The sequence below is a fragment of the Enterococcus sp. DIV0724b genome (assembly GCF_050531475.1).
Classification (GTDB): Bacteria; Bacillota; Bacilli; order Lactobacillales; family Enterococcaceae; genus Enterococcus_L; species Enterococcus_L haemoperoxidus.
In genome coordinates this window covers 2883567-2941237 of sequence record NZ_CP172890.1, presented here as the reverse complement: position 1 = coordinate 2941237, position 57671 = coordinate 2883567, and the positions used below count along the sequence as shown (strand labels likewise).

Sequence of the window (57671 nt, the reverse complement as noted above, 5' to 3'; positions counted from 1 at the left end):
CGGATTTTTTACTGAATATCCGTACTTCAGGCGTTCTTTTTATAAAAATTTAATTATGTGAAAGGACACATTGAAAATACTATTGAAATTATTTACATAAAAGGCTTGCTAAAATGTTAAAGGAGTATTATAGTTGTTATCAAAATCAGTTATTTTGATTTTTTAACTGATATTTTTTAATTAAATTATAAATAGTAACCGATATTTTTATTTGGGCTTCCAGATAAAGATCTTAGGGGAGTAGCAACATAGTTTATCTATGTTTTTAGATCAACAGCAAGTGTGCAAACACTGGTCTAAGGATGAAATTGCGAGACCTAAGTGTAAGGGCCAAGTGTCGTTTCACTTAGGTCTCTTGTTATCTAGCTACGCGGGCTAGCACTTCGGGAAAAAGATAAAATCTGTCAGTGACAAAAAACGCCACAATCAGATTTTCCTATTTTCAGTCAGAGCTGGAAGAGTCCGCTTTGCTTTTAGTATTATCTAGCTTCAAGAGCTAGCCTCTCGGGAAAAAGATAAATCATGAAAGAGGCAAAAAGCACCTCAGTCATGATTTCCTATTTTCCAGTCGAGGCTGAACGAGCTCTTTTAGCTTTTAGTATTATCTAGCTTCAAGAGCTAGCCTCTAGGGAAAAAGATAAATCATGAAAGAGGCAAAAAGCGCCTCAGTCATAATTTCCTATTTTCCAGTCGAGGCTGACCGAGCTCTTTTAGCTTTTAAATTGGAGGAGAATCTTGTGGTAGAGAAGTCAAAAATTTCGCATCATCAGAAATTGACCGCTGCTGGTCTTTTAGTAGCAATGGGTGTTGTTTATGGTGATATCGGAACAAGTCCGCTTTATGTAATGAAAGCGATCGTCGGAGATAATGGCGGTCTTCAGAATGTTTCAGAGAATTTCATTATTGGTGCGGTATCATTGATCTTTTGGACATTGACGATTTTAACAACAATCAAATATGTTGTAATTGCGTTGAATGCAGACAACCATGGTGAAGGTGGAATTTTTTCTTTATATACGCTTGTTCGTAAAAAAGGGAAGTATTTGATCATTCCCGCTATGATTGGGGGAGCTGCTTTACTGGCGGATGGTGTATTGACGCCAGCAGTAACGGTGACAACAGCGATTGAAGGGTTACGGGGAATCCCGGTTTTCTTTGATCGGTTTGGCAGTGATCAAAACATTATTGTGATGATTACCTTAGTCATTATTCTTATCTTATTTTCTGTTCAACGTTTTGGGACTGATGCAGTTGGTAAAGCGTTTGGACCGATCATGTTTGCTTGGTTTACATTTTTAGGTGTGATGGGGCTAATCAATTTTGGACAAGACTGGACAGTTCTTCGTGCATTGAATCCTTATTATGCGATTCATCTGTTACTTAGTCCTGAAAATAAATTAGGAATCTTTGTTTTAGGGAATGTCTTTTTAGCAACTACTGGTGCAGAAGCGCTATACTCTGATTTAGGTCACGTTGGTAAACATAATATTCGTGCTAGTTGGCCGTATATCAAAATTTGTTTGATCCTCAATTATTTAGGACAAGCGGCTTGGATTTTGAGTGCAAAAAATGACCCGTCTATTTTAGCAATTGAAAACCTAAACCCGTTTTTCCAAATGATGCCAAATAGTATTATGTTGATAGGTGTTGTTTTTGCAACAGTTGCAGCAGTTATTGCGTCTCAAGCATTGATTTCAGGATCATTCACACTAGTTTCAGAAGCAATTAAATTGAAATTATTACCAAGATTGAAGATTATTTACCCAGGTGCTAATATTGGGCAAATGTATATTCCAGCAGTCAATATGATGTTATGGATCGTGTGTTCATTAATCGTGATCACCTTTAGAACATCTACGCATATGGAAGCAGCTTATGGTCTTTCAATCACTGTGACAATGTTGATGACAACTATTTTATTGATGTTTTATTTATTGCAAAAAGGTGCACCAAAATGGGTTGCGTATCTGGTTACCTTGTTCTTCGGTAGTATCGAATCGATTTTCTTTGTCTCAAGTATTGCGAAATTCTTCCATGGTGGTTATGTTGCCGTCGGGATTGCTTTGTTGATTCTAGCAGTGATGACAATTTGGGAATGGGGCAATATTATCAAAGAGAAAACATCCGATACCGTTCCGCTTAAACAATATGTAGAACAATTACGGATGCTAAAAGATGACACGACTGTGCCAAAATCTCAAACTAATGTTGTTTTCATGACGCCAGATACGATTGGAGATGAAATCGGCCGTCAAATCATTTATTCGATTCTAGATAAGCAACCAAAAAGAGCAAATGTTTACTGGTTTGTAAACGTTGAAGTAACAGATGAGCCTTTTACGAAAGAGTATTCTGTAGATATGATGGGCACAGATTTTATTGTGCAAGTTCAACTTTATCTTGGTTTCCATGTAGCACAAGAGGTCAATGTTTATATTCGTCAAATCGTTTATGATTTAATGAAAGAAGGTCGTTTACCTAAACAGCCGCAAAAGTATTCATTGACACCAGGCCGTGAAGTCGGTGATTTCCAATTTATTATTATTCGTGAAGAGCTATCTAAAGTAACCGAATTGAAGAAATGGGATCGTCAAATCATGCAACTGAAATTGGCTATCAAAAAAAGAACCACCACGCCAGAAAACTGGTTTGGTTTGGAATATAGTGAAGTGAAATATGAATCAGTTCCGTTGATTATTGGTGATACAAGAAAGACACGATTAAGGGAACGAAAAGTTTTATCTTAAAAATGAAAATCACTAAAAACAGAGGGAAAACTCATCGAAGGATGAGTTTCTCCTCTGTTTTTTTGATTTATAGATTAAGAATTAAAAGGAAAATCGATCATAAAAAACTGGATTGGACAACTTATTTCAGCCATCTATTAACTGACACAAAACATTATCTGAGTTGAATCTTTACCAAGATATTCCAGGGGTTGGGGAAATATCTTTGACTATACTTATTGGTGAGCTTGGAGATATTCAACGGTTTGGAATCACAAAAAAGTGAATTCTTTAGTTGAGATAGGTACTATAAGGAATTATCTGAAAATTCTCTTGTTCAAGATCTTAGCGGCAATCTTAAAGCTCGGAAACTGCTTTATCTTGTCATGAAATTATGATCCACTAATAAGGTATCGCTCTTAATCATATTGTAGTTTACTATTACAAATTAAAAACGCAACCTGTATCCAAGAAGGAGGCGGTTACGACCGTAATTTGTAATAAACAGATTAATAAAATGCTTCTATTCTATGAGTGAGAGCGAAACAAAGTACGACTATGCATACAAGATATCTATAGAACAAATTCATGTTAAAAGGAAATAAAGTTCTTTACTGATAAAAGATATCAGGTTTTTCCAAGCCTCAGAATCTTCAGGATGCTCGAAATAAAAAAAAGGTTTATCACTATTTTTTTCAAAAGAATCCGAGATAATTATATCTGCTTCATTTATATCAAAAGTGATTCTGAGGGTCGTATCCTTGAAAAAAATAAGAAGTATATTTTTTATTAAATCATACCCATAAATCGATTTTGAATGTTGGATAAGTACATTCAAGGGGCGATGTTTATTTGAAGTGATCAAAACTAAATAGAGTAGCTTAGCCAAGTATGTAACTAATGATGGAATAGTGGATATAGAAGGAAAGAGTTCACTATTCCAATTTTTATGGATAAATTTTGTCAGCTCAGCTTCATGAATTTGAAATAGTCCATCTGATGTTTCAGCCATGATGGGAATATCATCGCTGATTTCTGAAAATGGGCTATCTATGTTAAAAAATTTTACATAAAATAAATGAATAATTATTAAATAGTAGCTAGTTGAATAGCTTTCTTGAGTCAGACTAACATTGTATTTCTTTAGAAAGTCGTTTAAAAACCTAGACGTAAAAGTAGCAATTGGAAGAGAAGATTCGATAAGCATAGTAGTAATAAGAATTTTGTTGGTTGGAGAATCGATATTCGAAATAAAAAAACGAGCTAAAAAGCCAAAAAATAGTTCTTCTTCATAGATGTGTTCATCAGATACATGGCGTTTACGTAAGGAGTCTTTAATAATGTCCGCAAACGATGTGGGAGATACTTGTTGGAAAATTTTCAAATAAGGTAAAAAGTCTTTCGATAAAGAGATAAGTTCCAATTTATACGATAGATGCCAATAGGTAATCGATTGAAAATAGTTTAATCGAGCTTTTTGGGATGGAGAAAGTAACTGTGAATTGATTGGCACAGGAAGTGACTGTAAAGAGGTAGGCAAAAAATTAAAAGGCCATTCGATTCCCTTATAAACACTCCAATAAACATAAAACATAACTAGGCGTCTATTTTGTTCGTTTCCTATTATATTTGATTGTTTCTTTTTAGATGAGAAATTTATAGATATATCGAAAGGTTCTAATAGTTTATTAAAAAGACCTAAAATCTTATATGTGTGAGAGAGGCTCAAATTTAAGTTTTGAGATAATTCTTCTGCACTATCATAGTAACGGTAGGATAAGGCATTTAGTATAGAAAACGTTTGAGAAATTTTTATATAGTAAAGCCTCATTGTATCGATGATATAGCTAGTATTTAGAGTAGATGTAATCAAATAATCTGTCTCCTTTTTTTCTAAAATGACAGAATTATCTTTAAAAGCGGAAGCTAAATCATCTTCTAATTGCGAGCGATAGATATAGAAAGAGTGGTTTGGAATGCTTAACTTTTGAGATACTTCGTTTGTCGGCAAGCCTTTTTTTGAATAAATAAGTAATTTTAATAATTCAAAGCGGAGCTGTTCATTTTTTTTCATAAATAACTCTTGCATGTAAATACCTCCTAGATAGATTATAACGACAAATCATTCAGGAATGACAGTTGGAAATGCTTTTTTTGAAAAAAAAAACAAAAAAAATATTTTATACTAGTTTTGTAGTGAATTGATGTAAATATTTCTTAATAGAAGTATACATTACAATTATCTAGAAATAAAAAAAATATACTCAACTTTTAGAACAGAAGAGAAAATGTTATACATAGTTATTTTACAATTTTGTGAAAATCATAGTATATAGGAATCTAAGTTAGATGAAAAAATAATAGATACGTAAGAATTACCTTTTCTATATATATGTAAAAAAGTTTGTTAAAGAAAAAAGTGTACAAATTAAAAAAGAATCAAAGATGAGAGGATAATATACGATATGTTGAACTTGGGGATAATAGATAACGAAAATAATCTGGATGCGACATTGGAGGGTTTGCTGAAGCCTGAAAATTATCATGTATCCATTGTGGATAAAAAAGAACAAATCCAACAATTAGATGGATTGGTAATTGTAATGAAAACAAAACAAGATTTTCCAAACATAATTGACTGGTTACTTGCTTGTCAAACAATACCAAATGTCTTTGTTTGGATTTTTTCAGAAGTTTTATTGGAAAGTGAAGAGACCATTATGATGAGTTTAGGAGCGAATGATGTAGTAACCTCGACAGCTAACTTGCCTCATCTATCAATCGTTATAAAAAATACATTCTTTCGACTGAAAAATTTAATAGTAGAAAAACAAGAAATTTCGTCCATGAAGCTATTAAACAAGGAGAATCAAACTGTGTATATTAACGGAGAAGAACTTTTGTTAACAAGAAAAGAATTTAATGTTTTACAGATTTTATATGATCATAAGAATACAACCGTTCGTTACGAAGAGTTCTTGGAAAACTTATGGGCAGATCAATCAAAAGAGAATATTTTTTTGGTGTCAAACGTAATATTTCATTTGCGTAATAAGGTAAACAAAAGGAAAGACATCGAGATAAAAACTGTACGCTCCAAAGGATATATGCTGAAAATCGAAAATGATAAACAGAAGAGAAATAGTCCTTTTTTTGTATAGATATGTATTAATTGTTCTCTTTAAGGTGTGACGGATATTACTTGCAACTAAAGGGGGTGAATTTATTTTTAGAAGAAAAATCATGTCATGGAAGAGAGGAGGAATAAAATGAAAAGTAAAAAAATTATATTTTTACTCATGGGTTTGATTGCGATAGCAAGTATCTACCCGTATAGTGATACCTCATTTATAAAAGCAGAAGAGTCTACTCAGCTGAGCACAGTTGAGTCTAAATCGGAATTGGCTGAAACGACCAATGAATTAGATACAGATGCATCTAAGGAAATTACAGATAAACAAGACCCAGAACATGTTACTTCAGAGGTAATTTCACCAAAAATGACGAATAACGAAGCATATGAACTTACAGCAGATGGAACAGGAATTGTTGTTAAGAATATTGCGAAAACAATGAGTGATATCCAAGGATACAATGGTGATACAGCAGCAATCAAACAAATGATTCTGAACGATTCAGGCGCAAAAGCATATGGGATATCGGCAGGATCAGTTGTTGATGTGACAGATAAAATTCAAATATCCGACTTAAATGGAATTGATACAGTTGATTCCAATGATCTACAAGAATTTCATTTAACGTTAACGGTGCCAGCGAGTGCGTCTGGAACAGGCAGTGAGTTGAGTAGTGAAGTCATTGTTTATATTGGAAATGTCGCAAAGGTAACTAATTGGAGTCAATTAGACACTGCGTTGATGAGCAATACGGTAACAATCATTGATGTTCAAAACTCTATGACAAATACAGCAACTAATAGAACAGATCGAAATCTCTCAGATAGCCGTCAAAACTATGTATTGCTAGGGAATGGATACTCACTAGATTTTATTGGATATTCATATAGATGGGGAACAAATACATCTATTGTGCACAAAGCAGTAGTTGATAACGTTGATATGTACGGTGGACACTATTACGGTCCTGTAACAATGTGGGATCGAAATGCTTATGGTTCGAGTATCACGTATCGAAATATGAATTATACAGGAGCACAAGTGACCGCCTCTTTCCAAGCCGTTCTGCGTTTTGAAGGAAAGAATGTGATTAAATCTAAAGCGACTCAATACACTTCTTATGACGGGACAGTACGTACTATGGCAGACAAAAATCAATCTGGATTAGAGTCACATACACTTGTTTTTGCCTCTAATACAGATACAACGATTGAAGTAGAAAATGGTGATGGAGTAATTCTAGGTAGTTGGTATTCTAACTATGATACTGTGGCAACGATTCAACCATCTTTGACATTAGAAGATAATGCTACTGCCACGATTCGTACGTTGGGGAATACAGGAGAAACTAACTCTTGGCAAACAGCTGGAGGAAATATACCGTCTGTTATTAGTGTTCAACGAAATGGAAAAATCGATGTTGGGAAAAATGCTAATCTAAATGTCGAAACAGCGGATGGAACTACACGTGTGCCTATACGTTTAGGATATCAGTCAACAACATCAAAATGGATCACAGGTATTCATCTTGCTGACAATAGTAAATTCACTGTAGATATCAATGGGCCAATCAGCACTACTGGTTCTCGTGCAGGCTTTATGCTTCAACAAAATTCTGCAATCGATGTGGGAAATAGTGCAGAGATGACCATTAATGCTAATCAAATGACCGCTGGTGCACCGGTTATTTCCATGGGACAAGACGCTCAATTTGATGTAGCTGAAAAAGGAAGACTTGTCTTGAATAAAAATGGAGGAACAGGTCGCCTTTTGGATCTTTCAACAGGTTCAAAATTTAAAGTAAGTGATCAAGGTGCTGCCAAGTTTGTTTCTAGTAACGAAGGAGCCTCTAAAAGTTCAATGATTTATGGAGGAAGCGGATCATCATTTATTATCGGTGATAAAGGTATATTCGAGTCAGTGATAACTGATGGTACTAGTGTAAGAAACATGCTGGACTTTGGAAGCAATACTATCTTCCAATTCTCAAATGCCCAAAAAATTGATTTAGATGCACGCAAAAATACGAGTGCTAATCTAATTAACATGACTAATCCAGGTACGTTTACAGCCGATATTCAAGAGGTTTCTGCTTGGAGTAAAGAAGATTTTAATCAAATAACGCCAACTTTCCACTGGATGCCAATGTATGGTATGTCAATCAAATACAATGGTATCACTACTACAAGCGTAGCGGGAAATAGTGTTACTAATGCTATTCAGAAAAGTTTTTTAGATAATTATCGAACTGAAAAATTTTCAAGAGTTGTTTACGACTACATCCCAGATGTTGTCGTAGGGTTTGATAAACCTAGCGATAATAGAACACTAGAAAGTGGGCAAAAACTCACTGGAGCAGTCAATAATGGTGCTTATATGCTCTTTTATCTTGTAACTGATGAAAATGATCCAAGTAAAGACGTATTATTGACAACGCCTACCATTACATCTCCCGTAGAAGGAGATACACGCAAATTCCATACGATTGCTGACAATAATGGAAAGTTTACGTTTGAAGTACCAAAAAGTGTAGTGCTAAAAGCTGGTCAGAAAATAAAAGCGTACGCTTGGCTAAATGGTAAAGACAGTTATATGATTCAAACCGTTGCAGATAAAACAGCCCCAGAAGGAGAAGCTGTTCATTATCATGTTGCATTGAATGATGCAACTCCAATGCCAGAAAATTTTGTGAAAAATCCGATTGATTCGAATCCAGCACCACAGAAGTTTACGTATGCATTCAATGCAGAAACACCACAATCAATGGTTGATGGTTTTATGAGTCAAATAGGCGAACATATAGTAAAAGTTGATCTATCAGATGAAGCCGGTAATACGACGACGATTACATCAACGCTGACTGTTAACGAAGCAAAAGAAGCAATTGAGGGTTCTGATTTCGATGCACCGTATATTGATATTCGCAATTTATCTGCCGACCAATTAAAAAGCTATATCCTTATGCAGAGTAAACCAACGGCGTATAAAATTGTCGATGGGCAAAAAAAAGATCTTAGTTCATTTGTGACCGTTACCGATTTTGGTGGATTGAATGATATCACAAATATTCAACCGAAATCTTATCCTGTGACCCTGACTGTGAAATCTGTAGATTCAGGCCTGCCAACAGATATTTCTACAATAATCAATGTAACGGTTGTCGATGTGGATGCGGTATTAAAGGTAGAATTTGTGAATGAATCGAACCAAGTACTTCCAGGTTATACAGTAACAATTAATACGCAAGTAGGGGATACGGTGAATTTAACCCAAAAAGATGAGGTTAAACTCCAAGTGGAAAATGTTACAGCGGCAGGGTATGAAATCGCTGAACGTCCAATAAATGAAACCGCAGTGAAAATTGATAATACTACTGTCACTGTACAGTACAAACTACAAGGCGTACTAAGTCTAACCTCTGTTCCAAGTGTACTGGATTTTGGAACATTAACTTACAATGCAACGACTAAGCGGGTGGATGATCCACATTTTGACAATCAATTGGTCGTGACGGATACACGGGCTGATGCAACCAATGGTTGGCGGATGACTGCTTCTTTGTCAACACCAATGCGTAACGGTAATGGACAAGAGTTGGTCAACGCCTTGCGCTATGTGAATCAAGGGAAAGAAACAATCCTAAATCAAAATGCGCAAGTCGTTCATACCAATGCTAAAGGAGTCTCAGGTAGCTATGTTATCAGCAATGAGTGGGGAACCACTGCCAATACAGACGGAATCAAACTTCAAATCAACTCCTCGGATACTGTATATACCGGAGATTATGTTGGTGTCATTACGTGGAAAGTAATGACAGGACAACCATAAAGGAGAGAGGAAAATGAAACAAATGCGAATCATCTTGTTCTGTTGCTCTCTGATTCTATGTCTGGGTGCTGTGTATACAGGATATGTTGTCCTAGCGAGTGAAGAAATCGGTGGTCAAGTCAGCACGAATGGCAAAATTTCATTTTATGAAGAATCGGCGGAGCCAGACATTTCTACTGACCAAGAACCAGTTTCAGCGACACCAAGCAAACCAAATGGGAAGCCTCTTCCCAATACTGGAGAACAGATACAAAAGTATGGTGTAATTGGAGTCGTTCTGATTTTCTTGATACTCCTTGTGCTCTTTTTACGGAAGCGTAGAAAGGGGGAACCGAAGTGAGAGTTACACGTATGTCTTTTTGGCTCAGTACCATCGGTTTATTGCTTTTCAGCAGTTCTATCAGTTTGACCGTACACGCAGCCCAAAATCTGTTAGATGAACCTGACGCCGTTTCTGTAAAAGGAAGCGTAGTGACCAATCCGATTGACCCGGAAAATCCAGGAAATGTGATTGATCCAGGAGAAGGTCCTTCTACTAAAGGAGCATTGCGGATAGATTATGTGTCGGCACTTGATTTTGGTGAAAGCAAGATCAGTCAAGAGAGCCGTGAATATAAAGCTTTAGCTCAACAGTTTTTCGGAGATACTGGACCAAGAGGTAGCTATATCCAGATCACGGATCAACAGGCTAATTCATCAGGTTGGACCTTGCAGATTAAGCAAGAGAAGCAGTTTGCTAACTCCATCATTCAAGAAGCGGGAGAACAAGAACTCAAAGGTGCCGTTCTTTCTTTAGATGAAGGCTGGGCGAGCTCAAACAGTACTAGTGAAGCACCAACAGTGACACGTGAAACAATCGCCTTGAATTCTATCGGTTCAGCTTATGAAGTCGCAATCGCCAAAACTGGGAGTGGGAAAGGGGTTTGGACTATCGCTTTCGGTGCTTCAGATACCAATAAGAACAATCAGTCCCCTACCTTGAACCCGGTGCTAGACACTTCAGGCGAGCCGGTCATAGACCACACTTACAATAAACCAGTCTATAGTAATTCAGCGATCACCTTGACCGTACCGAAAACAACGGTGATACATCCGGTCGAATATCAAACGGAGATAACTTGGATTTTAGCCAAGTTGCCTTAATAAATTACACACTATTAGGAGGAAAAACACTATGAAAGCAAGAAGTCTTTGTGCAACAACATTAGTAGCAATTTTAGGAGTAACGGTATTAGGAACTGCTTCACCAGCCTTTGCTGCACCAACAGAATTAGATTCAAAAGGGACTGTAAAAGTTGAAGAAGGAACAGCAGGTGGTGGAGACACGGGTACAGTGGATCCAGAAGATCCAAACAAACTATTGCCAGATCCTGATCCAGAGAGTCCAGGCGAAAATACAAATAAAGATACAGGTTCGCTAGTAATTGAAAAAACAACAGATTTAGATTTTGGAACAATCCAAACATCAGCCAATGCCGTAACAAGTTTTGCTAAACCAATGAGCTTTGAAAGTGGAGCAAAAACTCGTGGTGCTTATATGCAATGGGCAGATGTCCGTTCTGGAGGGACATACGGGTACAGCGTAACCGCTCAATTAACAAAACAGTTTGCAGATAGTACAGGAACAAATGTACTAAAAGGATCAACAATCGATTTTGCTAATGGAATTATGGCTGCACAAGGAGATAATGAAAATATTGTACCATCAATTGCGAATACTGCATTCCACTTGACAGAAGCACCTGATGATGCACAACCAGTTGTAAAGGCAGATAAAGATAAAAAAGAAGGGAAAGGCCGTTACATTATGGAATTTGGTCAAAGTAAAGATTCATCTGTGGGAGAAAAAAGTACAGATGCTAACTCTGTGAAATTGACAGTGCCAGCAGTAACAGCTTCAAATATGGCAGCGACAGATTATACAGCAACAGTAACTTGGAAAATCACTGCAGCAGAATAAGTCGTTCTATTAGCTTTTTTCATGCCAACAAGGAATTCTTGTTGGCATGTGTACATAGAAAAAATAATTTAGAATAAACGAGGTTAATTATGAAAACATATATTACTTTTACATGGAAACATATCTTGCTTTTTTGTAGTTTAGTCGCAGGATTCCAGTTTTTTTGTCAACCTGTTATCGTCCATGCTGAGGAAGAGAATCCAGCAGGTGCAACTGGGTTTACCTATAGCATTATTTTTCCGGATAATCAGGTAGACAAAGAAATTGGCTATTTTAAATTAAATATGACTGCTGGTCAGCACCAACAATTAAACATTTCATTAAGCAATCCAAGCACAAAAAAAGTTAAGATTGATGTGAAATTAAATGGTGCAAAAACGAACCAAAACGGTGTGATTGAATATGGTGAATCCATGATCAAAAATGATGCTTCATTGAAATTTAAGTTTACCGATCTTGTAAAAGGACCAGAATCGGTTGAATTGGCACCAGGAGAAACTAAAAATCTGGAACTGACAGTTGAAATGCCGGAAACCACCTACGATGGTTTAATCGCAGGTGGTATCCAATTGATGCGTGTTGGACAAGACGAAGCAACAACCAATAGTGGTGGATCAAAAATTATTAATCAATATGCATATGTTATTGGAGTAGTTTTACAAGAAACAGACAAGAAGGTAGCGCCAGATTTGGCATTAAACAGCGTGAAAGCTGGGCAAAGCAATTATCGCAATGCAATCTTTATTAATTTTTCCAATGTGATGGCAGCGTATTTAGACAATATGACTATTGAGGTACAAATTACTGGAAAGGGAAAAGAGACAGTGTTATATGAACGAAAACAAACGGCTATGCGGATGGCTCCAAATTCCTTTATTAATTTTCCTGTAAGCATGAATGGTGAACGAATGGTTTCGGGAGACTATGATGCAGATATTCTTGTCACTTCTGGGGATAAAAAATGGGCATGGAAACAAGCTTTTAAAATCACAGACGAAGACGCCAGTAAATTCAATGAGAGAGATGTGGGCTTAGTTCAAAAAAAAGGCTTAGACTGGAATTTGATCTTGTTGATTGCGGGTATCTTTCTTGTGTGTATTTTCATTCTCTTTTTTATTCTTCGTTTTTTTAGAAAGAAGAAGCAAAAGAAAGAAGCTGCAGTTAAGAAAGCTCGGCAACAAAAGAAAAATCAAGGAAAAGGGAATAAAAGTAATAAGCAAGAAAAACCAAAGAATTAGTAAGGTATAGGAGCTGAAGTGAGTGTCTATCGTAGATTGGATTTTCGTTGTAGGTGTTGCATTAACAATCGTTGCACTCCTGGGGTCAAGCTATTTTTTTGGACAGGTCTTACGAATAGGAAAACAGATCAGAAGAGTGTCAGGAAGACGAATCAAAAACAAGAAAAAACGACGAGCAATGGCACGCAAACGCCAGTTGCTTATAAAAAAGAGAAAAAAGACTATTCGACAGTGCTTAATCCTATTGCTTGTGACTGGCGTATTTGGTGGAGTAGCTGGCTATCTTTCTTATTATCAAGCGATGAACCTGACGACGAATGATTCAGATTCTGTAGTGAAAGGCTATTATCTTTTACGCGATTTTGAGCAACAGTTAATCATCGCCAAAGAGAAAGGTGAAGAGGAAGAAAAGTTGCAGAAAAACATCCGATATCTAGCTACAGCGATGGCTAGTTACGGCACTAAAACGGCTAGTATAACCAATTCTGAGGAAGGCCAGCTGACGTTGAATCGTTATTATAATGCGATCAAACAGGTAGGGATGAACGCAAGTACCCAAACCAAAAACTTCTATGGTAATGCCCAAGTGGTCGATAGTTTTTTAGCGGACATCAAGAAGGTACAAACATACGAAAAAGCCGCTTTCACCTATTATAAGGTCGATGAATCAGCCTTTTCAGAAGAAAAATAAGCGGAGTGAGAAGCTTTGAAGAAGATACAGTCATCTCGAATGTCGCAAAAGCCTGCGGCTAAATTTAGGCAGGGCAAAAAAAAATCAATTACTTCAAAGAAAAAGAGACGACGCAAACAGCGGAGTCGGTTCCTTAAGGAGTTGTTTTTGGCTTTGGCAGGAGGAAGTATTTTGGCAATTGGGCTTAGCTTAGCATTCGTAACATTATTAACGGTACACGGTTTCAGTATGGTACCAACGTTGCGAGAAGGTGATAAGGTATTAATTCGAAAAAATAGTGAGTTGCGTCGGTTTGATTTAGCAAGCTTTACCCTAGGGGGCGGAATCCCACAAGTTCGACGTGTAATTGGTTTGCCGGGGGAAACAATTCGTTATAAGGATGATACGTTATACGTTAACAATCAGCCCGTAGATGAGAAGTTTTTGGTGGCAGCTATAAATGAAAGTCAAAAAAATGGCCGTAACTACACTGAGGATTTCGTGAAAAAGGCAGTTATAATTCCAAAGGGCTATTACTTTGTATTAGGAGACAATCGACCCTATGCGACAGACAGTCGGCATTATGGTTTGGTAGCAAAAGGGAATGTTTTTGGAAGAGTGACTACACAGATTTTTCCTTTTAACGAAGTTAAGTCATTTTAAACTAGTTGATAAAAAAATAATTTTCTAAAATAAAATTGATGTGATAAAAATTCGAAATTAATCAGAATACGTTTTGCCTAAAAATACCTGAAATAGATAAGTGTACGACATTTTTAGAAGAAATAAGGTATGTAGAATAATTTTTAAACATATTTATAGATGTTTATAATTCAGCATAGCAAGAACGGGAGTACATCTTCCATTGGCAGAATTCTTCCTTGAGAAAAGGACTGAAGTACCGATTTTTCTTGCTAGAAAAAGATTTATTTTGATACTTAAGATCGACGACCTAATGATTAGTGTAGACTTTTTCGTATGACGGTTGATTTCAAGAGTAAATAAGTAGATTTGTCACAAGCATACTTTTTAATCTCAATAGTTCCTATTCGCGCTAATTTGAAAGGACAAGTATAATAAAGAGATAGAAGAAAAATGAGGTGTAAAATATGCTTGCAATAAATTTTTTCATATTATTTTTAATGATTGCGATTACGGCATTTTTTGTAGCAAGTGAATTTGCTTTAGTGAAAATTCGTATGTCAAGATTAGAGCAATTAAAAAAGGATAACGTTAAAAACGCAGAACTGGCAATCCATGTGACCCATCATTTAGATGCCTATTTATCTGCTAGTCAACTAGGGATTACATTGACAGGTCTAATCATTGGGTGGGTTGGTGAAGGTTCGGTCGCAACATTACTACATCCACTAATCGGGAATCTCCCCATCAGTGCCGCGCTTAGTAGGACGGTTTCAGTGATTTTAGGTTTTGCTATTGTGACATATGTAGATGTCGTGGTGGGCGAATTGCTGCCAAAAAGTTACAGTATTGCCCAAACTGAAAAAGTTGTTTTAGCTATCGTTAAACCTTTGCATTATTTTTATAAAGTAATGTATCCTTTCATCTGGTTACTAAATCATTCTGCTGCGAAACTAGGAAAATTATTAGGGATAAAATTAGTTTCAGAAGGCGAAGAAACGTTAACACAGGAAGAATTGCTGTATGTAGCAGTTGATTCTTATAAAAAAGGCGAACTAACAAAAGAAGAATACCATTATATGGAAAATGTATTTGAATTTGATGACACGTTAGCAAAAGAAATCCAAGTTGACCGAACATCTATGGAAGTTTTTGATGCAGATGAAACAGTAGCTCAAGCAATCCAACATTCTTTAAAAAGAGGACATACACGTTATCCAGTAATCGAAGAATCTAAAGATAATGTCTTGGGATATGTAACACTGCCAGCTTTGATCAAGGAATCATTTGTTAATGACCAAAAAAAGGTCAGTGAGTTAGTGGAAGAGCCTATCGTTGCTTTAACAACTATTCCTATCAAAAGTTTATTGACAATGATGCGAAAAGAAGGAAAACACATTGCAATTTTAAAGGATGAATACGGTGGAACGACAGGAATGGTCACAATTGAGGATATTTTAGAAGAGCTGGTCGGAGATATCAGGGATGAAACGGATTTGGAAAACGCCTTGATTGCAAAAGAATCAGATAATTCTTATATCGTTTCTGGAAAAATCACGCTTGATGATTTTGAACGTTACTTTAAAGTTAAAATTTCATTGTTTGAAAACTCAGAGATGTCTACATTAGCAGGCTTCATTGTAGAACAAAAAAATAATCAAATCGCTGTAGGAGATCAAATCAAAATAGATCGTTTTACTTTTGAAGTGATGGATTATGAACATGCTCATATTGATTATTTTAAAGTAACAAAATCAGCAGAATAAAAAACAGTAAAACATACTAAGATAGATAGAACTAACGGGAAATCCAGATACCCTTCATGATGTTTGAACTCTGGAAAGTGACGATTCAATAACTGTTTTCTGATGAAAAAATAGGTGAAATTTATCTTTAACAAAAATTGACGTAAAATAAGCTTTCAGTTTTCTGAAAGCTTATTTAGGTTTTACTCGGTTATTTGCCCGAAGGAAACAACGGATACACAATAAAATTGGGTTTGTGCCAATTTCTGCAAATAAAAAAGCCTACAAATAAGGAAGAACATCACAAATATTTATAATAAAGGAGAATAAAATTCTTTTACGATTATGAGTTAAAATTAGCAAAAAATAAAATTTATAATACAAAAGAACATATAAAATATCTTGAAAGAATAAAAAAACTAACGTTATCAATGACTTATTGAACAATATGGAGTATTCTATTTATAGAGGGCGCTCTCTAAAAATATTAATTAAAGGGTGAAAATTTGTGAAAAAGAGTACAATCAATAAAATGTTATGTTTAAGTATTACTGGAGCTATAGGAATTAGTATGGGTGGAGTAACAACAAATGCCATGTCTAATGGTCATGCTCAGAGCGAAAATGGGAATGTTTCAATCTTTAAATCTGAAGAAAAAAGTGATTTTGATTTAAAAAATCTTTTTTCTTTTAACGGAAATGCAACTCAGATAAATTCAAAGACTGCTCAGCTTACTGCTGCTGAGAAGTCTCAGAGAGGATCGATATCTGGAATTGTATCACTCGATATGAGATACGATTTTAACTTGGATGTTGATGTGAATTTAGGTAACGACATAAAAGGGGCTGACGGAATTTCTGTTGCTTTTCATCAAGATAGCATTGGTAAACTTGGAGAATATGGCGGAGGTCTTGGAATTAGGGGCTTGAAGAATGGAATCGGATTTGAACTAGATACTTTTTCAGAGGCTCCAGATGATAATGATCCAGCGTTTAATCATAAAGACATGAAAGGTGCCCATGCAGGGTTTGTTTCAACAGACAAAAGTAAAAATGTTTTAACTGCGTTAGCACCTATGCAACAAATTAAATTTGCACCAAACCAATTTAAAAAACTAGTGCTTAATTGGAATAGTGAGCGAAAAGTTATAAACGCAAAATACGACGGACAAACATGGGAATTGAAAAATCCAAGTATTGACAAATCGAAAAAGTATACCTTTACTATAGGTGCATCAACAGGCTTATATTTCAATAAACAAACAGTTAGAGTAAACAGCTTTGAGGCAGTTTTTACTAAGCCAGAATTAAAAGCAAATGATATTGAGCTTTACCAAGATGATAAATTTGATCCATTTGACAAACGAATTGGTTTAAGTGCATATGATAAAGTAGATGGAAACTTAACAAATAAAATAGCTGTGGTAGAGAATAATGTAAACACAGCAATTCCAGGAAAATACAAGGTTACTTATCAAGTTAAAAACAGTGTGAATGAAGTGGCTAGAAAAACAATTAATGTAACAGTTTTTAGTAAGCCAGAATTAAAAGCAAATGACATTGGGATTTACCAAGATGATAAATTTGATCCATTTGACAAACGAATTGGCTTAAGTGCATATGATAAAGTAGATGGGGATTTAACAGATAACATAGCTGTGGTAGAGAATAATGTAAACACAGCAATTCCAGGGAAATACAAGGTTACTTATGAAGTTAAAAACAAAGCGAATAAAGAGACTAGAAAAACAATTAATGTAACAGTTTATGCTAAGCCAGAATTAAAAGCAAATGACATTGAGATTTACCAAGATGATAAATTTGATCCATTTGACGAACGAATTGGTTTGAGTGCATATGATGAAGTGGATGGAGATTTAACCAATAAAATAACTGTAGTAGAGAATAATGTAGACACAGCAATTCCAGGAAAATATAAAGTTACTTATGAAGTTAAAAACAGTGCGAATAAAGTGGTTAGAAAAACAATTAATGTAACAGTAAAAATACATGACACATGGCCTGGCGGAACTACAGATGGTTGGAAAATGTTCTCAGGTGAAGATATTGAATTGATAAAAGATCCAGTGAATGCTTTAGTTGGTGAACACACATTTTACGCTGATAAACATGCTAGTATTTATAAGCTTTATACTGGAAAAGACGCATTAGAGGCAAATCAAGTTTATAGAGCTACTGTTTATTTTAAACCTATGGATAATAATTTGGTTGGTCACTACGTTAAGTTGTCACTAAAAAGTGATCCTAGCAGTAAGGAGAGTCGTGAGATTTTTAATACGACATTAGATAAAGGAATACCTGCAGAAAAGGGATATTATTGCGTAACAACAACTTTTGAAGTTGGAGAAGATGAAACTGACCCACTAATTGTAGTTGAAAATTATGAACCTGGATATATCGGATCTGTAAATATTTCTAAGGTCAATAATTAAGGTTTAAATTTATATGCTCTTTGTCAACGAATGTTGTTGATGAAGATATAAAGAAGTAAACCAACTATTTAATAAGAGTATGTGACAATAATCAGACGAAAACTGATTATTGTCACACTTTTTTATTTTATGTCGCTATGTTTACCTCCAACAAGTCTTACGATAGTTACTTTGAACAATTTGGGTAAGATCAAAAGCTAGTAAAATGTAATCAACGACTCGCTTACTAAAAAATTAATGACTATCTAGCAAATTCTGTATAAAAGATCAAAGAATCGCTGGATAAATGATTATTAAAAAAGTAAAATAAATAGGAATGTATAATTTATACGGAGGAGTCATAATGATAAACTTAACAGAAATAACAGAAAAAATGTCACCCAATCAAAAAATCAATTATGATCGTGTCCTGCAAAAAGTTATTGCAGAATGGGAAAAATCGGATGTTCGTCCCACCATTTTACTTCACAGCTGCTGTGCACCTTGTAGCACCTATTCACTTGAGTATTTGACACAATATGCGGATGTGACGATTTTTTTTGCTAATTCAAATATCCATCCAAGAGCAGAATACCAACGCCGCGAAATTGTGCAGCAGAAATTTGTAGAAGATTTCAATAAACAGACAAATAATCAAGTTAAATTCTTATCAGCACCATACGAACCTAATAAGTTTATCCAAATGGTGCAGGAAAAGGAACTGACAGAAGAACCAGAGGGCGGAAAACGTTGTTCGGCCTGTTTTCAAATGCGTTTAGATATCGTAGCTGAGAAGGCCCAAGAATTGGGTTATGATTATTTTGGCAGTGCATTGACCTTGTCTCCAAAGAAAAACAGTCAATTGATCAATGAAATCGGGATAGATATTCAAAAATTTTATGCAACCAACTATCTACCTAGTGATTTTAAGAAAAATAATGGCTATAAACGTTCGATTGAGTTGTGTAAAGAGTATGATGTATATCGCCAATGCTACTGTGGATGTATGTTTGCGGCAACTAAACAAGGTGTAGATTTAAAAGGCGTAAATAAAGAAGCAAAAGAATTTTTAGCAGTACAAAAAAAATAGTAGATGAAGATGATGATTTCCAGTGGATGGAAGCATTGTCTTTTTTTATCCAATAAATGATTATAGTTTTTAACTATATTTAACGATAGAAATTAAGTGTTATTCTATAATTCTTTCTCATGGTACAGTAGTTGAAATACCTTATTGAAGGAGGAAAAGTATGAAAACATCAATTATCGGGTTTCCAAGAGTAGGAGAGTCAAGAGAATTAAAATTTGCAACAGAGAAATATTTTAGAAAAGAAATCACAGCAGATGAATTAGAAGCAACCGGAAAAGAATTACGGAACAAGCATTGGCAGTTATTAGTTGATCAGGGAATCGACTTTATTCCAAGTGGTGATTTTTCTTTCTTTGATACAACGCTAGATACAGCAATTTTACTGAATATTGTACCCACAAAATATCAAGCACTAAAACTAACGCCATTAGAAACATATTTTGCATTGGCTAGAGGGTATCAAGGAGAAGAAGGTGATGTTACAGCCTTAGCAATGAAGAAATGGTTCAATACAAATTATCATTATATGGTGCCGGAAATCGAGGATGATACCGAACTTAAACTTGTTGGAGATCAAATTTTTAGATCATTCGATGAAGCAAAAGAAGCAGGAATCATCACTCGTCCCACTATTTTAGGACCATTTACTTTGTTAAAATTAGCCACTTATCAAGGAAGTAAACGAGCAGGAGATTTTTATGAAGCTGCAATACTAGCGTATGCACAAATATTTGAAAAATTATCTGAACGTGATTGTGAATGGCTGCAAATTGATGAGCCAGCCTTGGTTTTGGACTTGTCACCAATTGAAGTGAAGCAATTTAAAGCGTTATACCAGAAGCTTCTAGCTAAAAAAGGCAATTTAAATATAGTAGCACAAACGTATTTCGGAGACGTTCGAGATGCTTACCAAGAGTTAGTTGAATTGCCTTTTGATGGTATTGGTTTAGATTTTATTGAAGGTAGAAAAACACTAAGCTTACTTGAAACATATGGATTTCCTAAAGATAAATTATTATTTGCTGGAATCATCAATGGAAAGAATATATGGAAAAACAACTATCAGCAAACGTTAGCGTTACTAAAAAAAATAAAACCATTTGGGGAAGTTGTATTGAATACCTCCTGTTCACTACTCCATGTACCATTTACATTAGACAATGAATCAACACTAAGCAAAGATGTTAAAGATCATTTTGCGTTTGCTGTTGAAAAATTAGCTGAGCTAAATGATTTAAAGAAAATAATGGCAGATAACGATGGAAATCAAGTCTTTTTACGCGAAAATAGGGCACTATTCGATCAAGAACGTTTTTCTAAAAATGAGCAAGTGGCAAAGCGTATCGAAGCATTGACTGAGAAAGATTTTGTTCGTCTACCAGCCTTAATGAAACGGGCAGTGGTCCAAAAAGATAAATTGAAATTACCTATTTTACCAACAACAACGATTGGCTCCTTCCCGCAAACAAAAGAAGTCAAACAAAATCGAGCAAAATTCAAAAAAGGTGAAATTAGTGAATATGAGTATAAAGTATTTAATCAAGCAAAAATCGCAGAATGTATCGCTTTTCAAGAAGAAATTGGTTTAGATGTTTTAGTCCACGGGGAATTTGAACGCAATGATATGGTGGAGTATTTTGGTGAGAGTCTAGATGGTTATCTATTTACGGAAAAAGCTTGGGTTCAATCGTACGGGACGCGCTGTGTAAAACCACCAATCATTTGGGGAGACATTTCACGCTCAAAACCAATCACAGTAGCATACTCGAAATACGCTCAAACCTTGACTGAGAAACCAATGAAAGGAATGCTGACAGGACCTGTAACAATTTTGAATTGGTCATTTCCACGTGAAGATATCAGTTTAAGAGAATCGACACTGCAGTTAGCCTTAGCTATTCAAGAAGAAGTTTTGGATCTAGAAGCCAATGGCATTGGCATTATTCAAATTGATGAAGCGGCATTACGTGAGAAATTGCCTTTACGTAAAAGCGACTGGCATTCTGAATACTTAGATTGGGCAATACCAGCTTTTCGTCTTGTTCACAGTAAAGTACAGCCGGCGACACAAATCCATACACATATGTGTTATAGCGAATTTGCTGATATTATCCAAGATATCGATAATATGGATGCTGATGTTATTTCATTTGAAGCGTCTCGTTCAAATTTAGATATTCTAGATGCTTTAAAAGCGATTGATTTCCAAACTCAGGTCGGACCAGGTGTTTATGATATTCATTCACCGCGTGTTCCATCAGTAAAAGAAATTGAAGTGACGATTCATAATATTTTAAAGAAATTACCGATTGAAAAAGTTTGGGTGAATCCTGATTGTGGTTTAAAAACGCGGGGAGTACCAGAAACACAAGCCAGTCTCAAAAACTTAACACTTGCAGCAAAAAAGGTACGTGGAGGGGTGTAAATGAGAACAGATACCTTGTTTAAAGATAAAACCGTCTTTTCCTATGAAATTTTTCCACCGAGAAGAACTGCACCGATTGACACGATTTATCATACATTGGATCGTTTGAAAGGACAGCAACCTGATTTTATCAGTGTGACTTTAGGGGCGGGAGGAAAAGGAGCTAACTTAAGTACTGCTGATATTGCACAGAAAATTCAAGATGAGCAATTTTTGCCAAGTGTAGCGCATCTACCAGCCGTAAATTTTTCAAAAGGTGAAATCATAGCTATTTTGGAAGAATTAAAACAAAAAAAGGTAGAAAATATTTTAGCTTTGAGAGGGGATATTTTACCAGATAAAGAGCCGAAAAAAGATTTTTCATATGCGAATGATCTAGTCGCTTTTATTCAGGAACAAGGTGATTTTAATATTATCGGAGCTTGTTATCCTGAAACCCACAGTGATGCAGCAAGTTCAGTTGAAGATATTAGAAACTTAAAAAGAAAAGTTGATTCTGGGACGAATCAATTGATCTCACAATTATTTTTTGATAATCATTATTTTTACACATTCAAAGAGAAGTGTGATATCGCAGCAATTGAAGTGCCGATTCAAGCAGGTATTATGCCAGTTGTCAATAAAAAGCAAATCGAGCGCATGGTCAAGATGTCTAATGTAACACTGCCAACGAAATTTTTAAAGATGATGGAGCGTTATGAGCATAATCCAGAAGCGATTCGAGATGCAGGGATTGCTTATGCAATTAATCAAATTGTTGATTTGGTTACACAAGGAGCTGATGGGATTCATCTGTATACGATGAATAATCCATATGTTGCACAAAAAATCAGAGAGGCTACGCGTAGTTTATTTAATACTTAATTCACATAAAAGGAATGCAATTTCGGTATAAAACTAATTTTTAGTTTTATATCGTTTTTTTGTCCAATTTAAACGTTGTTATTTTGTTAAAAAATAACAACGTTTTTTTTTTTTTTTTGGTTATTTCGAAAAAATGTGTTTTATTTTTTTGAAAAGATATTTTTTTAGAAATATTATTTTTTTAGGTTAAAAACACTTTAACTAAGGTCTTTACTCGTTTTCCAACCAATTATGATTCGTTAGATTAAGAAGGAAATTCTATTTTTCTATTTTAGTAAAAAAAATATGAAAGAAAGTAACAAAAAAATATTGACTTGAAAAATAACAATGTATATAGTTTATTTATGGATAAAAAAGATATCTTTTAGAATAAAATGTATTTCTAATGTGATTTAAGTATAGATTATTTAGTTATGAGTTGTAAAAGTAAGTAACAACTCATAATTTTTTGATGAGATGAAAGGAGATTGTGTATGCCGAGAAAAGCGTCTGTCAAATTGAATAACTATTCTAAAGACGAATGTGCTAGGCGAAGTAATACAAAAGTTGGAAGAGGGGATTCAGAAAATAAAAGTTATGAAAGAGAGCGTTTAAAAAAAAGGCCGAGCCAAAGAAGGAGAAGCTCTCGTGACGATTTTTCTGATACATTTGAACGATATGGACATCGAAAAAGTATTCAAACAAGACGTATACGACCTCAGCGACCAAATCGAGAACGAAGCTTGAGAAATGATTATAAATTCCGTGAACAACATTCAAGTACTAAAAGTCCGGGCATCTTAATATTTTCTTTTTTTAGTAATTTGGTATTTTATGGCGTTACGATTGGGATTATTTTTATGGCAGTTATGTTTTCTTTCAGTTCAAAATCAACAGCATCGATTTTTGGTTATCGATTTTATACAGTTTTGACTAATTCTATGGTTCCACAAGAAAATGGTCCAAAAGGGGGATTTTATGCTGGAGATGTCGTCATCGTTAAACTTATGGATGGTGATAAGGTCAAACCTGACGATATTGTAACTTTTGCTGTCGGCGATGGTTCACGTTATTTGACTCATAGAATGGTTGAGCGTAAAGAGGAATTAAATGGAGAAAAAGGCAACTATCTAGTTACAAAAGGTGATGCGAATAAAAGCAATGATCCGCCAATAACCTCAGATCGTGTGTTAGGTAAGGTGGTCTTTGCAGTACCGAAGATAGGTAACGTTATTGAATTTGCTCGAGAAGAATTTTGGGCGTGTCTTGTTTGTATTCTTTCATTGTATGGTTTCTTTCTAGTTCTGAAATCCTATCTATTTACACCAGAAAAAGATCTAAATGAGAGAAAAAAGGGTAGACGACCCATGTACGAAAGGCAATATTAACACTTAGCTTTAGTTTAAAAAGCAAGTGAGAATATACATTAATTTTAATAGGAGGATTATTAAAAATGAAAAAGAACAAAAAGAAAAAGTTGGCGGCAGCTTCAGGATTGGCTTTACTAGCCTTTCTTGCAGGTACTTTTGCTTGGATTAACTCGCAAGATCAAAAAATTAACCGCGTGGATGCAGCTGCAATCAAAGATGACAGCGTCAGTGTAGAAGAGGTGTGGAACCCTAAAGATATTATTCCAGGAACAGAAGCAACCAAAGAAGTCACTGTTAAAAACACGGGGAATGTACCAGTATTTGTGCGTGTGTCTTATGAAGAAGTATTGAAATATCTGACAGAAAAAGGTGCTGTGACAAATCGTGATAAAGGGTGGACAGCTAGCGAAAAACCAAATCCGTTAGCAGATGATGTTCCTGTCGAATATGACGGAGAAAAGTATGTTAAACAAGAAAGTGGCTATACAGATGTGACAAGCAAGGTCAAAGATTCTCAAGGAGCAGCTTTACCAGCAGGTGTAAAGGTTTATGCAAAAGGTTCAGTTACCAAAAATCCAGTAACGACTGCAGAGGTAACTACTTTCAATTATTCAGCATTTTTTGAATATGCACCAGGTAAATACCAGGCAATGGAAACAGATGTCTCAGTAACTGGTGGAAATACTGAAGGTTCACTTGTTGGAAACTGGAACTTTGCTATGTCAAAGGCTAAATACTCAGTTTATAGTGGTGGATACAAATATGCAGTAACAAACTGGGCAGCGGCTTCTTTAGAAGGTGCATCGCCAGAGGCAACTAAAGCAAAAGCTTCTTTATTAGGAAGCGCAGGTAAAAAGTATGATATAGAGTATGACTATACGACTGCAGCGTTGGGTCTTTCAGAGATTCCTGCTGTAACAATAGCGACAGCAGCTGAACAAATCCCAGTGGCCAACTCAGAGAAAAAAGGTGTACAAGCAGATAAAGCAGCCTTAAATATTAGTGGAATAAATATTGAGTATGGTACAGATATGGGAACAACTGCAGACTTGAAGAACGATAACTGGGTTTACAACAAAGAAGATGGCTATTTTTATTTTACTAGTCCACTTAAGTCAGGTGCAACAACACCTCAGTTAATGAAAAAATTAGTATTTACAAATGCTATTGGAAAAGAATATACTAATGCAACCTATGATTTGATTGTAAAAATGGAAGCCATTCAAGCAACTAAAGAAGCGTTGTCTGATAACACTGGTTGGAACCTGAATGGGTCTGATGGTTCGGAAACTAAAAAAATCACAACGTATTTAGATGGACAAGCAGTAAGTTAATTTGTAATTGATATGAGTATGGAATAGGAAGGGGAAAAACGATGCAGCAACAATCAATGCGAAAACGTATATTAGTTTTGGTTTTGTATAGTTTTTCAAGTATCTTCTTCACCTTTACCAACGCTAAGCTAGTAGCTGTTGCCAGTCAAACCCTTCCTCCAGGAGTGGTCATTGGCGATGAGACAGGGATATCTGCTACATCTGAAGGAGAGTATTATGTCGATTTGCCAAATGTCTTACCTGGAGAAAGCTATGAAAAGACCATCACGATTCGTAGTATGGACGTAAAAGAACCATTCGAGTTAGGACTATTAGCTACTCCAGAGTCAACTAAAGGAGTAATCGATTTTAACAAGCAAGTAAAATTAACTTTGTCTCTTGATGGAAAAAAATTGTATCAAGGTCCGTTATTAGGGAACGAAGAATTTGATTGGACTGTGCAGCCTTTAATAATAGGCGTTTGTGAATATGGTAAAGATCAAATTTTGACTGCTATGTTTGAGGTGGATAAAGATTTAACGCTTGCAGATTATAAAGAAGAAAGTCAATTACTTTATCACTGGACATTTATTGCTACAAAAAATCAGCCTAAGACAATTGATAGTAGTACATCTGCACCAGATAAACCAAAATCTAAAGGTATGTTTCCAATGACGGGTGAAGAAGTTAAAAATCTGATTTATAAAACATTAACTGGACTTTTGTTAGTGTTAATCACGATTTTACTATGGAAAAAGCGCAAAGAAGAACAAAGTAAAGTAGATTAGAGGAAGGGGGAGGCAAATGAGCAGAGGGAGAAAGCTATTGAAAGTAATTAACCAAAATAAACCTTTTTTGGCGGTGTTTTCTTTATTTTTAAGTCTATTGCTTATAGTAGGAAGTACTTACTCTTGGATCACCTACAGTGATGAGAAAATCAATCCCAGTAAGCCCAATGCTAAGAAGCTTTCCGCAACAATCGATGAAGCGTTCATTCCAAATCTACAATGGATGCCAGGTAAAGTAACCGCAAACGAATTATCAGTGGAAAATAATGGACAAATGCCGGCTATTGTTCGTATCTCTTTATATGAGTTTTTTGCTCAGTTTGAGCTAGATACGGCCGACGGGATTGGCAATGGCAAGCGAAAAGTTGTGAATCGTTCTAGTGGGGCTGATATACAGATAGAAAATGCTGCAACTTGGGCTAAAGGCAATACATATAAAGTAGCTTCTGGAAAATATTATACAATATCAGATATTTATAAAGGAGATAAAACAAACCCAAAAACTGCATATAGTTATAAAGGGAATCGAACCGTGGACGGTCTTAAATACGTGACGATTCAATTTAATGATAAAGATATTTATGATATAAAAAATAAGCCAGCATCTGGGATAAAGAATTACTGGTACTTTTCTGATGGATATTTTTACTATTCAGAAGTATTAAAACCTAAAGAAAAAACCAAACAGTTGATTCGAAGTGTAATATTAGAGAAAAACGTTCCTAATAAGTATAAAGGATCTTTGTATCAATTAATCCCAGTCATGGATGCTCATGATATTACGAAATCTTTATTGGGAGATTGGAAAGTCACTTCTAATTCGTATGTAGAAACGATGTATCGTGGAAAAGTTCATTAGGAGGTACTCAAAATGAAACACAAGAAAAAGTTTGTCCATATTTTCTGGCTAATATCTGTGATTGTCTTGTGCTTAGTGGTAGGAAGTGCGGCAGCATACGCTGCGATGATGGTAAGGGAAGAGAAAGCAAACCTTTTTCAAATCGGAGACCTTCAAACTAACGTGAATGAAGTTTTCAATGCACCAACAACGATTTTACCAGGTACTTCGGTTGAAAAAAAAGTAGCTATAGAGAATACAGGCACAGTCAATCAGTTTGTTCGAGTAATGATTCAGCCAGAAATTCGTTTAGAGAGTAGTGGGAGTATTCGTTTGTTACCTTCAAAAATTGGAGCAGAAGTCATGTTAGATTTGAATAGCGAGTACTGGAAACTAGGTGAGGATGGGTATTACTATTATTTAAAAGCTTTAAAGCCCGGTAGCTCAAATCGTACAGAGACTGTATTTAATCAAGTAACTTTAAAAAAAGAATTAGGGTCAGAATATCAGAAAGCTAATTTTAGTTTATTGGTAAAAGCTGAAGCCATTAATTGTGCGAAATACGCTTATCGTGATGCTTGGTGGCAGGGAGCTGTACCTAATCATAAAGAACTCCAAGCAATTGATAAACAGTTGGCAAGTAAAGCGGAGTAAAGATAGGCGCATGGAATGACTATTCCATGTTTGCCTTTTTAGGCGCAACACTCATGAAATGAGTGTTTTCAACAAAGAAATCATTGATTTGATGAGTATTGAAAAGCAGGGGGATAAAATGAAAAAAAGAGGACGACAAAACAAACTAAAAAATAATAGAAAATGGTTGTTGGTGGTGTCATTAGTATTAGTGGCTTTAGTTTTGGGCCATCTTTTTGAGGAGAGAGATATGCTTAAGGCATCTACTGTGGTGACAAAGGGCGATTTTAGGATAACAGCAGAGAATAAATGGAGTCAAAAAGACCGGAAAAATTATGCGGCTTTAAATTGGGACAAGGTAAGTGATTTGAGTCAATCTGGTTACCAATTATTTCAATCTGAGGATGGTAAAACATGGAATAATCGTTCACTGAATTATGGAAAATCAATAAAAGTTTTGAATATATATCCTGATGAGATCAAGTCAAATACGTTAAAAGCTTGGATGGACGGTTTAAATTTAAAAGCATCAGATGGTTCTAACTTGATTCAGGTTACTCCAGTAACGTTAAGTGCGTATAATGCCAATCCAAATGCCTATTTGAAAAATAGTGCAGGTATTTATCAGTATGATGTATTGATGTTTGGATCATGGGATTCAAATAATATGAAAGATATCAATAAAAACGCTGCTGAAATAACAAGAGCATATCTTGATACAGGGCGAGGTGTATTATTTGGTCATGATACAGTCAATAATACAAGAGCTGTGTTTTATGCGCATTTTAAAGACTTATTAGGAGTGGGTAGGCGTCAAACAAATTCTATAACGGGTTCTGCTGAAGTTAAGTTAGTTAATAATGGATACTTAATGAAATTTCCTTTTGAATTAGAAAATGATGTCGTTTTGAATATTCCCTATGCTCATAATATCGAGTTGCAAGATACAACTATTGGAACAACATGGCTTGAATTTATCAATCCTACTGATCCTTGGCCAAACCCAATTTTGGTAGATGGAAATTGGCGAGGTGGTTGGTACTTAAAGACTAATAACAATGTTGGAATGATTCAAACAGGGCACTCTCAAGGAAGTTCAAGCTTAGATGAAAGAAAGATCATTGCTAATACTTTATATAATTTGGCGCAAGTATCGTTAGATAACTTTGCTAGTGACCAGACTGTTAAAGATGATAGAGCACCAAACAAACCTAATGCTAGTATCAGCTATGGCAAAGAAGGAAACCTGAATGTTAGGTTAGATGCTTCTGATCAAGGGAAAGAATATCAATGGTATATAGAAGCCCATACTAAATCATTTGGCAAAAAAAAATCAGATATAGTGAAAGAAGTTATTATGAGTAATGTTGAAGGCTACTTTTATGAATTAACAAGTTCACCAAACTCAAATTTAAAAGAAAAAGTTGAAGGGTATAAAGATACTTACGGCAGAATAGATCCAGAAAAATATGATTTATATGTTGCTCCCAATAATGATTCTGTCGAATATGATACGAGAGGTACTTTTGCGATTCAAGAAAGTAAAAATTCAGAAAAATATCTACATGTTTTGGCTGTAGATCGCTCTAGTAATATTTCACCAGTAAATAGTCAACGCATCAAAGATTTGAGTCAGAACGTTGATTTTAAAGTTGAACGTACAGAAAATGAATTTAAATTAATTGAATTAAATTTAGATAGCACTTTAAATAAAAAAATGGGTTCACTGGAAATACTTACGCCTAAAAATACAGTAATCAAAAATTTTGGCTCTTTAATACTACCTGCAAAGTGGACATCTAAGGAAGACAATACAGTGCCGCAATATAATTCTTTTACATTTGCTATCAAAGAAAATAATGATTTGAAGATAATTACTAACTTCATCAATCAACTACGATTTTCAATCAAGGATCCTGTTGACCAAAAAGGTGAAATTAAAATAGTTTTTTATGAGAAAGATAAAAATGAATCTTCAATAAATGAGGTAACTAAAGTCGGTTGGGCAGAAGACGTCCCTCAAAAAATTTTATTGAAAGCATATGATGAAGCGAATAATCCTATCCCTTCGGCTAATATACTGTTAGATCAAAAGTTAACAATTACCAAGACTGAAAGTATTACTCCCAAAAAAGTAGAGTTTTATGATTTTATTAAGCTAGTTAGTATGGGCGGTAATCAAATAACAAAACTTGAGTGGTTGATTACAAATGAATTTCAGGAAGGTCGCTTAATTTATGGCCTTCGAAAGTTGACCCTTCATAGTAGACAAGTTGTCAATGATGGGAACGATCAGGTTGTCATACCTAAAAAAGGTTTTGGTCAATTAGTAAGCCAAACTAAGTTAGGACAAAATAAGGATGAATTTTCTGTAACATTTAATTCAACTACAAATAATAGTGCAGCATTTGATACTTATATTATTCGCTATCAAATGGGAGAACCGGTGTACTCTTTTACTTCAAAAATACCAATGAATTACGAACTGATTGGTTATGTGTTAACAACTAGTAAAGTGCAACATTTGCCAAATGCTAGTACACAAAAGTCGGTACAGGTGGATGTGTCAGTTAATCCAGAAATTTGGCTAACAACATACATCAAACCAGTCACCAAACAACCTTCATTTTATCATTGGGAGTATAAGGACAATAAATTAGGAACAATTAAGACTGAATAAATAGAAAAGGAAAACATTTTTCAGGATTTAAAGAGATTGGTTTGTAGAGTACCATTGATTGGACTAATTGAAAACTCTAAATCGGATGAATAGGAATGACGTAAAATGTATTTACTATTATTGGCTTTAGGGAGCATCATTTTTATTCATAGTATCCTACTTATTTTCGTCATACGAAAAAATACGGAAATAGCAATTAGGCTTGATCAAATTACTAGAAGAAGATCAGCTTCTAAGCCTAATAGACAACCCGCTTCTTCAAAAAAAGAAATAAGTAGGTATGATGAACAGTAGATAAATAAAAGAACAAACTGAAGAGACGAGGAAGTATGGAACGATGAAGCTAGGTTACGTTCGCGGCGATAAATTAAATCAGCAATTTGACTTTTTAGAAGATTATGAAGTAGAAGAAATTTTTTCAGATGAGACTCAGAGCTATGAAGTATTTCAAAATCAAAAGAGTAACTATCAACAGTTGTTAGATTACTCAGAACCAGGAGATTGTATAGTGATTGCTTTTTTGGAAGTAATTTCAAGAGACTATCGAATGCTACTCAGATTTTTTAATGAGTTGGAAGTTTTAGAACTAGATTTAATGGTATTAACCTCCCCGGACTTGACGTTAATAGAGTGGCGGGAAGTTATTTCATGGGTTGCTAGAAATGATCAATTAGTGCATCCGCGTTTAATTAAGTTAAAACTAATGAAAGAAAAAAATAGAAATAAAGAAGCTTATTCTGTGCTCAGCAAAGATAGTGAGGCTAAGAAACTGTATCGTGGAGTGATGTGGCAATTGCTTGGTAAACAAAAACTGAGAGAAATTGCTGAGCAAAAAGGTGTTCCACTTGAGACAATTTATCGGATTCAACAAGAGTTCAAACGAGTTAAATTAGCTGGAATTTTGACAGTTTGTTTCTTTTTGGCGATTGCTACTCTCAAAATAACTGAGAATTTTTCGGATAATTTATGGATTCAAATAGTCGTGTGTATGGTTGCAACACTAGCAATTTTATACAATACTTTAGCTGATAATGAGTAGTTATAATAAAAATAGTTTTGCTTTCCCAATTATTAGATTTGGGAAAGCAAAACTATTTTTATTTAGAAGCTCATTTTCTCTATCCGATCAAATGCTTCTTTCAACACGTCTATATCCTGAGTTGCTGCCAAGCGTACATAATTATCACCTGTTGTTTCACCGAATGCTTTTCCAGGGATCATCAATACATTTGTTTCTTTCAATACTTTTTCAACAAAAGGAACAGAGGTAAATCCTGTTTTAGAGATATTGATGAAAGCATACATACTTCCTTTAACTGGATGCAGCGAAAGGAAAGGAATCTTAGAAATCCGCTCTTCTAGGTATTCTAGTCGGTTTTTAAAGACCGAAACCACATCAGGTACTAACGTTTCAGCATGATTTAATGCGTAAATACCAGCTTGTTGAGAAGGACTAGGTGCTGAGTAGGTTATACTTTCATTGATCAACTTCGCAGCATCGTTAATATAGTCGGGAGCAATCATATACCCAATACGCCAACCAGTCATCGCGAAGGCTTTTGAGAAACTGCTAAATGTAATCGTATTGTCAGGAGCAAATGTTGCCATTGGGACGAAATCATCATAAAAACAAAATGCTTCATAGACTTCATCAGAAAGAATATAGAAATCATGTTCAATAGCTAAATCAGCAATAGCTTTGAATGTTTCAGGAGAAAAAACGGCTCCAGTAGGATTGTTCGGTGAATTGATAATAATTGCTTTTGTTTTATCTGTAATAGCAGCTTTCAATACATCGATATTGATCTGAAAACCATCTTCTTCATAAGTTGGAATAAACACAGGTTTTCCACCAGCGAAAATAACTTGATCTTTATAGGGTGAAAAGTAAGGTTCATGGATAATGACTTCATCTTCTGGATCTAAGAGAACTTGTAACGTTAAATACATCCCATGCAAGGCACCAACTGTTGCCCGAACTTGATTAGGTTCAAAGGATAAGCCATATTGTTTTTTGTAAAAGGCCACGACAGTATCGATAAATTCTTGACTACCACCAGAAGCTGTGTATTTTGTGTGTCCGTTTTTAACATCTGTAAAAGCAGCGTCAATAATTCGTTCATCTGTAATCAAATCGGGGTCGCCGATCGACAGGTCTAGTAAATCAGGTACTTGTTTTGCTAAAGTGGCAATATCCATTAAGATATTTTCAGCAGGTTGTTGATGTTTCTTTGAAATATTTAGTCGATCCATTTTGTTACCTCCAATTACTTGTTGCTTAACTTCATTCTATACTATTTTTTTAAGAGGGCAAAGTAAGTAGAAAAACTTACTTTGCCCTCTTTTAGTTTTTACAACACTTTTCTTAAAAAATCTTGAGTTCTAGGATTTTTCGGTTGTCCAAAAATTTCTTCTGGTGTCCCTTCTTCTTGAATGATTCCAGCATCCATGAAAATCACACGGTCGGCAACTTCACGTGCAAAGCCCATTTCATGGGTTACGACAACCATTGTCATTCCTTCAACAGCTAATGCTTTCATAACAGCTAACACTTCACCAACCATTTCTGGATCTAGTGCAGACGTCGGTTCATCGAAAAGCATCACGTCAGGATTCATTGCTAGCGCACGGGCAATTGCTACCCGTTGTTGTTGTCCGCCAGATAAGCTGGAAGGGTAGCTAGTAGCTTTATCTTTCAAGCCAACTTGTTCTAATAAGGCAAAAGCCTTTTCTTTCGCTGCATCTGTTGTTTCTTTTTTGACCTTGATTGGGCTGATCGTTAAGTTATCTAAAACTGTTTTATGAGGAAATAGATTGAAGTTTTGAAATACCATACCCATTTTTTGACGAAGGGCGTCGATATCGGTATCTTTGTCTAATAAATTTTTTCCTTCAAATTCAATCGTTCCATCTGTTGGTTGTTCTAATAAGTTTAAACAACGTAAAAAGGTACTTTTTCCGCTACCAGAAGGGCCGATGATCACGACAACTTCACCAGCGTTTACATCTAGGTCTATGCCTTTTAAGACTTCATTTTTTCCAAAGGTTTTGTGTAAATTTTTAATATTAATCACTAGTGCTCATTCTCCTTTCAGCAACACCTAACAGGCGTGAAATGGTAAAGGTTAAAACAAAGTAAATCAATGATACTACAAGGTATGGTAAGAATGGTTTAAAGCTTGCGCCTTGAACATTACCGGCTTGGAAAATCAACTCTGAAACCCCGATTACCGAAACGACAGAAGATTCTTTGATTACAGTTACAAACTCGTTTCCTAAAGCAGGTAAGATATTTTTGATTGCTTGCGGTAAAATGATGTAACGCATTGCTTGCGGTTGATTCATACCAAGAGAACGAGCGGCTTCTAACTGACCTTTATTAACGGCGTTGATTCCAGCACGAACGATTTCAGCAACATAAGCCCCACTATTTAAGGCAAGAGCGATACAACCAGCAGCTATTTTGGATAAATCAAGACCTAACACTCCTGTACCAAAATAAACGATAAAGATTTGTACTAGTAATGGTGTTCCACGAACATACTCAATGTAGCAAATTGCGATTCCACGTAAAATTTTAGATTTAGATAACTTCATTAAGGCTAATAAACCACCCAAGATAGCACCGAATAATACACCCATAAAGGCTAAGAAAATTGTATAACCAGCACCACTAATATAGAATTTACCGTATTTTCCAAGGAAACTTTCATCATCAGTAAACATTAATTTACCAGCTTCTTTTTTATAACCATCAAGTAAGTTATTATCATTGATCGTTTTGATCGAAGCATTGACCTTTTGTTCTAAAACAGGTGCATTTTTGGGAATGGCAACAGCGGCATTTTTTTGGCCCTGTTCAAATGTAACGTCAGCAAATGTCAACTCTTTATCGCGTTCAACATAAGCTTCAGCAACCGGACCTTCTAGAACTGCAGCATTAACTTTTTTATTTTTTAAGTTCATGATGATGTCGGGTACTTTTTGTAAAGATGTTGGAATCGAACCAACTAATTCTGTCTTTGCCAACTCTTCTTGTGTGGTTTGTTTTTGGACGCCGACTTTTACACCATCGAAATCTTTTGTTGATTTGAATGTATCTTTGTCATCTTTTCTAACAACTACTTTTTGTTGAACGGTCATGTAAGGTGTTGAGAAATTAACTTCTTGAAGACGTTCAGGAGTTGGTGCCATACCTGAAATGATTAAATCGATTTTACCTGTTTTCAATGCACCTAATAATGCATCAAAACCCAGTTCTTCAATTTTTAATTTGACCCCAAGATCATCTGCGATTTTTTGCGCGATCGAGATATCGAATCCAACGACCTGATCTTTGCCATCTACATCTGCGTGAAATTCATATGGTGCATAATCAGCAGACAAACCAACAATCAGTTCACCACGTTTCATAATGCTGTCATAGACTGGATCAGGCTCTTCCGCAATTGCTGTGGTTATGGGGATAAAAGTGAGTAGTACCAGCAATATAGGGATAATAAGTGCTAAGGTTTTTTTACATAATTTCATTTGTTCTTCTCCTTTATGATAGAGTGATAACAGTTGAGTAAGTATAACTGTCTAGTTTTTCAATAAATATTCTAAAAAACGTGTATAAATGTATAAAAATTTATTGTTTTTGGATGTGTTTTATCATATCATAGTTTAAGGGAAAGGAAAAGTGAATTTTATCAAAGAATTTAAAATTTTCGCTTTTGTATAAAAATTAGTAAAAAATGAAAGGTCGAGACAAATGAATCAATCATTGATAGTAAGAGGAGCACCGCAAGAATATGAATGCCGAGTGGGTGCGTGGGATGATTTAGAAGAACACTTAAATAGAAGAAAAATCAAACGGGTAATGGTTTTACATGGGAAAGATTCATGGGAAGCAGCTAAATCTTACTTTCCTACATTAGTGAATATAGATGCACACTTTGTTTATTATGGTGGAGAATGCACGGACGAGCAGACGCTAGCTTTAAAGCAAAGGTTTGAGCAAGAGCAGTCAGAAGGAATCATTGCTGTCGGAGGTGGAAAAATTGCAGATTTAGGTAAAGCGGTGGCAAACCAATGTAACACACCGATTTTCATTTTACCCACATTAGCGGCAACCTGTGCGGCTTACACACCGCTTAGCGTAATCTATAAGACTGATGGTGCTATGGATCGCTATGATGTCTTTGCACAAAGCAATGCCTTGGTTTTAATTGAGCCTAAAGTTATTTTGGATTCACCCATTGCATTGATGATTGCAGGGATTGGTGATACTTTAGCTAAATGGTACGAAGCAGATGCAATGATTTCGCAATTAGAAGTACAACCCATCGAAATCCAAGTAGCTGCTTTTGCAGCCAAAAAATGCCGAGATGTCTTGCTTTCTGACAGTCAAGAAGCACTTGCTGCTATGGAAAGCAAAGAAATCAATCAAGCCTTTTTAAATGTTGTCGAAACGAATATTCTACTCGGCGGAATGGTTGGCGGATTCGGTGATGATTATGGACGAACGTCTGGCGCTCACTCGATTCATGATGCATTAACTATTTTGCAAGAGAGCCATCAACAGTTACATGGTAATAAAGTGGCTTACGGTGTTTTTGTCCAGTTAGTGATTGAAAATAAGTGGGCTGAAATCGAGCAACTAATTCCGTTTTATCACAGCCTTGATTTACCAATTTCTTTAAAAGAGATGAATATGAGTTTATCAGAGGATGATTATCAGCGTGTTGCTGAGCGCGCTGCCCAGCCGCATGAAACGATTCATTATATGAAAGAAAAGATTACGCCTGAAATTGTGAAAAGAGCTATGATGAAGCTTGAAACAGCGATGAGCGATAAATAAGAGTAGTTGAAACACTGGAGCTAGATGAATTTTTATCTAAGCTCCTTTTATTGTAAATCACAGTAACTGCTTGCAGAGCTGAAGGGGCACAATACTTGGCGAGCGAAGAGCGGCGTTTCATTTATCTAAGGATATCCTAAAGAAAGCCCGTAAAACCTTGCAAATACGAATAAAAAAAAGTATGATGAGGAAAGTGTAAATTTACAAAAGAAAGTAGGAGAATGAATGACAGAACCAGCCATTCGTTATCGTTTAATAAAGAAAGAAAAACATACAGGTGCCCGTTTAGGTGAAATCATCACGCCTCACGGTACGTTTCCAACACCGATGTTTATGCCTGTAGGAACGTTAGCGACAGTAAAAACAATGTCACCAGAAGATTTGAAAGAGATGGGCGCAGGAGTGATTTTGAGCAATACTTATCATTTATGGCTACGTCCCGGAGATGATTTGATTGCAGAAGCAGGCGGCTTACATAAATTTATGAATTGGGATCAACCAATCTTAACAGATTCTGGTGGTTTTCAAGTATTCTCATTAAGTGATATGCGTAAAATCACAGAAGAAGGGGTTCATTTTAGACACCATTTAAATGGGTCTAAGTTATTCCTTTCTCCAGAGAAAGCAATCAATATTCAAAATAATCTAGGCTCTGATATTATGATGAGTTTTGATGAGTGTCCGCCGTTTGATGAAAGCTATGATTACGTGAAAAAATCAATTGAGCGCACGTCACGTTGGGCAGAACGCGGGTTGAGAGCGCACGCTAATCCAGATCGTCAAGGCTTGTTTGGTATTATCCAAGGGGCAGGATTTGAAGATTTACGTCGTCAAAGTGCGAAAGATTTGATCAGTATGGACTTTCCGGGATATTCCATTGGTGGTTTATCTGTAGGTGAACCAAAAGCTGAAATGAACCGCGTGTTAGATTTTACTACTCCTTTAATACCTGATAATAAACCGAGATACCTAATGGGTGTGGGAACAGCAGATTCATTGATCGATGGTGTGATTCGTGGGATCGATATGTTTGATTGTGTCTTGCCGACTCGAATTGCTAGAAATGGTACTTGTATGACTTCTAAAGGTCGTCTGGTTGTTAAAAATGCACAGTATGCAAGAGATTTCCGTCCGTTGGATGAGAAATGTGATTGCTATACTTGTAAAAACTATACTCGAGCGTATATTCGTCATTTGATCAAAGCAGATGAAACATTTGGTATTCGTTTAACGTCTTATCATAATCTTTATTTCTTATTGAACCTTATGAAACAAGTTCGTCAAGCAATCATGGATGATAATTTGTTAGAATTTAGACAAGCCTTTTTTGAAGAATATGGGTTTAACAAAGAGAATCCAAAAAGTTTCTAAAAAATTGATCAAAAGACTAGTGTTGTACATGAAATTTTGTTACAGTAAACTAGTGATTATAGGATAGAGAGGTGAATAGATAATGGGCGGAGGACTTTCGTTTATTTTACCATTAATTCTTTTAGCAGGAATGATGTTTTTTATGACTCGTTCGCAAAAGAAACAACAAAATGAACGTCAAACACTTTTGGATGCAATGAAAGTGGGCGATGAAGTTGTAACGATCGGCGGATTACACGGTGTGATCTCTGAAATCGATAGCGAAAAAAGAACAGTATTGATCGATTGTGAAGGAATCATCCTTGAATTTGATCGTGCTGCAATCAAAACTGTCAAACCAGGTACTGTTGTTACAAATGACAGTGACGTAACAGTTGTTGAAACAGAAGAAACAATTGTTGAAGAGCCAACTGTAACAACAACTTCTGAAAACAACGAAACGAAAGAATAAATTCCAGCTTGCTGGAATTTTTTCTTTCTAACGCAACTAGGCAAATAGACATAGATTATTTTTTGGAAAGAAGGGGAGAACCATCGAAAAGCTGTCCTGGCACCAAAAGTTCTTATTGAAAAAAGAGTTAAAACTCAAATGCCGATCTTTTCAGCAACTTGGTTATTCTTCAGTCAACGAAACAGAATTGATGAACTATCTCGTTTCTTATCGTTGGAAAAAGAACGCTCCATCATCGATCAAAGCTTGTCGTGAAGACATTTTACATATTGAGCCAAATGAATTTTTTGATTATCAGCAATTGATTGCGCAAACAAGCAGTTTAACGATTAAAGATTGGCATGACTTAACGGATCTATTCTAATACAGAATAGGTTCTTTTTTCTTTTTGTATAATAAGAAGCGCTTACTTGAAAAAGATGAATAAAAAAACGATAAATGTGAAAAAAATCACAATAAAACTATTTACAAGAAAAAAATAATGTTGTATGATGTGTATGTGAAATAGTTAACAAACAAAAAATAACTAACTTATTTTTCTAGGAGGATCACAATGGCTAAAACAATGAAGAAAGAAGATACCAAAACGACTGATGTATCAGCAATGATCGACGAGTTGGCAAGAAAAGCAAATATTGCTTTAAAAGAAATGGAAGACTTCGATCAAGAAAAAGTTGACCACATTGTGCACCAAATGGCAATGGCAGCATTAGACCAACATATGCCTTTAGCAAAAATGGCTGTAGAAGAAACTGGCCGTGGAATTTACGAAGATAAAGCAATCAAAAATATGTACGCTTCTGAATATATTTGGAACAGCATCAAGCATGATAAAACGGTTGGTGTTATCAATAAAGACGACCAAACAGGCTTAATCGAAATCGCTGAACCAGTTGGGGTGGTTTGTGGTGTTACACCAACAACGAATCCAACATCAACAACCATTTTTAAAGCGTTGATTTCAATCAAAACACGTAATCCAATCGTATTCGCTTTCCACCCAAGTGCACAAAAATGTTCTGCTGAAGCTGCTCGTATCGTTCGTGATGCAGCCATTAAAGCAGGTGCTCCAGAAAACTGTGTACAATGGATCGAACAACCTTCTTTAGAAGCAACTTCAGGTTTGATGAATCATCCTGGTATTGCCATTGTTTTAGCTACTGGTGGTAGTGCTATGGTTAAATCAGCCTATTCAACTGGTAAACCAGCGTTAGGTGTTGGACCAGGTAATGTTCCTTCATATATTGAAAAAACAGCTAAAATCAAACGTGCAGTAAACGACTTGATCGTGTCTAAATCATTTGATAACGGCATGATTTGTGCTTCTGAACAAGCTGTGATCGTAGATAAAGAAGTTTATGCGGCTGTAAAAGCTGAATTTGAAGCACACCAAGTATACTTCGTTAAACCAAACGAATTACAAAAACTTGAAGATGCTGTGATGAACGAAGGAAAATATGCAGTAAATCCAGCAATCGTTGGGTACTCTGCTGAACATATCGCAGAACTAGCTGGTATCAAAGTACCAAAAGGCACAAAAATTCTAATTGCTGAACTTGAAGGAGCAGGAGCGGAATACCCACTTTCTCGTGAAAAATTATCACCAGTTTTAGCGATGATGAAAGCGAAAAATACAGATCACGCCTTTGATTTATGTGAAGCAATGCTTGAATTAGGTGGTTTAGGCCATACAGCAGTGATTCATACAGAAGATGAAGACCTACAAGTGAAATTTGGTTTGCGTATGAAAGCTTGCCGTATCTTAGTAAATTCTCCATCTGCTGAAGGCGGAATCGGGAATATCTATAACGAAATGATTCCTTCATTAACATTAGGTTGCGGATCTTACGGTAAAAACTCAGTCTCTAAAAACGTATCTGCTGTTAACTTGATCAATGTCAAAACTGTAGCGAAACGGAGAAATAATATGCAATGGTTTAAATTACCGCCAAAAATTTTCTTTGAAAAAAATTCATTACAATATCTACAAAAAATGGAAAATGTTGAACGTGTCATGATTGTTTGTGATCCAGGAATGGTTCAATTCGGCTATGCGGATACAGTTCGTAAAGAATTACAAAAACGTAAAAACGACGTTCAAATCGAAGTATTCTCAGCCGTAGAACCAAATCCATCTACAAACACAGTGTATGCTGGAACAAAAGTCATGGTTGATTTTGAACCAGATACAATCATTGCTTTAGGTGGCGGATCTGCAATGGATGCGGCAAAAGGCATGTGGATGTTCTACGAACACCCAGATACAGAATTCTTTGGTGCGAAACAAAAATTCTTAGATATCCGTAAACGTACGTACAAAATTGAGAAAGCTGTTAAAACACAATTTGTATGTATCCCAACAACATCAGGTACTGGATCAGAAGTAACACCATTTGCAGTTATTACAGATAGTGATACGCACGTAAAATACCCGTTAGCTGATTACGCTTTGACACCAGATGTTGCGATCATCGATCCTCAATTTGTGATGTCAGTTCCAGCTTCTGTAACGGCTGATACTGGTATGGATGTATTGACACATGCAATCGAGTCTTATGTTTCAGTAATGGCGTCTGATTACACTCGTGGATTAAGTTTACAAGCAATTAAATTAGTTTTTGAACACTTAGAAAACTCAGTGAAACGTCCAGATGCTGAAAGTCGTGAAAAAATGCATAATGCATCAACAATGGCTGGTATGGCTTTTGCCAACGCATTCTTAGGAATTTGTCACTCAGTAGCGCATAAAATTGGTGGAGAATATGGGATTCCTCACGGACGTACAAATGCGATTTTATTACCGCACATTATCCGTTATAATGCCAAAGATCCTTCAAAACATGCAATGTTCCCTAAATATGATTACTTCCGTGCAGATACAGATTACGCTGATATCGCGAAATTCTTAGGTCTTAAAGGAAAAAATACAGCAGAATTAGTGGATGCATTAGCAACAGCTGTTTACGATTTAGGTGTATCTGTTGGAATCGACATGAACTTGAAAGCACAAGGTGTGACACAAGAAATTCTTGATTCAACAGTTGATCACATGGCTGAATTAGCATACGAAGATCAATGTACAACAGCAAATCCAAAAGAACCATTGATCAGTGAATTGAAACAAATCATCATTGATGCCTACAATGGCTAATTGAATAAAGTGAGAAGAGTAGCTAAAAAAAGTTACTCTTCTTTTTTTATGAAAAGGAGTATAATGAGAGAGATCAAAAGCGGAGGGATAGATAATGACAATTAGAGAAGCAAAACTAGAAGATATCGAAGCAATCAATCAACTAAATACGTATCCATTAAATCATGAATATCCATTAGAAGATGCCAAAGAACAGTTGAGCTATCTACTTTCATCACCAGTCAATAAATTATTTGTAAAAGAAATAGCAGGAAAAGTAGTTGGGTATATCCAACTCAGTGAATATGTCTGCACTTATGGACCAAGATTGATGAATGTCATGGCACTTGTGGTGGGAGAAGATATGCACGGAAAAGGAATAGGCAAATCACTATTGAATCACGCAGAACAATGGGCAAAAGAAAATAGTGCACAAGGTATTCGCCTAAATTCAGGAGTAGAGCGAACTAAAGCCCATAAATTTTATGAGCATCAAGGCTATGAAAAAGTGAAGAAGCAAGTGAATTTCAGAAAATTATTTCAATCAAAATAAATTGAATCAAGAAAAGAGGAAACAAATGATTACATTAAAATCAAAAAGAGAAGTAGAGAAGATGGCAGAATCAGGTGCATTATTAGCAGATGTGCACAAACAATTACGAACATTTATCAAGCCAGGGATTACAAGTTGGGATATAGAAGTATTCGTTCGTAATTATATTGAAAGTCATGGCGGTGTGGCTGCTCAAATTGGATTTGAAGAGTATAAGTATGCAACATGTTGCAGTATCAATGATGAAATTTGCCATGGTTTTCCAAGGAAAAAAGTATTAAAAGATGGCGACTTGATAAAAGTCGATATGTGTATTGATTTAAATGGTGCTATTTCAGATTCTTGTTGGTCTTACTCAGTGGGAAGCGCCACAGATGAAACAAAACATTTAATGGAAGTCACTAAAAAAGCTTTATATTTAGGTATTGAACAAGCTAAAGTTGGTAATCGTGTTGGCGATATTGGTCATGCGATTCAAACGTATGTGGAGTCAGAAGGCTACAGCGTTGTTCGTGATTTTATAGCGCACGGCATTGGTCCAACCATTCACGAAGAACCCTTTTTCGCTCATTATGGAGAACCAGGTAAGGGGTTGCGACTAAAAGAGGGCATGACAATAACGATAGAACCGATGGTCAATGCTGGTTTGTGGCAGATGGAAATGGAACCAAATGGCTGGACTGCTAAGACAAGAGATGGTAGCTTAAGTTGCCAATATGAACATAGTTTAGCGATTACGAAAGATGGGCCAGTGATTTTAACTTCTCAAGGAGAAGAAGGCAGTTACTAGAGTAAGATATTGTTCAATAATAATAAGGAGCATTGCTTTTTCAAATAAATCATTTGGTGTATATAATGGGATTAAAGTATTAGATTTATTTTATTCAAGAAAGGATGATTGAATATGTCTAAATTTTCTCCGTGTTTATGGTTTGATGGAAAAGTAGAAGAAGCAGCTGAGTTTTATGTGAACGCATTTGAACAGAGTAAAATCAATAAGGTTGATTACTATGTAGACAGTGAACATCAACCTAAAGGATCTGTTCTAACAATCTCGTTGACACTTGCAGGACAAGAAGTTATTTTGCTAAATGGTGGACCTGAATTTAATTTTACTCCTGCAATTTCATTTTTCGTAGAATGTGAGACAGAAGCGCAAATCAATCGTTTATGGGAGACACTAAGTCATAATGGTGAAGTATTGATGGAATTTGGGGCTTATCCTTTCAGTAAGAAATACGGTTGGCTAAAAGATCAGTATGGTGTTTCATGGCAGCTGGTGTTAGCTGAAAAGCCGCAGTCTATTGTACCAAGCTTTTTATTTACCGGAGAACAGTTTGGAAAGGCAGAAGAGGCGATGAACCAATGGATCGAGATTTTCGGTGATGGTAGTGTCGAATATGTCCAAAAAAATCCAGATGGTACTGTAGCGCAAGCTTTGTTTACGATGCATGGACAGCCGTTTAGGGTAATGGATAGTGGTGAGGCACATGGGTTTACATTTACGATGGCGACTTCATTTTATGTCTATTGTAAAGATCAGGCTGAAATCGATCGTTTATGGGAAGAAGTCACGGCTCAAGGGAAAGAATGGCCTTGTGGTTGGATGGAAGATGAATATGGTGTCTGTTGGCAAACTGTTACATCGGATATGGAAGAATTATTTGATCACTCTGACCCTGATAGAGCCTATCGTGTGATGCAGGAATTGTATAAAATGAAACGCATTGACATAGCTGCACTGAGAGAAGCGTACAAGGGATAAGATAAAAATGCTTTTTTCTCGCCGTTTATTCGGATAAAGAGCGCTAAACAAAACTAATCTTTAGTTTTGTTTAGCGCTCTTTATTTACTTCTCTTTGCAAACGGTTGATATGCAATCCCACGACTTTCGCACCAATGAATGATTTCAGGAGAAAAAATAATATCAGTTGTTGTAAGCTCAGCTGTGTTTTTCTTTCCTAGTAATGTATACAACATTTTAAGTTCATCTTCCCATTGCTGAACAAGTGCAATCGTTTCATCAAGACCATGTGTCATTAGCTGATTTAAGATAGTTCCAGCTATACCAACACTTTTAGCACCTAAACTCAGTGCTTTGACAATATCTAGTGATTGCCGAACGCCACCAGAGGCTAAAACGTCAAGGTCACGATGCCAATTCGCCGCTTCCAAGAGTGAGAGGACCGTTGATTGCCCCCAATCAGTTAAAAAGCCAAGCTCTCGTTTCTTACGCCGTGCATTTTCAATTTGGGTAAAACTTGTTCCGCCTTGGCCACTCACATCAACTGCTTTGACACCGCGCTGAACTAATTGTTCAATCGTCTCACTACTCATGCCAAAACCAACTTCTTTGACAACAACTGGAACAGACAGTTGAGACGCAATATCTTCAATAGTATCTAGCCAACCATGAAAATCACGATCTCCTTCTGGCATTACCAGTTCTTGAGGAACATTCACATGAATTTGGAGTCCATCAGCATGAAAAAGTTCGACAGCTCTTTTGGCTGCTTCTAAAGAAAGTCCAGCGCCGATATTCGCGAAAATCACGCCTTCAGGATTTTCTTTGCGCATGATTTGGTAAGTTTCTGCTACGTCAGGATTTTTCAAAGCAGCGTTAACAGATCCTGTTGCCACCATGATACCCGTTTCTCTAGCTATGATGCCTAATTGCTGATTGATTTCTTTCGCACGATCACTACCGCCGGTCATAGCATTGATATAAAACGGCTGTTTGAAAGAAAAATCAAGAAAAGATGTTGAAATATCAACGTCATCCATTGCTACTTCGGAAAATGAATGATGAACAAAACGGATTTGGTCGAAGTCATTGGTTTTATCTTTGTGAAAGGCTTTTGCCAAAGAGATATGTTCATCTTTTCGATTCATCTTTTTCCTGCTTTCCGTAAAAATATACATGTAATGGTAAAGGCGTGATGCCTTCTTTTTCCCAAGAGCTCATTAAAGGTAAGATACCAGATTTTTGTTTAAATAAGACAATGCCGCAATCGCCGCCACCTGCGCCAGATGATTTCGCTGCACCACCACAAGTTTGTGCTAAATTACATAATTTTTTTAGGGCAGGAGTTTCGATCATAACACCTGTGATCGATGTTAGTTGTTGGAGTAATTGCCGGTTTTTCCGGATTTGTGTTTGGATCAATGTGATATTTTCTGTCTGAAAGCCTGTGATCATCGTTTCGACACACGATTTACTTTCATCTAAAAATTGCTGATAGGCTGTTTCTTGGACTTCTTTTGATTGGTTGACTTGATCGACTAAATCAGATGTAGAAGCAGGACTTCCCGTCCAGCCAATCAGCAGCCGTAGTTTTTTTGGAACTGTCAGTGTTTTGATCATTAATTTTGGCCATGCTGCTTGAAGTAATGCAGTCAGTGTTTGTTTTTGAGCCTGATCATTAACCCACTGATGATCGAAAGTTGAAAAGGCGATCCAACCGCCATAACAGCTTGCTGCGATATCTCCGCAAGAGCCATTTCCTTGAACCTCTAAATGAGCTAGTGCGGAAAGTTTGAATATTTCTTCTTCAGTTAACTCTAAGCCGTAAAAAAGACCCAACGCTTTTACAGTTGCAACAGTTACAGCACCACTGGAGCCTAAGCCATATTTTCGTCCGTTTGAATTGTCTAATTCACTAGTGACTTTTAAGTGATAGAAAGACAACTCTTTATGTTGTTCTTGCGCATATTTTTCAGTTAAGCGAATTGCTGCCAATACATAGTGAAAGGGATTTTCCCGAATATCTAAAACGAGTTCGTTATTTCTTCTTGTCCAACGTACAGGTAATGAACTGTATTGGGCAGACTGAATACTACCGACATTTTCAGCTGATTCAAGCGTGACCGTTACAAATTGATCCACTGCAACGATGATTGCTGGATGTCCTGGTTCAACAACGGCATATTCTCCAGCAATAAATAACTTACCAGGTGTGGAAACTTCTATCATAAATCTTCCGACCTTTCTATAGGAATTGCTTCAATTCCGGGTCCTGCAAAAGCCGTAATCAGCTTTTGCTCAGGCAAATATTCTGCTAAAAAGTTCTTTAAAGCAGTCAGATTTTTCTTTTCTACTAAAATTTTAACATTCGGTCCAGCATCCATTGTAAAGTAGCAAGGTAGACCGGCTTGTCTGGCTGAACGGACTAACTGCATAACGTTAAGACTTTCTGGTGACCAGTAAGTAAACGGTGGTACGGCAGCTAAGGTAGTACCATGCATGCGCAAACCATTTGCTTCAGCGACTTCCCCTAATTTGTTAAAGTCTTTTTCCTTAATTGCTTCTTTGGCTGTTGCTAAATCTGCTTCGACATTTTCTAACCAACCAGAGTAAAAACTTGATGTTTCAACGGTTCGTTTCATACCATCACGGCTGGAAATATCTTTCACTCCATCATCAACTAAAACGAATAACATCGCTAACTCGTTTTCCCAGCCCTCAGAAGGAATAGATTTTGCAAATGAGGTTTGATCAGAGTCGCCTTTTTGCCATTCAGCAAATCCACCAAAAATACTGCGGCAGGCAGATCCAGAACCACGTCTAGCTAAACGAGATAGTTCTGTCTCAGTTAACTGCAAATCTAATGCTTCACTACAAGCACCAGCGAGAGCCGCTAAACCGCTAGCGGAAGAAGCTAAACCAGCTGCAGTCGGGACAAAGTTTTGACTGTCGACTCTTGCAAATAATGATAGATTTTGCTGTTGGCGAATGAGATCTAAGAATTTAGAAATTTTTGCTGTTTGCTTAGAATCTTGTTTTTTTCCATCTAAAACGAAGAGATCTTCTGTTAATGATTTATCGAAATAGACACTAGTTTCAGTATAAAAAGCATCCAATGTTAAAGAAAGACTGCTATTCATAGGCAATATCAAGCGTTCATCTTTTTTTCCCCAATATTTGATCAACGCAATATTTGTATAAGCTCTTGCTTTTCCAACATACATTATTTTTTCACTCCTAATGATTGAATCCAAGTGGCAAAAGCTCCAGCAGACTTTAGTGCAGCAGCAATTTTTACTGCTTGTTCTTTAGATTCTGCTAAAGCAATCATACAGCCGCCGCGGCCGCCACCTGTTAATTTTGCGCCTATTGCGCCATGTTCTCTGGCAGTTATAACTAACTGATCTAATTGGTCATTGCTGACAGTAAGTGATTTAAGCTGATCGTGTGCCTGATTCATTACGTTTCCTAATGTATGAACATCGTCTTTAGAAATAGCTTGTTTCGCAAGTTTAGTCAACCGACCTAATTCAGTAATATGTTGTGAGATTTCTTTTTTATTTTGCTCAAAAAGATGAGCTACATCGCTGACGGCAGCTCTCGTTTGTCCTTTGATTCCAGTGTCAGCAACGATCAAAAAAGCATTGGAAACATTCATTGGGAATGATTCTAATGGATGATTTTTTATGAAAAATAACGGTTCGTTTCCACTAGTTGCAGCTGCATCAATACCACTAGGATTACCGTGAGCAATTTTTTCAGCTCGATTGACTAAATGGAGCAGTGTTTCTGGTGAACAAGGAACCTCAAAATAATCAAATAAAGCACGAACGATAGAAACAGCAACAGCAGCGCTTGACCCCATACCACGCTCTGCTGGAATTGTACTAGTGATGGTGATTTTAAACGTCATATTTTTCTGGTGAAGTTCAATCAAGGCTTGATTGATGACTTCTTTAACACTTTTTAATTGTGGCGGAACTTCTGAAAGTGCTCCTGAATAATAATGACAATCCAGTATCATGGTACTGTCAGGTTCAACCTTTGTTGAAATGAAGGTTTCCTGAAATGGGATGGCAATTGCAGGTTCGCCGTAAACGACAGAATGCTCACCCATCAGTATAATCTTTCCAGAGGCTTGCCCATGACCAATTTTTTCTTTATTCATTTTAATAAACAGTCCTTTGTTTAAATATCAAGTGTGTGATGATCTAAGTTGCTGCATAAAGAATCATAAAATGAACGCCAAAAATTCAGTCCATTTATTAAGAGTACCATAAACGATTCATACCAGCAAAACGCCTAAAATAGTCATTAGCCCTAGATATATGCAAAAGCTAATAGTGCCTCATGTAATGTGTATAGTTCATAGCGATATATAAGTAATAATTGAAACGATGATCGAAGTAAACAGAATTGGCAAAAATGTGCCACCATTCCTAAGAGTATCGTCCATTGTAAAATCCTATTATTGAATGAGAATTACTCTCAAGCTACATTAGTTTACCAAAAAAGCTTATGAAATAAAATTTTTAGATTCTATTTAAGGAAAAAATTAACTTCTCATTAATATCTACAAGCAAAAAAAGAAAGAGCGAAGGAAAATAGCTGGAATTTAGCTCCGATTTTTCTGCTTAATTATTCTTCAATAATTAAGCCCAAACCCGCAGCAATCGTAATTGCCTGTTCTTGTGTTACGTTTAATCCTTTGAGTAATTCTTGTGAAAAAGCAATTTTTTCAAAGGTACTTTTTGTTAAATCAAGACCAGCCAATTTTGTATGGAACCAGTTACTTCCAGTCAATGAACAATTATCTAATAATAGATTGTTCCAAGTGACTTCAACAAATTCTGTATCGTTCAAACTGGTTTGTTTAAATTGAACGACTTTTTGATTTGTAGCGCTGAAAGAAGTATAGTCTGCTAAACAATCTTCAAATAAGCAATCTCGTAAATAACTTTCCGCAAAATTTGTTCCAGTTAATTTACATTGACGAAAATGGACTTGATGAAAGCTAGCGCCAATCCACTCTGTATTTGATAGGTCACAATGATCAAAAATCACATTGCTACACTCAAATCGCTCTAAATGATTTCGATTCATAGTCAATTTTTCAAACTGACATTCCCTAAAAACTAAATTGCGGACATCTTGATAACTTAGATCTTGCTCTTTGACAGATAAGCCTTCAATAATAACTTCATCATCTAGAGAAATAAAATCAGTTTCAGTTAGTTTAGGTAATAACGGTGCAACAGGCTTTTTGATTTTCATAAATAAACCCTCCAAATAAGTGTGATTGATGAATGAGGCAAAACTATTCTGTTTCTTTATCTAAATTTTCATTTAATTGATACGCACGATTATAAAATTTTAAGCAGGTTGTTAACACATACGCCCCTAGAAGGCCTAAAAGACTGCCTAAAACGATCCCAATCAAACGATAATTCAGTAAACTGACTAAATATTGATGACGAGCTAGGTTAGCAAGTAGTAATGACATTGGCGTAGTAAAAAAATTTGCAATCGTATAATTTCTTTTGATAAAAAATTCTACAGTCAAAAAGAAAAAGCAAATCAGAAAAATTGTTTCTAGAGAAGTAAAAGAAATACTCAATAAAAGAGCTGCAATCAACAGTCCAATCATTGTCCCTAAGATTCTCTGAATATTTCGATGCATGACTGCTCGTAAATTATCCCCTTGTAAAACTGCAGCACACGAAACGATCATCCAATAAGCATTCGTTAGATGTAAAGACTGACTGATGTAGGTTGCTAAAAATAAAATAGCTGCATAATGTAAAGCATCTAAAAGTGCCGCAGGATCTGTATAAAGTCGCTCTTGTAAGGAAACTTTTTTTTCTGGTTCAACGACTTCACCTTCAACAAAGTATAAGATGACGGCCACCACAAGAGAGGTTAAAACACCTAATAAAACATAACTCATCATGATTGGAACTTTTTCCAAAGGAATTTTAGTCCCACTATCCATAGCGGTGACCATGACAATAAAAAAAGCCCCAGGCTTTGCAATTCTATACAACCTAAAAATAATTCTGGCAAAAAAGGAAATCAACGCTATAGCGATTGGAATAACCCAAGGAATATGAGTACTCAAGACACCAATCAGGTTTCCAAAAAGTAAAAATCCACCAACGGAACTTAAACGAATCAGCAGTTCATTTAATGGAAGAGTTTGATAGTAGAGAAAAGTAAAAATCCCAAGTGAGCCGAAACTTCCAATCAATAAATTATTTGAGAAATAGCCAATAAATAGCGGTACGGCCATACAGATACCGGCACCAATCAAGCGAAAAGGTGCTTTTTGAGGTTTGTGGAATGTAGTTAATTCTTTGAAAAATGATGAACGATGCATCTGATCACTCCTTACTATTGTTATGAAACACGGAAAATATATTTAAAATTAGTTGGTAACTAGATACGCCAAAGCGAAAAAAAAGATGGCTTACTAGCAGTACGGTCTGTTTCTTCCATTACTAATCTAACATACTTTTTTATAAGAAAACAATCGCTTTTTATCTAATCTGGTTTTACGAGCTAACCTTTCGAAAAAAAAAGAGAAAGCTTGATTGTGGCAAAAGTGCCATTCTCCTACTTTTCTGTCAAAGCTAAACGAGCACGTACCGCTTGTTATGACCATTTCTAAGAAATTGCTTCTAATGAAGGTACAATTTAATGATGTAAGTATTAAAAAAAAATAAGATTATTCTTGATTTTTTAATTTAAAAATTGTAAACTATATCTCAGTACAGTAAATAATTATTAAATTCTGATTTTTCAGAAAATACTTAGGGTCTTTTAGGGAGGAAAAAAGAATGAAGTTAAAGAAGTCATTTGCTTTTGGATTCATCACTTTATTTAGTTTAACACTCGCAGCGTGCGGTAACGGCGGTGGAAATACAGACGATACAGGCAGCTCAAAAGCAGCCGATGGAAAACCAAGCGGAGAGCAAATATTCCGTGTCAATGTTTTACAAGAAATGCCAAGTGCCGACTTATCAGTAGCGACAGATGTTATCAGCTTCACTGCTTTAAACAATGTATATGAAGGAATCTATCGTTTGAATCTAGATAATAAACCAGAACCTGCTGGAGCAGCTGAAAAAGCTGAAGTCAGCGATGATGGCGTTACGTATAAAATCAAGCTAAACGAAAAATCTAAATGGTCAGACGGAAAACCCGTAAAAGCAGAAGACTATGTCTATGGATGGCAACGTACAGTTGATCCAGCGACGGCTTCAGAATATGCCTACCTTTATGAATCTGTAAAAAATGGTGCGGATATCGCAGCCGGTAAGAAAGACAAAGCGGAACTTGGAATCAAAGCGACAGGTGATTATGAATTAGAAGTTACATTAGAAAAAGCAACGCCTTATTTTGATTACCTATTAGCGTTCCCGTCATTCTTCCCACAAAGAAAAGACATCGTGGAAAAATATGGCAAAGAATACGCAGCAAATAGCGATAACTCAGTTTACAACGGCCCGTTTGTCTTAGATGGCTTTGATGGAGCAGGAACGGATACTGAATGGTCATATAAGAAAAACAAAGAATATTGGGATGCAGATTCTGTAAAATTGGATGAAGTAAAAACGAATGTTGTGAAAGAAGCACCAACTTCATATAACTTATTCCAAGATGGACAAGCAGATGATGTAACATTAACTGGTGAGTTAGCGCAACAAGCAGCCAATGATCCAGCTCTTGTGATCCAAAAAGAAGCATCGACTCAATACATGGAATTAAATCAAATCGACGAAAATTCACCATATAGAAATGAGAACTTAAGAAAAGCTATTTCTTATTCAATCGACCGTAAATCGTTAGTTGAACAAATCTTAGGTGATGGATCAGTAGAACCTAAAGGGTTAGTTCCAGCAGATATGTCTAAATCTCCAGATGGAAAAGAAGACTTCACAAAAGCGGCTGATGATAAAATTGCTTATGATAAAGAAAAAGCAAAAGAACATTGGGAAAAAGCGAAGAAAGAATTGGGTATCAAAACATTAGATATCGATATCTTATCTTCTGATGCAGATTCATCTAAGAAAACAGTAGAATATATCCAAGGTGCGATCCAAGATACTTTAGAAGGAACAAAAGTAACCGTAAGTCCAGTACCATTTGCTGTTCGTTTAGACCGTTCTAATAAAGGTGACTTTAAAGCAGTTATCGGTGGTTGGGGAGCTGACTACGTAGATCCAAGTAGTTTCTTAGATCTATTCCAAACAGGTGTTCCATATAACCGTGGACATTACAGCAATCCTGAATACGACAAAGCATTAAAAGCTGCGTCAACTACAAATGCTAATGATCCTGAAAAACGTTGGGATAACTTAGTAGATGCAGAGAAAATAATCATGGGCGACATGGGTGTGATTCCTCTTTACCAAAAAGCTGAAGCGCACTTACGTGCTGAAAAAGTGAAAGATGTTGGTTTCCATCCAGCAGGTGCGCAATACGATTACAAATGGACTTATATTTCAGAATAGTCTGAAATAGTTTTCAATAGTAAAAGGACCTTTGCCCTCTTTGAATAAAAAGGCAACGGTCCTCTTGCTATCTTTGCTCATAAAAAGTAAAATAATAAAGAAACAATAGAGACAATCAGTAAAATACCTCCAGTTTCAAGCCAGTAAAGCTGATGTGCTTTGCCAATTTCTGAAAATGGAATGAATTCTTTCGGTTCATTTTTCTTTCTAAAACGAAAATGCATTTTCATAAAACGTTGGAAATTATCAAAAAATCCTGAGGACATAATCCACATGGCTAAGCCGATAATCAGAAAGAATAATGAAACGATGAAGAAGGTATCAGATACAGAACGGATAGTCAGTGACTGTTTTATCAATAGGTAAGTAAAAATACCGATGCTTGAGACCGCTGAGGTAATCAAGGGCCATTTTAAATTTTTCATGTGCTCATCCTTACTTAATTTTCTATCCTTACTTTATCGAAAAATACTGATGAAGTCAAAATAATCTCGGAGGTGTCATTCTTGAACAGTTTTGGAAAATATTTTCTTAAACGGGTCTTCTTCATGATCATCACATTGTGGCTGATCGCAACGATTACGTTTTTCTTAATGCAATTATTACCAGGTACTCCTTATACCAACCAAGAAAAACTTAGTCCAGAAACAATCGCTATGCTGAACAAGCAATCTGGTTTAGATAAACCAGTGATCGTTCAATATGGAATTTACTTAAAAAATCTTCTAGTTGGTGACTTTGGTATTTCATTCCAATTTAAAAACCAACCAGTAGCAAAACTTTTGGCAGGTCGTATTGGGCCTTCTGTCCAATTAGGCGCACAAGCCATCATCTTTGGTACGCTAGTCGGTATTTTACTAGGGATCATTGCCGCAATGCGCCAAAACACATGGGTGGATACAGTAGCGACGTTAATGGCAATTTTAGGGCGTTCGATTCCTAACTTCGTCTTTGCGGTACTACTGCAATATATCTTTGCCATGAAATTAAAAGTGTTGCCAATCGCAATGTGGAATGGATTTGCTTACACGATTCTCCCAACGATTGCTCTGGCAATGAGTCCAATGGCCGATTCCGCCAGGTTTATACGAACGGAGATGGTCGAAGTTTTACATAGTGATTATGTAGAGTTGGCTCGCGCCAAAGGCTTAAGCCGCTGGCAAGTTGCCGTGAGACACGGACTTAGAAACAGTTTGATTCCTTTGATTACATTACTCGGCCCATTAGCCGTTGGTTTGATGACAGGATCTTTAGTTGTTGAAAATATTTTTGCGATCCCAGGTATTGGGGAACAGTTCGTAAAATCAATCATGACAAATGACTACCCAACAATTATGGCCGTAACGATTTTATATTCTGCTTTGTTAGTATTCGTAATCTTGATCGTTGATTTACTTTATGGATTGATCGATCCAAGAATTCGTGTTTCAGGAGGTGCCAAAGGTTAATGGAAACAGTTGACTTAAATAATGTCCCAGAAAAAATCAAAAACATACCTGCAAATGACTTCCAGCCTTTGGATACATCAACAACCAAGGAACGTGAACGAATTGCAACGCCGTCACTAAGCTTTTTACAAGATTCTTGGCGTCGTTTGAAAAAGAATAAAGCTGCTGTGATTTCCTTGATTCTTTTAGGAATCATCATCTTTATTTCAATTATAACAATTTGGGTGTCACCACATGACCCAACACAACAAAATGTAGCGTACATCAATTTACCACCGCGTATTCCGTTTTTAGATAGTATCAATGGGTTTAACGGTACAGCCAATGTTGCTGGTAAAATGGTAGATAAGTACGCTCAAGCGAACGTTCCTGATAACGTGAATTTCTATCTTGGAACAGATGGCTTAGGCCGTGATGTATTGAGCCGTTTATTCATGGGAACACGTATCTCATTATTGATCGCATTTATCGCAGCTTTACTTGATATTACGATTGGTGTAACATATGGTTTGATTTCAGGACTATTAGGTGGACGTGTCGACACAGTGATGCAACGTATTTTAGAAGTTCTTTCTGGAATCCCTAACCTTGTTGTCATGATCTTGATGCTGACAGTTTTTGATCCAGGTATTTTATCGATCGTTTTAGCGATGGTTATTACTAACTGGATTTCAATGGCCAGAATCGTTCGGGCGCAGACCTTGAAATTAAAAGATCAAGAGTTCGTTTTAGCTGCCCAAACATTAGGTGAATCTCGTTTGAAGATTGCCGTAAAACATATTTTGCCGAATATCTCAAGCGTGATCATCGTTCAAATGATGTTCAGTATCCCGTCGGCCATTTTCTTCGAAGCGTTTCTAAGTTTCATCGGTTTAGGATTAAGACCGCCGACCGCTTCTCTTGGAACATTATTAAATGAAGGATATAAAACGTTCCGTTTCCTTCCATATTTGATGTGGATTCCTGCCGTAACACTGTCAGTCGTAATGATTTGTTTCAACTTATTAGCTGACGGACTACGTGATGCCTTCGATCCTAAGATGAAAGAGTAGAGTGAATGACTATGGAAAAAGTATTAGAAGTAAAAGACTTACAGATTTCTTTTGATACGTTTGCTGGAAAAGTAAATGCTATTCGTGGTGTGAGCTTTGAATTGTTCAAAGGGGAAACTCTTGCGATCGTAGGAGAGTCTGGTAGTGGTAAATCAGTGACTACTAGAAGTATCATGCGATTATTGAGCAGCAATGCAAACATTGACAATGGAGAAATTCTGTTTAAAGGTGAAGATATCGTACACAAAACGGAAAAACAAATGCAAACCATTCGTGGGAAAGAAATTGCAATGATTTTCCAAGATCCAATGACCTCATTGGACCCAACAATGCCGATTGGCAAACAAGTTGCTGAATCGTTGATCAAACACAATAAAGTGTCGAAAAAAGAAGGGCTAGATCAAGCATTAGAATTATTAAAATTAGTAGGGATTCCAAACGCTGAAAAACGTTTGAAAAACTACCCTCACCAATTTTCTGGCGGACAACGTCAACGTATCGTCATTGCGATTGCGTTGATTTGTTACCCAGAAGTTTTAATTGCAGATGAGCCGACAACAGCTTTGGATGTTACGATCCAAGCGCAAATTTTAGAATTATTAAAAGACTTACAACAAAAAATCAGCACATCGATTATCTTTATCACCCATGATTTAGGTGTAGTAGCAAACGTGGCTGATCGTGTAGCCGTTATGTATGGCGGACGTTTAGTGGAAGTAGGAACATCAGAAGAGATTTTCTACAATCCGCAACATCCATATACATGGGGACTACTTGGCTCAATGCCGACAATGGAAGGAACGGAAGATAAGCTATATGCGATTCCAGGTTCACCTCCCGATTTATTAGATCCTCCAAAAGGAGATGCTTTTTATCCGCGTAACGAGTTTGCAATGAAGATCGACGCAGAAGAAGCACCACCGTATTTTGAAGTATCACCAACTCATAAAGCTGCAACGTGGTTATTAGCACCACAAGCACCAAAAATCACCCCTCCAGCTGAAATTGTAAGACGTTGGGCGATTTATGCTGAACGCCATAATACGACTGCAGGAGGCGTTAAATAATGAGTGAAAAAAGAAAAGTACTTTTAGATGTTAAAGGGCTAAAACAATATTTTAACGTTGGACGTCCTGACGAAGTTAGAGCTGTTGACGATATCAGTTTCCATATCTATGAAGGTGAAACATTTGGATTAGTTGGAGAATCTGGTAGTGGTAAATCTACAACTGGTCGTAGTGTAATTCGTTTATATGATCCAACTGGTGGCGAAATCATTTTCAATGGTGACGATATCAGTAAAATTCGTTCAAAATCTGGGATGCAGGCATTCCGTCGTGAAGTTCAAATGATCTTCCAAGATCCATACGCTTCATTGAATCCGAGAATGAAAGTCAACGATATTATTGCTGAAGGAATCGACATTAATCATTTAGCAAAAGATGCCGCTGAGCGTGAATCTAAGGTCAATGAATTACTAAAAGTCGTTGGACTTGATCCGAGTCACGGAACGCGTTATCCACATGAATTTTCAGGTGGTCAACGTCAACGTATCGGGATTGCAAGAGCTTTGGCAGTTGATCCGCGCTTCATTATCTGTGATGAGCCGATTTCAGCTTTAGATGTATCGATTCAAGCGCAAGTAGTCAATTTATTGCAAGACTTACAAAAAGAAGCCGGTCTGACTTATTTGTTTATTGCCCATGATTTATCAATGGTAAAACACATCAGTGACCGTATTGGTGTTATGCATAGTGGTAGATTATTGGAGATGGGGTCAAGTGATGATGTGTATAACTTTGGTGTACATCCATACACTGAAAGCTTATTATCAGCTATTCCATTACCAGATCCTGATTATGAACGTACACGCAAACGTATTGTTTATAAACCGCAAGCAGAAGACAATAAAGAACGTAAACTAAGAGAAATCACACCTGAGCATTATGTGTATTGTTCAGAAGATGAAGTTGATGTGTACCGTAAAAAAATTGAAGAGAAAAAAGCCAGAGCGAATCACGAATAGTCGTTTGGCAAAAGAAAGACTAGCTAAGAAGAGACCTATTTTTCTTAGCTAGAATTTTTAAACCTAAGATGAATGAATCATTTTTCTTTGTGACATAATCATTTTGTAATAGTTTTACGGGCTAGCCTTTCGGAAAAAAGATAAAATCTAAATGAGGCAAAAAGCACCTCAGTTAGATTTACCTATTTTTCATTCGAGACTAAATGAGCCCGTTCAGCTTTTTATTGGTAGGGTGGTATTCTAATGAAGGTATTAAAGGCGTATAAATACAGGCTTTACCCTACTTTATTACAAGAAGAGTTCATCAAAAAAACTTTTTCTTGTGTTCGGCTTGTGCATAATCTTTTATTGCAGGAAAGAATTCAGCTGTATAAGGAGTTGAAAAAAAATCCTGATTTAAAAGTAAAGTTACCGACACCAGCTCAATTTAAAAAAGAGCATCCTTGTTTGAAGGAAGTGGATAGCTTAGCATTATCAAATGCGCAGGTTTACTTGGATCGAGCATTCAAAAAATTTTATAGAGAAAAGTCAGTTGGTTTTCCTAAACTAAAACAAAAGAAAAATGCTGTCAGTTCTTACACAACGAATAATCAAAACGGCACAATTAAAATTATTGATGAAAAATATTTAAAAGTCCCTAAACTGAAATCGTTGATTAAAATGAAAATGCATCGTCCGGTAATAGGGAAAATAAAGTCGGCGACGATCTCTTTGACTCCTAGTAATAAATATTTTGTTTCGATTCTTTGTGAAGAGGAGCTTCCTAGAGTTGAAAAGACCTATTCAGCAATCGGGATAACATTAGGAGCTTCAGAATTTGCTGTATTATCAAATGGTAGACGTATCGATAATGATAAATTTACAAAAGAATTCGAACAGAGGATCACCAGAGAAGAAAGAAAATTAACACGGCGAAAAGAAATTGCTAAATCCAAAGGAACAGAACTGTTACAACAAAAAAACTATCAGAAACAAAAACTAAAAGTAGCAAAAATGCGAGAAAAGTTAATGAATCAACGAATTGATTTTCTGAATAAAATCACGACAGAAATTGTTAAGAAATATGATTTGATTTGTATTGAAGATATTCATCAAGCTGATTTTTTCAGAAATACTAAATTACATCGAGGCGTTTCAGATGTTTCTTGGGCATTGTTTGTCTCAAAACTTGAATATAAAGCGACATG

The 57671-nt window shown here is 36.1% G+C and carries 46 protein-coding genes (1 of these 46 only partly in view); 35 read left to right on the top strand and 11 right to left on the bottom strand.

Annotated features, from left to right (window positions below):
• The first annotated feature begins 800 nt into the window (after positions 1 to 800).
• Positions 801 to 2747, top strand: a complete 1947-nt coding sequence (locus tag IGJ02_RS13640; RefSeq protein WP_167584578.1) for a KUP/HAK/KT family potassium transporter — start codon at positions 801 to 803, stop codon at positions 2745 to 2747.
• A gap of 565 nt (positions 2748 to 3312) precedes the next feature.
• Here IGJ02_RS13640 and IGJ02_RS13635 read toward each other — a convergent pair.
• Positions 3313 to 4815: a helix-turn-helix domain-containing protein gene (locus IGJ02_RS13635; protein ID WP_430602388.1), complete on the bottom strand. Its 1503-nt coding sequence runs from the start codon at positions 4813 to 4815 to the stop codon at positions 3313 to 3315.
• Positions 4816 to 5191: 376 nt separating this feature from the next.
• Between IGJ02_RS13635 and IGJ02_RS13630 the strand changes: the two genes are divergently transcribed.
• From IGJ02_RS13630 to IGJ02_RS13535, 20 genes are all read left to right on the top strand, one after another.
• The gene (locus IGJ02_RS13630) at positions 5192 to 5887 is read left to right on the top strand and encodes a response regulator transcription factor (RefSeq protein ID WP_430602386.1); all 696 of its coding nucleotides are present in this window, start codon (positions 5192 to 5194) and stop codon (positions 5885 to 5887) included.
• A 108-nt stretch (positions 5888 to 5995) separates the two neighbouring features.
• Positions 5996 to 9688 (top strand): pectate lyase-like adhesive domain-containing protein, encoded by a 3693-nt coding sequence (locus tag IGJ02_RS13625; protein ID WP_430602385.1) that lies wholly within the window; start codon positions 5996 to 5998, stop codon positions 9686 to 9688.
• A 13-nt stretch (positions 9689 to 9701) separates the two neighbouring features.
• A complete protein-coding gene (locus IGJ02_RS13620; protein ID WP_430602384.1) occupies positions 9702 to 10028 on the top strand; it encodes an LPXTG cell wall anchor domain-containing protein in 327 nt (108 codons plus the stop codon).
• Positions 10025 to 10831 (top strand): WxL domain-containing protein, encoded by an 807-nt coding sequence (locus IGJ02_RS13615; protein ID WP_430602382.1) that lies wholly within the window; start codon positions 10025 to 10027, stop codon positions 10829 to 10831. Before IGJ02_RS13620 ends, IGJ02_RS13615 begins: the two co-directional genes overlap by 4 nt.
• A gap of 31 nt (positions 10832 to 10862) precedes the next feature.
• On the top strand, positions 10863 to 11648 hold the full coding sequence (locus IGJ02_RS13610; protein ID WP_430602380.1) for a WxL domain-containing protein: 786 nt from the start codon (positions 10863 to 10865) through the stop codon (positions 11646 to 11648).
• A gap of 89 nt (positions 11649 to 11737) precedes the next feature.
• Positions 11738 to 12886, top strand: coding sequence for a DUF916 and DUF3324 domain-containing protein (locus tag IGJ02_RS13605; protein WP_430602379.1), 1149 nt, complete (start codon positions 11738 to 11740; stop codon positions 12884 to 12886).
• 22 nt (positions 12887 to 12908) lie between these two features.
• Positions 12909 to 13577: a hypothetical protein gene (locus IGJ02_RS13600; protein ID WP_430602378.1), complete on the top strand. Its 669-nt coding sequence runs from the start codon at positions 12909 to 12911 to the stop codon at positions 13575 to 13577.
• A 39-nt stretch (positions 13578 to 13616) separates the two neighbouring features.
• Positions 13617 to 14219, top strand: coding sequence for a signal peptidase I (gene lepB, locus IGJ02_RS13595; protein ID WP_430604116.1), 603 nt, complete (start codon positions 13617 to 13619; stop codon positions 14217 to 14219).
• 446 nt (positions 14220 to 14665) lie between these two features.
• Positions 14666 to 15964: a hemolysin family protein gene (locus IGJ02_RS13590; protein WP_430602377.1), complete on the top strand. Its 1299-nt coding sequence runs from the start codon at positions 14666 to 14668 to the stop codon at positions 15962 to 15964.
• A 487-nt stretch (positions 15965 to 16451) separates the two neighbouring features.
• The gene (locus IGJ02_RS13585; protein WP_430602376.1) at positions 16452 to 18395 is read left to right on the top strand and encodes a lectin-like domain-containing protein; all 1944 of its coding nucleotides are present in this window, start codon (positions 16452 to 16454) and stop codon (positions 18393 to 18395) included.
• Positions 18396 to 18738: 343 nt separating this feature from the next.
• Entirely contained in the window at positions 18739 to 19464 is a 726-nt protein-coding gene (locus IGJ02_RS13580) for an epoxyqueuosine reductase QueH (RefSeq protein ID WP_430602375.1), read from the top strand.
• A gap of 160 nt (positions 19465 to 19624) precedes the next feature.
• Positions 19625 to 21889, top strand: coding sequence for a 5-methyltetrahydropteroyltriglutamate--homocysteine S-methyltransferase (gene metE, locus IGJ02_RS13575; RefSeq protein ID WP_430602374.1), 2265 nt, complete (start codon positions 19625 to 19627; stop codon positions 21887 to 21889).
• Positions 21890 to 22753 (top strand): methylenetetrahydrofolate reductase [NAD(P)H], encoded by an 864-nt coding sequence (metF, locus tag IGJ02_RS13570; RefSeq protein WP_430602373.1) that lies wholly within the window; start codon positions 21890 to 21892, stop codon positions 22751 to 22753.
• Positions 22754 to 23226: 473 nt separating this feature from the next.
• On the top strand, positions 23227 to 24120 hold the full coding sequence (locus IGJ02_RS13565; RefSeq protein ID WP_430602372.1) for a signal peptidase I: 894 nt from the start codon (positions 23227 to 23229) through the stop codon (positions 24118 to 24120).
• 65 nt (positions 24121 to 24185) lie between these two features.
• Positions 24186 to 25436 (top strand): hypothetical protein, encoded by a 1251-nt coding sequence (locus IGJ02_RS13560; RefSeq protein WP_430602371.1) that lies wholly within the window; start codon positions 24186 to 24188, stop codon positions 25434 to 25436.
• A gap of 41 nt (positions 25437 to 25477) precedes the next feature.
• The gene (locus IGJ02_RS13555; RefSeq protein ID WP_430602370.1) at positions 25478 to 26203 is read left to right on the top strand and encodes a cell wall protein; all 726 of its coding nucleotides are present in this window, start codon (positions 25478 to 25480) and stop codon (positions 26201 to 26203) included.
• A gap of 37 nt (positions 26204 to 26240) precedes the next feature.
• Positions 26241 to 27062: a BsaA family SipW-dependent biofilm matrix protein gene (locus IGJ02_RS13550; RefSeq protein ID WP_430602369.1), complete on the top strand. Its 822-nt coding sequence runs from the start codon at positions 26241 to 26243 to the stop codon at positions 27060 to 27062.
• 12 nt (positions 27063 to 27074) lie between these two features.
• The gene (locus tag IGJ02_RS13545) at positions 27075 to 27695 is read left to right on the top strand and encodes a hypothetical protein (RefSeq protein WP_430602368.1); all 621 of its coding nucleotides are present in this window, start codon (positions 27075 to 27077) and stop codon (positions 27693 to 27695) included.
• A 118-nt stretch (positions 27696 to 27813) separates the two neighbouring features.
• Positions 27814 to 30354, top strand: coding sequence for a hypothetical protein (locus tag IGJ02_RS13540; RefSeq protein ID WP_430602367.1), 2541 nt, complete (start codon positions 27814 to 27816; stop codon positions 30352 to 30354).
• Between the two features lie 337 nt (positions 30355 to 30691).
• Positions 30692 to 31393 (top strand): recombinase family protein, encoded by a 702-nt coding sequence (locus IGJ02_RS13535; protein ID WP_430602366.1) that lies wholly within the window; start codon positions 30692 to 30694, stop codon positions 31391 to 31393.
• 62 nt (positions 31394 to 31455) lie between these two features.
• Here IGJ02_RS13535 and IGJ02_RS13530 read toward each other — a convergent pair whose 3' ends face one another.
• The 3 genes from IGJ02_RS13530 to IGJ02_RS13520 form a co-directional block, all read right to left on the bottom strand.
• Entirely contained in the window at positions 31456 to 32607 is a 1152-nt protein-coding gene (locus IGJ02_RS13530; RefSeq protein WP_430602364.1) for a pyridoxal phosphate-dependent aminotransferase, read from the bottom strand.
• A 98-nt stretch (positions 32608 to 32705) separates the two neighbouring features.
• A complete protein-coding gene (locus IGJ02_RS13525; RefSeq protein ID WP_430602363.1) occupies positions 32706 to 33428 on the bottom strand; it encodes an amino acid ABC transporter ATP-binding protein in 723 nt (240 codons plus the stop codon).
• Positions 33421 to 34884 (bottom strand): ABC transporter substrate-binding protein/permease, encoded by a 1464-nt coding sequence (locus IGJ02_RS13520; RefSeq protein WP_430602362.1) that lies wholly within the window; start codon positions 34882 to 34884, stop codon positions 33421 to 33423. Before IGJ02_RS13520 ends, IGJ02_RS13525 begins: the two co-directional genes overlap by 8 nt.
• Before the next feature lie 223 nt (positions 34885 to 35107).
• Between IGJ02_RS13520 and IGJ02_RS13515 the strand changes: the two genes are divergently transcribed.
• The 8 genes from IGJ02_RS13515 to IGJ02_RS13480 all read left to right on the top strand — a co-directional run bounded on the left by IGJ02_RS13515 (position 35108) and on the right by IGJ02_RS13480 (position 43466).
• On the top strand, positions 35108 to 36196 hold the full coding sequence (locus IGJ02_RS13515; RefSeq protein WP_430602361.1) for an iron-containing alcohol dehydrogenase family protein: 1089 nt from the start codon (positions 35108 to 35110) through the stop codon (positions 36194 to 36196).
• A 225-nt stretch (positions 36197 to 36421) separates the two neighbouring features.
• A complete protein-coding gene (tgt, locus tag IGJ02_RS13510; protein ID WP_430602359.1) occupies positions 36422 to 37567 on the top strand; it encodes a tRNA guanosine(34) transglycosylase Tgt in 1146 nt (381 codons plus the stop codon).
• Between the two features lie 82 nt (positions 37568 to 37649).
• Complete coding sequence (gene yajC / locus IGJ02_RS13505; RefSeq protein ID WP_010762676.1) at positions 37650 to 38018, top strand: preprotein translocase subunit YajC; 369 nt, start codon at positions 37650 to 37652, stop codon at positions 38016 to 38018.
• Positions 38019 to 38109: 91 nt separating this feature from the next.
• Positions 38110 to 38382 (top strand): post-transcriptional regulator, encoded by a 273-nt coding sequence (locus IGJ02_RS13500; protein WP_034682593.1) that lies wholly within the window; start codon positions 38110 to 38112, stop codon positions 38380 to 38382.
• Between the two features lie 189 nt (positions 38383 to 38571).
• Complete coding sequence (gene adhE, locus IGJ02_RS13495; protein ID WP_010762677.1) at positions 38572 to 41169, top strand: bifunctional acetaldehyde-CoA/alcohol dehydrogenase; 2598 nt, start codon at positions 38572 to 38574, stop codon at positions 41167 to 41169.
• A gap of 94 nt (positions 41170 to 41263) precedes the next feature.
• Positions 41264 to 41701 carry a GNAT family N-acetyltransferase gene (locus IGJ02_RS13490; protein ID WP_010762678.1) on the top strand — a complete coding sequence of 146 codons (438 nt, stop codon included), beginning with the start codon at positions 41264 to 41266 and terminating at the stop codon, positions 41699 to 41701.
• Between the two features lie 25 nt (positions 41702 to 41726).
• Entirely contained in the window at positions 41727 to 42491 is a 765-nt protein-coding gene (gene map, locus IGJ02_RS13485; RefSeq protein ID WP_430602358.1) for a type I methionyl aminopeptidase, read from the top strand.
• Positions 42492 to 42605: 114 nt separating this feature from the next.
• A complete protein-coding gene (locus IGJ02_RS13480; RefSeq protein ID WP_010762680.1) occupies positions 42606 to 43466 on the top strand; it encodes a VOC family protein in 861 nt (286 codons plus the stop codon).
• Between the two features lie 80 nt (positions 43467 to 43546).
• On the opposite strand, the gene fni is transcribed toward IGJ02_RS13480, so the two are convergent.
• The 6 genes from fni to IGJ02_RS13450 form a co-directional block, all read right to left on the bottom strand.
• Complete coding sequence (gene fni / locus IGJ02_RS13475; protein WP_430602356.1) at positions 43547 to 44593, bottom strand: type 2 isopentenyl-diphosphate Delta-isomerase; 1047 nt, start codon at positions 44591 to 44593, stop codon at positions 43547 to 43549.
• Positions 44577 to 45674: a phosphomevalonate kinase gene (locus tag IGJ02_RS13470; protein WP_430602354.1), complete on the bottom strand. Its 1098-nt coding sequence runs from the start codon at positions 45672 to 45674 to the stop codon at positions 44577 to 44579. The genes fni and IGJ02_RS13470 overlap by 17 nt, the downstream gene beginning before the upstream one ends.
• On the bottom strand, positions 45671 to 46669 hold the full coding sequence (gene mvaD, locus IGJ02_RS13465) for a diphosphomevalonate decarboxylase (RefSeq protein ID WP_430602352.1): 999 nt from the start codon (positions 46667 to 46669) through the stop codon (positions 45671 to 45673). Before mvaD ends, IGJ02_RS13470 begins: the two co-directional genes overlap by 4 nt.
• On the bottom strand, positions 46669 to 47613 hold the full coding sequence (gene mvk, locus IGJ02_RS13460) for a mevalonate kinase (protein WP_010762684.1): 945 nt from the start codon (positions 47611 to 47613) through the stop codon (positions 46669 to 46671). Before mvk ends, mvaD begins: the two co-directional genes overlap by 1 nt.
• Positions 47614 to 48083: 470 nt before the next feature.
• A complete protein-coding gene (locus IGJ02_RS13455; protein WP_010762685.1) occupies positions 48084 to 48719 on the bottom strand; it encodes a pentapeptide repeat-containing protein in 636 nt (211 codons plus the stop codon).
• A 43-nt stretch (positions 48720 to 48762) separates the two neighbouring features.
• Complete coding sequence (locus IGJ02_RS13450; RefSeq protein WP_430602351.1) at positions 48763 to 49821, bottom strand: FUSC family protein; 1059 nt, start codon at positions 49819 to 49821, stop codon at positions 48763 to 48765.
• A 460-nt stretch (positions 49822 to 50281) separates the two neighbouring features.
• Here IGJ02_RS13450 and IGJ02_RS13445 point away from each other — a divergent pair, with 460 nt between their 5' ends.
• Positions 50282 to 51958, top strand: coding sequence for a peptide ABC transporter substrate-binding protein (locus IGJ02_RS13445; RefSeq protein ID WP_430602350.1), 1677 nt, complete (start codon positions 50282 to 50284; stop codon positions 51956 to 51958).
• Positions 51959 to 52035: 77 nt separating this feature from the next.
• On the opposite strand, the gene IGJ02_RS13440 is transcribed toward IGJ02_RS13445, so the two are convergent.
• Positions 52036 to 52383, bottom strand: a complete 348-nt coding sequence (locus tag IGJ02_RS13440) for a DUF3899 domain-containing protein (RefSeq protein ID WP_430602349.1) — start codon at positions 52381 to 52383, stop codon at positions 52036 to 52038.
• 81 nt (positions 52384 to 52464) lie between these two features.
• On the opposite strand from IGJ02_RS13440, the gene opp1B reads away from it, so the two are divergent.
• The 5 genes from opp1B to IGJ02_RS13415 form a co-directional block, all read left to right on the top strand.
• Positions 52465 to 53406: an oligopeptide ABC transporter permease Opp1B gene (opp1B, locus tag IGJ02_RS13435; RefSeq protein WP_010762689.1), complete on the top strand. Its 942-nt coding sequence runs from the start codon at positions 52465 to 52467 to the stop codon at positions 53404 to 53406.
• Positions 53406 to 54458 (top strand): oligopeptide ABC transporter permease, encoded by a 1053-nt coding sequence (gene opp3C, locus IGJ02_RS13430; protein WP_010762690.1) that lies wholly within the window; start codon positions 53406 to 53408, stop codon positions 54456 to 54458. The genes opp1B and opp3C overlap by 1 nt, the downstream gene beginning before the upstream one ends.
• A 5-nt stretch (positions 54459 to 54463) precedes the next feature.
• Entirely contained in the window at positions 54464 to 55525 is a 1062-nt protein-coding gene (gene opp1D, locus IGJ02_RS13425; RefSeq protein WP_010771135.1) for an oligopeptide ABC transporter ATP-binding protein Opp1D, read from the top strand.
• Complete coding sequence (locus IGJ02_RS13420; RefSeq protein ID WP_430602348.1) at positions 55525 to 56484, top strand: ABC transporter ATP-binding protein; 960 nt, start codon at positions 55525 to 55527, stop codon at positions 56482 to 56484. Before opp1D ends, IGJ02_RS13420 begins: the two co-directional genes overlap by 1 nt.
• A gap of 243 nt (positions 56485 to 56727) precedes the next feature.
• Positions 56728 to 57671, top strand: the 5' portion of a protein-coding gene (locus IGJ02_RS13415; protein ID WP_010762693.1) for an RNA-guided endonuclease TnpB family protein. It continues 181 nt past the right edge of the window; 944 of the gene's 1125 nt are visible here — the first part of the coding sequence; the start codon lies at positions 56728 to 56730; its stop codon lies beyond the right edge, outside the window.

Coding starts and splice junctions, on each gene's coding strand:
- IGJ02_RS13640 (WP_167584578.1), top strand. CDS start 801: ATGGGTGTTGTTTATGGTGATATCGGAACAAGTCCGCTTTATGTAATG.
- IGJ02_RS13635 (WP_430602388.1), bottom strand. CDS start 4,815: ATGCAAGAGTTATTTATGAAAAAAAATGAACAGCTCCGCTTTGAATTA.
- IGJ02_RS13630 (WP_430602386.1), top strand. CDS start 5,192: ATGTTGAACTTGGGGATAATAGATAACGAAAATAATCTGGATGCGACA.
- IGJ02_RS13625 (WP_430602385.1), top strand. CDS start 5,996: ATGAAAAGTAAAAAAATTATATTTTTACTCATGGGTTTGATTGCGATA.
- IGJ02_RS13620 (WP_430602384.1), top strand. CDS start 9,702: ATGAAACAAATGCGAATCATCTTGTTCTGTTGCTCTCTGATTCTATGT.
- IGJ02_RS13610 (WP_430602380.1), top strand. CDS start 10,863: ATGAAAGCAAGAAGTCTTTGTGCAACAACATTAGTAGCAATTTTAGGA.
- IGJ02_RS13605 (WP_430602379.1), top strand. CDS start 11,738: ATGAAAACATATATTACTTTTACATGGAAACATATCTTGCTTTTTTGT.
- lepB (WP_430604116.1), top strand. CDS start 13,617: ATGTCGCAAAAGCCTGCGGCTAAATTTAGGCAGGGCAAAAAAAAATCA.
- IGJ02_RS13590 (WP_430602377.1), top strand. CDS start 14,666: ATGCTTGCAATAAATTTTTTCATATTATTTTTAATGATTGCGATTACG.
- IGJ02_RS13580 (WP_430602375.1), top strand. CDS start 18,739: ATGATAAACTTAACAGAAATAACAGAAAAAATGTCACCCAATCAAAAA.
- metE (WP_430602374.1), top strand. CDS start 19,625: ATGAAAACATCAATTATCGGGTTTCCAAGAGTAGGAGAGTCAAGAGAA.
- metF (WP_430602373.1), top strand. CDS start 21,890: ATGAGAACAGATACCTTGTTTAAAGATAAAACCGTCTTTTCCTATGAA.
- IGJ02_RS13565 (WP_430602372.1), top strand. CDS start 23,227: ATGCCGAGAAAAGCGTCTGTCAAATTGAATAACTATTCTAAAGACGAA.
- IGJ02_RS13560 (WP_430602371.1), top strand. CDS start 24,186: ATGAAAAAGAACAAAAAGAAAAAGTTGGCGGCAGCTTCAGGATTGGCT.
- IGJ02_RS13555 (WP_430602370.1), top strand. CDS start 25,478: ATGCAGCAACAATCAATGCGAAAACGTATATTAGTTTTGGTTTTGTAT.
- IGJ02_RS13545 (WP_430602368.1), top strand. CDS start 27,075: ATGAAACACAAGAAAAAGTTTGTCCATATTTTCTGGCTAATATCTGTG.
- IGJ02_RS13540 (WP_430602367.1), top strand. CDS start 27,814: ATGAAAAAAAGAGGACGACAAAACAAACTAAAAAATAATAGAAAATGG.
- IGJ02_RS13535 (WP_430602366.1), top strand. CDS start 30,692: ATGAAGCTAGGTTACGTTCGCGGCGATAAATTAAATCAGCAATTTGAC.
- IGJ02_RS13530 (WP_430602364.1), bottom strand. CDS start 32,607: ATGGATCGACTAAATATTTCAAAGAAACATCAACAACCTGCTGAAAAT.
- IGJ02_RS13520 (WP_430602362.1), bottom strand. CDS start 34,884: ATGAAATTATGTAAAAAAACCTTAGCACTTATTATCCCTATATTGCTG.
- IGJ02_RS13515 (WP_430602361.1), top strand. CDS start 35,108: ATGAATCAATCATTGATAGTAAGAGGAGCACCGCAAGAATATGAATGC.
- tgt (WP_430602359.1), top strand. CDS start 36,422: ATGACAGAACCAGCCATTCGTTATCGTTTAATAAAGAAAGAAAAACAT.
- yajC (WP_010762676.1), top strand. CDS start 37,650: ATGGGCGGAGGACTTTCGTTTATTTTACCATTAATTCTTTTAGCAGGA.
- adhE (WP_010762677.1), top strand. CDS start 38,572: ATGGCTAAAACAATGAAGAAAGAAGATACCAAAACGACTGATGTATCA.
- IGJ02_RS13490 (WP_010762678.1), top strand. CDS start 41,264: ATGACAATTAGAGAAGCAAAACTAGAAGATATCGAAGCAATCAATCAA.
- map (WP_430602358.1), top strand. CDS start 41,727: ATGATTACATTAAAATCAAAAAGAGAAGTAGAGAAGATGGCAGAATCA.
- IGJ02_RS13480 (WP_010762680.1), top strand. CDS start 42,606: ATGTCTAAATTTTCTCCGTGTTTATGGTTTGATGGAAAAGTAGAAGAA.
- fni (WP_430602356.1), bottom strand. CDS start 44,593: ATGAATCGAAAAGATGAACATATCTCTTTGGCAAAAGCCTTTCACAAA.
- IGJ02_RS13470 (WP_430602354.1), bottom strand. CDS start 45,674: ATGATAGAAGTTTCCACACCTGGTAAGTTATTTATTGCTGGAGAATAT.
- mvaD (WP_430602352.1), bottom strand. CDS start 46,669: ATGTATGTTGGAAAAGCAAGAGCTTATACAAATATTGCGTTGATCAAA.
- mvk (WP_010762684.1), bottom strand. CDS start 47,613: ATGAATAAAGAAAAAATTGGTCATGGGCAAGCCTCTGGAAAGATTATA.
- IGJ02_RS13455 (WP_010762685.1), bottom strand. CDS start 48,719: ATGAAAATCAAAAAGCCTGTTGCACCGTTATTACCTAAACTAACTGAA.
- IGJ02_RS13450 (WP_430602351.1), bottom strand. CDS start 49,821: ATGCATCGTTCATCATTTTTCAAAGAATTAACTACATTCCACAAACCT.
- IGJ02_RS13445 (WP_430602350.1), top strand. CDS start 50,282: ATGAAGTTAAAGAAGTCATTTGCTTTTGGATTCATCACTTTATTTAGT.
- IGJ02_RS13440 (WP_430602349.1), bottom strand. CDS start 52,383: ATGAAAAATTTAAAATGGCCCTTGATTACCTCAGCGGTCTCAAGCATC.
- opp3C (WP_010762690.1), top strand. CDS start 53,406: ATGGAAACAGTTGACTTAAATAATGTCCCAGAAAAAATCAAAAACATA.
- opp1D (WP_010771135.1), top strand. CDS start 54,464: ATGACTATGGAAAAAGTATTAGAAGTAAAAGACTTACAGATTTCTTTT.
- IGJ02_RS13420 (WP_430602348.1), top strand. CDS start 55,525: ATGAGTGAAAAAAGAAAAGTACTTTTAGATGTTAAAGGGCTAAAACAA.